General features: G+C 56.9%; 44 protein-coding genes, 1 tRNA gene and 1 pseudogene (1 of these 46 running past the window's edge). 20 read left to right on the top strand and 26 right to left on the bottom strand.

The window, feature by feature from the left end; all coding sequences use genetic code 11:
- On the top strand, position 1 holds a 1-nt sliver of the coding sequence (locus tag HDF08_RS00225; protein WP_179636457.1) for an SDR family NAD(P)-dependent oxidoreductase. The gene continues 746 nt to the left of window position 1, outside the view; just 1 of its 747 coding nucleotides falls inside the window; the start codon falls outside the window, past its left edge; the stop codon is cut by the window's left edge — 1 of its three bases falls inside, at position 1.
- A gap of 63 nt (positions 2–64) precedes the next feature.
- On the opposite strand, the gene HDF08_RS00220 is transcribed toward HDF08_RS00225, so the two are convergent.
- The gene (locus HDF08_RS00220) at positions 65–814 is read right to left on the bottom strand and encodes an SDR family NAD(P)-dependent oxidoreductase (RefSeq protein ID WP_179636456.1); all 750 of its coding nucleotides are present in this window, start codon (positions 812–814) and stop codon (positions 65–67) included.
- Positions 815–1,131: 317 nt separating this feature from the next.
- On the opposite strand from HDF08_RS00220, the gene HDF08_RS00215 reads away from it, so the two are divergent.
- Positions 1,132–2,496 carry an MFS transporter gene (locus HDF08_RS00215; protein WP_179636455.1) on the top strand — a complete coding sequence of 455 codons (1,365 nt, stop codon included), beginning with the start codon at positions 1,132–1,134 and terminating at the stop codon, positions 2,494–2,496.
- A 602-nt stretch (positions 2,497–3,098) separates the two neighbouring features.
- The gene (locus tag HDF08_RS21905; protein ID WP_179636454.1) at positions 3,099–4,745 is read left to right on the top strand and encodes an FAD-dependent oxidoreductase; all 1,647 of its coding nucleotides are present in this window, start codon (positions 3,099–3,101) and stop codon (positions 4,743–4,745) included.
- On the opposite strand, the gene HDF08_RS22005 is transcribed toward HDF08_RS21905, so the two are convergent.
- The 4 genes from HDF08_RS22005 to HDF08_RS00190 all read right to left on the bottom strand — a co-directional run bounded on the left by HDF08_RS22005 (position 4,738) and on the right by HDF08_RS00190 (position 8,777).
- Complete coding sequence (locus tag HDF08_RS22005; protein WP_373563158.1) at positions 4,738–5,097, bottom strand: helix-turn-helix transcriptional regulator; 360 nt, start codon at positions 5,095–5,097, stop codon at positions 4,738–4,740. The two genes, HDF08_RS21905 and HDF08_RS22005, sit on opposite strands and share 8 nt — an antisense overlap.
- 660 nt (positions 5,098–5,757) lie before the next feature.
- Positions 5,758–7,389, bottom strand: a complete 1,632-nt coding sequence (locus HDF08_RS00200; RefSeq protein WP_179636452.1) for an FAD-dependent oxidoreductase — start codon at positions 7,387–7,389, stop codon at positions 5,758–5,760.
- The gene (locus HDF08_RS00195) at positions 7,389–8,078 is read right to left on the bottom strand and encodes a cysteine hydrolase family protein (RefSeq protein WP_179636451.1); all 690 of its coding nucleotides are present in this window, start codon (positions 8,076–8,078) and stop codon (positions 7,389–7,391) included. The genes HDF08_RS00200 and HDF08_RS00195 overlap by 1 nt, the downstream gene beginning before the upstream one ends.
- Positions 8,079–8,270: 192 nt before the next feature.
- Complete coding sequence (locus HDF08_RS00190; protein ID WP_179636450.1) at positions 8,271–8,777, bottom strand: winged helix-turn-helix transcriptional regulator; 507 nt, start codon at positions 8,775–8,777, stop codon at positions 8,271–8,273.
- A 118-nt stretch (positions 8,778–8,895) separates the two neighbouring features.
- On the opposite strand from HDF08_RS00190, the gene HDF08_RS00185 reads away from it, so the two are divergent.
- Entirely contained in the window at positions 8,896–9,579 is a 684-nt protein-coding gene (locus HDF08_RS00185; RefSeq protein ID WP_306459651.1) for a winged helix-turn-helix transcriptional regulator, read from the top strand.
- A 479-nt stretch (positions 9,580–10,058) separates the two neighbouring features.
- On the opposite strand, the gene HDF08_RS00180 is transcribed toward HDF08_RS00185, so the two are convergent.
- The 4 genes from HDF08_RS00180 to HDF08_RS00165 form a co-directional block, all read right to left on the bottom strand.
- Positions 10,059–11,261 carry an HlyD family secretion protein gene (locus tag HDF08_RS00180; RefSeq protein WP_179636448.1) on the bottom strand — a complete coding sequence of 401 codons (1,203 nt, stop codon included), beginning with the start codon at positions 11,259–11,261 and terminating at the stop codon, positions 10,059–10,061.
- Entirely contained in the window at positions 11,261–12,730 is a 1,470-nt protein-coding gene (locus HDF08_RS00175; RefSeq protein ID WP_179636447.1) for a TolC family protein, read from the bottom strand. The genes HDF08_RS00180 and HDF08_RS00175 overlap by 1 nt, the downstream gene beginning before the upstream one ends.
- A 42-nt stretch (positions 12,731–12,772) precedes the next feature.
- Positions 12,773–13,591 carry an SDR family NAD(P)-dependent oxidoreductase gene (locus HDF08_RS00170; RefSeq protein WP_179636446.1) on the bottom strand — a complete coding sequence of 273 codons (819 nt, stop codon included), beginning with the start codon at positions 13,589–13,591 and terminating at the stop codon, positions 12,773–12,775.
- Positions 13,592–13,691: 100 nt separating this feature from the next.
- Positions 13,692–14,120: an OsmC family peroxiredoxin gene (locus HDF08_RS00165; RefSeq protein WP_179636445.1), complete on the bottom strand. Its 429-nt coding sequence runs from the start codon at positions 14,118–14,120 to the stop codon at positions 13,692–13,694.
- 316 nt (positions 14,121–14,436) lie between these two features.
- Between HDF08_RS00165 and HDF08_RS00160 the strand changes: the two genes are divergently transcribed.
- The 3 genes from HDF08_RS00160 to HDF08_RS00150 all read left to right on the top strand — a co-directional run bounded on the left by HDF08_RS00160 (position 14,437) and on the right by HDF08_RS00150 (position 17,723).
- Complete coding sequence (locus tag HDF08_RS00160) at positions 14,437–14,898, top strand: DUF4126 domain-containing protein (RefSeq protein ID WP_179636444.1); 462 nt, start codon at positions 14,437–14,439, stop codon at positions 14,896–14,898.
- Positions 14,899–15,004: 106 nt separating this feature from the next.
- Positions 15,005–16,033, top strand: coding sequence for an alpha/beta fold hydrolase (locus tag HDF08_RS00155; protein WP_218884456.1), 1,029 nt, complete (start codon positions 15,005–15,007; stop codon positions 16,031–16,033).
- Positions 16,034–16,112: 79 nt separating this feature from the next.
- A complete protein-coding gene (locus HDF08_RS00150) occupies positions 16,113–17,723 on the top strand; it encodes an MFS transporter (protein WP_179636443.1) in 1,611 nt (536 codons plus the stop codon).
- Positions 17,724–17,747: 24 nt separating this feature from the next.
- On the opposite strand, the gene HDF08_RS00145 is transcribed toward HDF08_RS00150, so the two are convergent.
- The 5 genes from HDF08_RS00145 to HDF08_RS00125 all read right to left on the bottom strand — a co-directional run bounded on the left by HDF08_RS00145 (position 17,748) and on the right by HDF08_RS00125 (position 22,223).
- Complete coding sequence (locus tag HDF08_RS00145; protein WP_179636442.1) at positions 17,748–19,268, bottom strand: MFS transporter; 1,521 nt, start codon at positions 19,266–19,268, stop codon at positions 17,748–17,750.
- A gap of 128 nt (positions 19,269–19,396) precedes the next feature.
- A complete protein-coding gene (locus HDF08_RS00140; RefSeq protein WP_179636441.1) occupies positions 19,397–19,912 on the bottom strand; it encodes a Dps family protein in 516 nt (171 codons plus the stop codon).
- Between the two features lie 129 nt (positions 19,913–20,041).
- Positions 20,042–20,581, bottom strand: a complete 540-nt coding sequence (locus HDF08_RS00135) for a hypothetical protein (RefSeq protein WP_179636440.1) — start codon at positions 20,579–20,581, stop codon at positions 20,042–20,044.
- 98 nt (positions 20,582–20,679) lie between these two features.
- The gene (locus tag HDF08_RS00130; RefSeq protein WP_179636439.1) at positions 20,680–21,468 is read right to left on the bottom strand and encodes an alpha/beta hydrolase; all 789 of its coding nucleotides are present in this window, start codon (positions 21,466–21,468) and stop codon (positions 20,680–20,682) included.
- Between the two features lie 128 nt (positions 21,469–21,596).
- A complete protein-coding gene (locus HDF08_RS00125) occupies positions 21,597–22,223 on the bottom strand; it encodes a cysteine hydrolase family protein (protein ID WP_179636438.1) in 627 nt (208 codons plus the stop codon).
- 991 nt (positions 22,224–23,214) lie between these two features.
- Here HDF08_RS00125 and HDF08_RS00120 point away from each other — a divergent pair.
- Complete coding sequence (locus HDF08_RS00120; protein WP_179636437.1) at positions 23,215–23,856, top strand: response regulator transcription factor; 642 nt, start codon at positions 23,215–23,217, stop codon at positions 23,854–23,856.
- Positions 23,857–24,410: 554 nt separating this feature from the next.
- Entirely contained in the window at positions 24,411–27,500 is a 3,090-nt protein-coding gene (locus HDF08_RS00115) for a sensor histidine kinase (protein ID WP_179636436.1), read from the top strand.
- A 379-nt stretch (positions 27,501–27,879) separates the two neighbouring features.
- Here HDF08_RS00115 and HDF08_RS00110 read toward each other — a convergent pair whose 3' ends face one another.
- The 3 genes and pseudogenes from HDF08_RS00110 to HDF08_RS00105 form a co-directional block, all read right to left on the bottom strand.
- Positions 27,880–29,292 carry a chromosome partitioning protein ParB gene (locus tag HDF08_RS00110; RefSeq protein WP_179636435.1) on the bottom strand — a complete coding sequence of 471 codons (1,413 nt, stop codon included), beginning with the start codon at positions 29,290–29,292 and terminating at the stop codon, positions 27,880–27,882.
- A pseudogene (locus tag HDF08_RS21510) lies at positions 29,279–29,647 on the bottom strand (hypothetical protein); the annotation flags it as partial. The gene HDF08_RS00110 and the pseudogene HDF08_RS21510, both read right to left, overlap by 14 nt.
- A gap of 141 nt (positions 29,648–29,788) precedes the next feature.
- A complete protein-coding gene (locus tag HDF08_RS00105; RefSeq protein WP_179636434.1) occupies positions 29,789–30,799 on the bottom strand; it encodes a LysR family transcriptional regulator in 1,011 nt (336 codons plus the stop codon).
- A gap of 247 nt (positions 30,800–31,046) precedes the next feature.
- On the opposite strand from HDF08_RS00105, the gene HDF08_RS00100 reads away from it, so the two are divergent.
- Both HDF08_RS00100 and HDF08_RS00095 read left to right on the top strand, forming a co-directional pair.
- On the top strand, positions 31,047–31,316 hold the full coding sequence (locus HDF08_RS00100; protein ID WP_179636433.1) for a helix-turn-helix domain-containing protein: 270 nt from the start codon (positions 31,047–31,049) through the stop codon (positions 31,314–31,316).
- A 185-nt stretch (positions 31,317–31,501) separates the two neighbouring features.
- Positions 31,502–32,449 carry a tyrosine-type recombinase/integrase gene (locus HDF08_RS00095; RefSeq protein WP_179636432.1) on the top strand — a complete coding sequence of 316 codons (948 nt, stop codon included), beginning with the start codon at positions 31,502–31,504 and terminating at the stop codon, positions 32,447–32,449.
- Positions 32,450–32,514: 65 nt separating this feature from the next.
- Here HDF08_RS00095 and HDF08_RS00090 read toward each other — a convergent pair.
- Positions 32,515–32,589: transfer RNA gene (locus tag HDF08_RS00090), tRNA-Phe, on the bottom strand.
- Positions 32,590–32,791: 202 nt separating this feature from the next.
- Here HDF08_RS00090 and HDF08_RS00085 point away from each other — a divergent pair.
- The 4 genes from HDF08_RS00085 (at position 32,792) to glgP (ending at position 38,247) form a co-directional block, all read left to right on the top strand.
- Positions 32,792–34,459 (top strand): adenosine deaminase family protein, encoded by a 1,668-nt coding sequence (locus tag HDF08_RS00085; RefSeq protein WP_179636431.1) that lies wholly within the window; start codon positions 32,792–32,794, stop codon positions 34,457–34,459.
- Positions 34,460–34,574: 115 nt separating this feature from the next.
- Positions 34,575–34,877, top strand: coding sequence for a hypothetical protein (locus HDF08_RS00080; protein WP_179636430.1), 303 nt, complete (start codon positions 34,575–34,577; stop codon positions 34,875–34,877).
- Positions 34,878–34,883: 6 nt separating this feature from the next.
- A complete protein-coding gene (locus HDF08_RS00075) occupies positions 34,884–36,254 on the top strand; it encodes a pyridoxal phosphate-dependent decarboxylase family protein (protein ID WP_179636429.1) in 1,371 nt (456 codons plus the stop codon).
- 196 nt (positions 36,255–36,450) lie between these two features.
- On the top strand, positions 36,451–38,247 hold the full coding sequence (gene glgP / locus HDF08_RS00070) for an alpha-glucan family phosphorylase (RefSeq protein WP_179636428.1): 1,797 nt from the start codon (positions 36,451–36,453) through the stop codon (positions 38,245–38,247).
- A gap of 112 nt (positions 38,248–38,359) precedes the next feature.
- On the opposite strand, the gene HDF08_RS00065 is transcribed toward glgP, so the two are convergent.
- From HDF08_RS00065 to HDF08_RS00055, 3 genes are read right to left on the bottom strand one after another with little or no spacing between them, the layout of a single operon-like run.
- Positions 38,360–41,692 (bottom strand): efflux RND transporter permease subunit, encoded by a 3,333-nt coding sequence (locus HDF08_RS00065; RefSeq protein ID WP_179636427.1) that lies wholly within the window; start codon positions 41,690–41,692, stop codon positions 38,360–38,362.
- A 19-nt stretch (positions 41,693–41,711) separates the two neighbouring features.
- Positions 41,712–44,879: a multidrug efflux RND transporter permease subunit gene (locus tag HDF08_RS00060; protein ID WP_179636426.1), complete on the bottom strand. Its 3,168-nt coding sequence runs from the start codon at positions 44,877–44,879 to the stop codon at positions 41,712–41,714.
- Positions 44,876–46,261, bottom strand: coding sequence for an efflux RND transporter periplasmic adaptor subunit (locus HDF08_RS00055; protein WP_257030806.1), 1,386 nt, complete (start codon positions 46,259–46,261; stop codon positions 44,876–44,878). Before HDF08_RS00055 ends, HDF08_RS00060 begins: the two co-directional genes overlap by 4 nt.
- Positions 46,262–46,492: 231 nt before the next feature.
- Between HDF08_RS00055 and HDF08_RS00050 the strand changes: the two genes are divergently transcribed.
- From HDF08_RS00050 to HDF08_RS00035, 4 genes are all read left to right on the top strand, one after another.
- Positions 46,493–47,986, top strand: coding sequence for a UbiA family prenyltransferase (locus HDF08_RS00050; protein ID WP_179636425.1), 1,494 nt, complete (start codon positions 46,493–46,495; stop codon positions 47,984–47,986).
- A gap of 388 nt (positions 47,987–48,374) precedes the next feature.
- Positions 48,375–49,625: a heme-binding protein gene (locus tag HDF08_RS00045; RefSeq protein WP_179636424.1), complete on the top strand. Its 1,251-nt coding sequence runs from the start codon at positions 48,375–48,377 to the stop codon at positions 49,623–49,625.
- Positions 49,626–49,747: 122 nt separating this feature from the next.
- The gene (gene pheS / locus HDF08_RS00040; RefSeq protein ID WP_179636423.1) at positions 49,748–50,932 is read left to right on the top strand and encodes a phenylalanine--tRNA ligase subunit alpha; all 1,185 of its coding nucleotides are present in this window, start codon (positions 49,748–49,750) and stop codon (positions 50,930–50,932) included.
- Positions 50,933–51,152: 220 nt separating this feature from the next.
- Positions 51,153–52,637 (top strand): outer membrane beta-barrel protein, encoded by a 1,485-nt coding sequence (locus HDF08_RS00035; protein ID WP_179636422.1) that lies wholly within the window; start codon positions 51,153–51,155, stop codon positions 52,635–52,637.
- 131 nt (positions 52,638–52,768) lie between these two features.
- Here the strand turns inward: HDF08_RS00035 and HDF08_RS00030 are convergent, their stop codons facing one another.
- Together HDF08_RS00030 and HDF08_RS00025 are read right to left on the bottom strand one after the other, a co-directional pair.
- Positions 52,769–53,530 (bottom strand): bestrophin-like domain, encoded by a 762-nt coding sequence (locus tag HDF08_RS00030; protein ID WP_179636421.1) that lies wholly within the window; start codon positions 53,528–53,530, stop codon positions 52,769–52,771.
- 26 nt (positions 53,531–53,556) lie between these two features.
- The gene (locus HDF08_RS00025) at positions 53,557–53,913 is read right to left on the bottom strand and encodes a phage holin family protein (RefSeq protein ID WP_179636420.1); all 357 of its coding nucleotides are present in this window, start codon (positions 53,911–53,913) and stop codon (positions 53,557–53,559) included.
- A gap of 374 nt (positions 53,914–54,287) precedes the next feature.
- Here HDF08_RS00025 and HDF08_RS00020 point away from each other — a divergent pair, with 374 nt between their 5' ends.
- Positions 54,288–55,466 carry an acyltransferase family protein gene (locus HDF08_RS00020; RefSeq protein WP_179636419.1) on the top strand — a complete coding sequence of 393 codons (1,179 nt, stop codon included), beginning with the start codon at positions 54,288–54,290 and terminating at the stop codon, positions 55,464–55,466.
- Positions 55,467–55,516: 50 nt separating this feature from the next.
- Here HDF08_RS00020 and HDF08_RS00015 read toward each other — a convergent pair whose 3' ends face one another.
- The 3 genes from HDF08_RS00015 to HDF08_RS00005 all read right to left on the bottom strand — a co-directional run bounded on the left by HDF08_RS00015 (position 55,517) and on the right by HDF08_RS00005 (position 57,297).
- The gene (locus HDF08_RS00015) at positions 55,517–56,497 is read right to left on the bottom strand and encodes an alpha/beta hydrolase (RefSeq protein WP_306459650.1); all 981 of its coding nucleotides are present in this window, start codon (positions 56,495–56,497) and stop codon (positions 55,517–55,519) included.
- A gap of 106 nt (positions 56,498–56,603) precedes the next feature.
- On the bottom strand, positions 56,604–56,867 hold the full coding sequence (locus tag HDF08_RS00010; RefSeq protein ID WP_179636418.1) for a hypothetical protein: 264 nt from the start codon (positions 56,865–56,867) through the stop codon (positions 56,604–56,606).
- A gap of 1 nt (position 56,868) precedes the next feature.
- A complete protein-coding gene (locus tag HDF08_RS00005; protein ID WP_179636417.1) occupies positions 56,869–57,297 on the bottom strand; it encodes a hypothetical protein in 429 nt (142 codons plus the stop codon).
- Between the last annotated feature and the right edge of the window lie 374 nt (positions 57,298–57,671).

Below are 57,671 nucleotides of genomic sequence, written 5' to 3'. Positions count from 1 at the left end.
GTCACAGGACGAGGGGATGCGAGAAACACCGGCCCTCCCGGCTGAAAGCCTCGCGTCCTCTTCGTCAACGGCGTCCGCCTGAGACAAGTAGACTCTCTCCGGTGATGAAGCTGGACTCTTCCGAGGCAAAAAAAACGACTGCTGCGGCAACATCCTGCACCATCCCATTGCGGCGCAGGGGCGTCTGCTCCAATATTTCCTGAAGCAGATCTGCGCCGAATGTACCGAGCTTCTGCACACCGTCGGTAGGAGTCAGACCAGGATTCACAGTATTGAAACGAATCTGGCGGTCGGCATGTGCCTTCGCGAGTGATTTCGTGAGAGCGTCAATGGCGCCCTTGGTCGCCGAGTATACAGGTGCCAGGGCGGAAGGACAGACGCTGACCACGGAGCTGATGTTTACGACACTGCCACCCAGTTTCTTCAAATGCGGGAGAGCCGCCTGAGTCACCAGAATCGTTCCCAACACATTCAGATTGAAGAGCCTGTGGAAGTGGTCCTCTGTTACGGATTCTAATGCGACGAATTCGTATGCCCCAGCATTGTTGACTAGAATATCCAGCGCCCCGAAATCTCCGATGACCTGTCGCATCATGAGCTCAACTTCGTCTCGCTTTGTGATATCAGCGCGCACGGAGATAGCTCTCCCACCGGATTGTTTGATTTGCGACACGACAGCGTCAGCCTCTGGCATTGAAAATGGGTAGTTCACGGCGACCGCCGCGCCTTCTTGAGCCAAACGTCTCGCTATGGCGGCTCCGAAGCCCAGGGACCCACCGGTGACCAGCGCTATTTTTCCTTCAAGACGACTCATTCTCATTCCTTCGTCTGCCTTTGAGATCATTGCGCAAGGGCGGACCGGTGACGGTATGCTTGTTCAGCGGTGAGTTCTGCGGAATGCATCAAGGTTACATCCAGGCGGCCACCACAACCAAATGACACCCGAGCGACAACAGAGGGAAAGCATTGAATCTCAGTTTGATTCGTGCGCGCGAAAGGGGCGCGGGATTCCCCGAGGACCTCCTGCTACCAGACGTATTCGTTCCGACATTGCAATTCCAAGACGGCAACGTTGATCATTGTGCCTTAAGGCGACAAAAGGTTGAGGCCCAATACGGCCGTGAGGTTACGATGAAGGCCCCCGCGCTGTTGATCCTATCTCTCGACAACGAAAGGCCCGGACATAGTGGCCGACTTTACCGAAAGATCTCGCGTCGTCTCATTCCTCTGCTTTTTCTAAGTTATCTGTTCGCCTTCCTCGATCGGATCAACGTCAGCTACGCTCAGCTTCAGATGAAGCCGATGCTCGGATTCACAGATGCAGTTTATGGACTTGGCGCAGGCGTCTTCTTCCTCAGCTATGTGGTATTCGAGATGCCGAGCAATCTCTGGATGACGCGTTCAGGCATCAGATTCACACTTCTGCGGATCATGTTGTTGTGGAGTCTTGCTTCCGCCGGCACGATGTTCATCAAGACGCCGTTGCACTTCTACATTGCCCGCTTTCTTCTCGGTTTGTTTGAGGCAGGCTTTTTCCCAGGCGTGATTTTGTATCTTACCTATTGGTTCCCCGCGGCAAGGCGAGGTCGAGTGACGACTCTGTTTATGCTCGCGATTCCGGTCGCCGGAATGATTGGCGGTCCGCTATCGGGGTGGATTATGTCAGCACTAAACATGAAAGATAATCTCGCCGGTTGGCAATGGCTGTTGCTGCTGGAGGGACTGCCAACGTCGGTACTCGGCCTCATCTGCTTCGTGTATTTACCTGACAATCCTTCACAAGCCGGTTGGCTCAACGACAGGGAGAAGGCATTCTTAACCACCGACCTCGCGAAAGGCGCGGACAGCATTGGAATTCCGGAGGCTCACTCCACGCTGAAGGACCATTTGATAGCGGGCTTCGAACTCCTTAAGCATTTCCAGGTCTGGGCGTTGGGCTTCGTGTACTTCGCAATCGCCTGCGCCAACTATGCGTTTACCTTCTGGCTGCCCACGATGCTAACTACGGCTGGCGTCGGCTCGATTTCCAGAGTCGGATTGCTGTCCGCCATCCCGTATGGCGTCGGGATCATCGGAGCTTTAGCGATTGCAAGGTCTTCCGATCTTCGTGGTGAGCGACGCTGGCACATTGCAGGTGCAATCGCGCTAGCTGCGCTTGCCTTGGGGGCTTCGAACGTTCTTCACAGCTCCATTGCGCTAACGGTACTGATTCTGGCAGTTGCGGCTTTTTTCCTCTTCGGTGGCGGCATCTTGTTCTGGGCCGTTCCTCCAACTTGTTTCAGGAGTGATGCCGCACCCGCAGCCATCGCAACAGTGAGTTCCATAGGCGTAATCGGCGGCTTCATCAGCCCAACCCTGCTCGGCTGGATCAAGACTCAGACCGGGCGACTTGACACTGGAATCTCGTCCATTTGTGTCCTCATGATCACTGCAGCGGTCGTTCTTCTTCTGACACTACCTGATGAGCCTGGTGTCGCGCGCAAGAACAAGGCTTGATACGAGCAGTGCTTTTCCGTCCTAGTTGGAAGCTAAAACTATCGCGCGAAGGAACAAGAGACTTTGCAAAGCAATTCCCACATAAGCCGGGACCGACAGCGTTACGCCCGTCGAAGGGGCCTTTGTGAGGCAATAGGCTTTCTGAGAAGATCTACAGCTTCGGCGAGGAGTGTGCATGCGAGGGTGTCGATCTTTGTAGGGAAATGCTCCAACGTGTTCGTTCCTGCAAAGACTAGGAAGAGAGAAGAGTCTACTTTTGGCTATAGGGAAACTTTCCACATGAGGGAACGTGAACGCGACTGAGAAATGCGTTTTTTCAGTGAATCAAATCGTCGATATTTTGACGTGCTGTACAGGCGCAGGTTGCCCCTCATCTCTGTCGGTCTCGACACCACTAAAGAAGGGCAGATGTTGCGCCGATCGTGGCTGTCTTTGTAGTTGAAGAAGATCTAATGTCAGCAAAGTGGATGCTTGTAGCGACAGTTTGGCTCCAAGGTCCCGACCAGTGTCGCCGTTGCCCCGAGATTTCGCCCGCTGGCCGAGGCCTGTCCTCGGTCAAACACCATATTCTCGTTGACCACTACGGAGGAGGACTAAACGCCATGATCACCACCGACGAACTGAAAGATCTTCCGCTGTTTGAAAGCCTCAGCGACGAGTGGCGGCGAATGATTGCCGAATCTGCTGCGGAGTTGTCTGTGCCCGCAGGTGAATGGATCGTCCGAGAAGGAGAAACACCTTCGTTTTTCGTTCTTCTCGAGGGTTCCCTAACCTGCGAGAAGGACTACGGAGGGACGAACAAGGTGAGCGCTCCGTATGCTCCTGGGGATTTTTACGGCGAGATCCCCATTCTTCTTGATTCAGTCGCCATCGCCTCGCTCAAATCGACAGCACCGTCGAGACTCCTTCGTCTTGATCGCGTGCAATTCAAAGACATGATCGCTTCCTCACCGCGATGTAATCAAATTGTCGTCGAAGTGATGACGCGACGTCTGAAGATGATCCAGAATCACATGCAAACAAATGATTCGCTTAGAGTGCGAGTCGTGGGATCGCAATACAGCACGGAGTGCCGAGACGTTAGAGACTTTCTCTCACAGAACCACATTTCCTACCGTTGGTCAGATCACGATGAAACGAACCCTATCATTCCAGACAGCTGTGGAGAGGCCTATGTAGTTGTTGACCAATCCAAAGTTGTGAGCTGTCCTCTTACGGTCCGGAAGGTCGCACAGGCTTTGGGTATGAGAACGGCTCCTGAGCAAACGGCCTATGACGTGGTCATCATTGGGGGTGGCCCGGCCGGCCTCGCGGCTGCCGTTTCTGGGGCCTCTGAGGGACTCAAGGTGCTCTTGCTAGAGAAGAAAGGGATCGGAGGACAAGCCGCTTGTTCGAGCCGAATCGAGAATTATCCAGGCTTCCCCACGGGTATCTCCGGAAATGAACTCGCGTCAAAGGCACTGAAACAGGCTGTTCATTTTGGGGCCGAGATCGTCGTTACCAGAGAAGTCCATCAAATCTTGACCATGGACGGCGAGTATTGCATTGAGATGGACGGCGGTTACCGTGTTCAGGCAAAATCGATTCTTCTCGCGACTGGCGTCCAATGGAGAACACTTTCCGTTCCGGGAATGAAGCCCTTGATTGGGCGCGGGGTGCTCTACGGAGCGGCACGGACGGAGGCTCACACGGTGTTAGGAAAGAACATTTTCATCGTGGGTGCGGGAAATTCCGCCGGACAAGCTGCCATGTTCTTTTCTGGCTACGCGTGCTCCGTCACGCTTCTTGTACGAGGTCGTGACATCCGCAATTCCATGTCGCAGTATCTTGTCGACCAGCTTCGCAGCCGCACGAACATCTATATCGAGACGTCCACAGAAGTCAGTTCCGTATCGGGCGACACGCATCTTGACTCAATTTGCACGGAGTCGAGCGGCCAGGTCAAACAGCGCCAAGCCGACGCCTTGTTCGTAATGATCGGTGCCTGCGCGGCGAGTGCATGGATGCCCGATGAACTGCAGCGTGACCCGAACGGATTCGTTCTTACCGGTCGGGACGCGACCCCCGCGCGTGGGGCGAGAACACCGTTTCTGCTCGAGTCCAATCTGCCTGGGATCTTCTGCGCGGGTGATATACGTCATGACTCGGTCAAGCGTGTATCGAGTGGCATGGGAGAAGGCAGCATGGCCATTGCATTCGTTCACCAATATCTGGCACTGCAAACCGAAACAGTAGCGGCTCTTATCTAGCCGACATCTCCGACGAGGTTGAAGTGAGAGGCTGGGTCCAAGGAAGGCGTCTGGTTTGACTGGACGTCGGCCCCACGTTCCTTCGCCATACTCCCGGACTTGCACCGACATGTTGCTGGAAGGCCCGAGAAAAAGTTGACTGACTCGAAAACCCGGTCCGAAACGCGACGTCCGGCAGAGATAGGGTTGAGTGACTCATAAGAACTTTTGCATGTTCGATGCGACGATCGACGACCCATCGGTGAACCGAAACACCGAACGTCGTCTTAAATGCTCTGGCGAAGTGGCCTGCAGACAGATTGCATTCGCGAGCTAACCGCTCAAGTTTGAGGTTTCCTTCAAGATGATTCATTAGCAGCTCTTCCGCACGCCGCTTCTGCCAGGGAGCCAATCCGCCGCGGCACTTCTCTATCGAAAAAGAGGAAGCCGTGTAACCTTCCACGAGACGCGAGCAAAGCAGTAACCCGAAGTGATCAAGGAAAAGTTCGCTGCGCTCTCTCGGATCATCCAAAAAGGGCAAGATAAGTCGCGTGAGATTCGCGATTGCGTGATCGTCCGCACAGATCGTCGGGCGAATAGTCGCCACCTTGCAGATACCGTGCTCTTCTGTGAATGCGTCGACTGTTTCACGTGGAATATTGAAGTGAAGGTAGTCAAAAGCTGTCTTTACCCATGCGACTTGGCCGGCCTGCAGGTCAAAGACACTCGCATGAAAGGTCGGGACCACTGGAACAGAGATGGCCTTTCCGTCGGTCCAGTGGTCCCACGTTCCTCTACGCATCGTTTGCAACGCAACCGAGATTAGAAATGAGTCCTCCGTTGGAATTGTGGTCGTAATGTCTGGTGGTATAACGTGTGAGATCAGACGCGTTACCGCAAATGGAGGCCTGTTTGCTTGCTCCACGACGATGCTTGAAGCAGCGTCTACAAAGAAGTGCTTGCCCCACTCATTTCCATATCCTCGCATCTTAGACCTCCTTCCGTAGTACGCCTCACATGCTCAAGATTGAGTTCAAACCGCCAGAAACTGATGTATGAAGGCAATCGCCATGCTTCCCTCGCCGACGGCACTTGAAACGCGTTTGATCGAGTCATGCCTGACGTCGCCTGCACAGAAAATTCCTGGAAGAGACGTTTCTAGGGAATAGGGTGCGCGATCTGGTCCAAAGCTCGATAGGTCTCGTCCTGTGCAAACGAATCCGTTCGAATCTCGCTCAAGTTCGTCAGGGAGCCAGGAAGTGTCTGCGTGAGCCCCAATCATGACAAAAAGCGCATCTGCATCGCGGTTTCTGAATTCTCCCTGGGTGCTAGTACGGATAGATTGCAGGCCCCCCCCTCCGTCAACAGACTCGACTTGTGTATGCGCTTCCACAGTGATGTTGTCCCGTTGCCCGAGTTGCGCGATGAGGTACTGGGACATCGATGATTCCAGTCCGGAACCTCGGACGAGGACCGTAACGGAGCTCGCGTAGCTTGAGAAGAACATTGCGGCCTGCCCCGCTGAATTTCCACCGCCTACGATGAAGACTTTTTTGCCTACCACCGTAGGAGCTTCTGTTCGCGCAGCTCCATAGAGGACACCTCTTCCCGTAAGGCGCTCCAAGCCGCTAGCGTTTAGCCTCCGCCATCGGACCCCTGTTGCAAGGACAATCGCTCTCGTGTTGATCTGGAGATCTCCGTCCAGTTTCACCGTGTAACCGGTTGACGCCTGCGTTATGGCCTCGACGCTGCGGGTCATAACAATTTCGGAGCCAAAGCGACTCGCCTGTTTCAGGGCTCTCGAAGCCAATTCATCGCCTGAAATACCGTTCGGAAATCCCAAGTAGTTCTCGATCCTTGAAGAGGTTCCCGCTTGTCCGCCGGTGGCGTTCCGTTCTACCAGGAGGATGTTGAGGCCCTCCGACGCGCCATAGACAGCGGAAGCAAGGCCTGCGGGACCACCTCCGATCACAACCACGTCGTATACAGGTCGATTTGGTTTGGTGGAGATCCCAAGCGCGTCCGCAAGCTTGCGGACGGTGAGAGGACCGCCCACAAATGAGACGTTGTCCACAACGACAAAGGCGCCTACAAGCCCGGCAGGATTAGACCCGGGTATACGGTCTGGCTCACGTTCCCCATCGACCCATTCGTAGGGGATACGATTTAGCGCCAAGAATCCCCTTACGTCCCGACATTCGTCGCTGTATGGAGAGCCAACTACAAGCACCCGGAGAGGGTTGTTCTCCCGCATGTACTCCCTCATCGAGGCGAGTCTCTTCGTCATCGTCTGGACCACGAGGTTCGTGCATTCCGTGGAGGAGTCAATCAGCTCCTTGAATTGGTTTCGATCCAGCCGGATTAAGCGAGATGGTTCGGTCGCTCGGAGCGAGGCGATCGTAGGAGCATCCAGAAGAATCGGAGTCTCACCGTAGAAATCTCCGGGTTGGTATTGACCGCGGACCTTGCTTGCGCCTCCATATTCCTTCTCAAGATCAAGAGCGCCAGCGAGCAGGACAAAGAACGAGGGGGTCTCCCCCTCTCGAATGATCCACTCGCCAGCTTGGACGTTGAGTTCAGCGACGTTGGCAGCGAGTCTCTGCCTCTGTTGGTCGGTCAGACACTTGAAGAGAGGGATGCTTTGCAGTTCTTCAGGACGGATCATTAGTTCTCCCCTAACTTCCTTGAAATGCTCGGCTGAGGGCTGTCAAGCGCAGCGGTCTCGACGATTGATCGCTTTCGCAATTCTGGGATAAGCTCACTCGTGGTGACGATCGCATGGGCGAACGTAGGGCCGGTCACTTCGTGGGCAACTCGCATGGAGTCGTCATCGTAAGCCGACGTAGCGTCTTTAACGAGCGTTACATGGTAGCCAAGCTCCATGGCGAACCTAGCAGTGGACTCCACGCAGGTGTGAGCGGCCATTCCGACTACGATTACGTTGGATATGCCGTGCTGCTTCAGCAAAGCATCGAGATCCGTATTCGCGAATCCACTTTGTCCCCAATGCTCTTGGGCGATAATGTCCCCAAGAGCAGGACCGAATTCCGGGTGCCAATCCCCGCCCCAGGTGCCGACTGCTGCCAGCTGCATCTCGTCCGCCTTGCGTTGAGAAGCGTTCACATGCCTCCAGGTTGCGAGATCCGGGCCATGAGCGCGATGATGCGGCGCGATGAAGACCTTGACACCAGCAATCCGGACCACTTCGATCAGTCTGCGCATGTTTTGTTGAAACCCGACAGATTCGGCAACGACCTTCAGGTAGTCGTAGAGCTTCCCGCCTTCACTCATGAAGTCGTTGTAGGGATCGATCATCAAGAGCGCAGTTTCAGTCGGGATGTAGAGTTCAGTCATGGAGGCCTCCTCGCGGTCGCGCTAAAAGGGGAGGCTCAGCTGCCAAACGCGGGCTGCTTGATCTCGAATGCACCTAAGCACGACTATTGTGTCACTTCAAATTATGAAGTGTCTAAGAGGGGGCGTCAACCTTCTTTCGGGGGGTACACACCGGAGGGACGGGCCGATTAACTCGATCTGCAGGACTGCTCTCTACTTCTTACGTTTTGCCGCTGTCCGCCCTTCGTCTACTCGCCTCGGCATTGCACTGAGTCGAACTCCCGTGATTTTGTCGTAAACGACAACCGAAGGTTCCTCGGTCTGATCTCCCCATCGAATGTTCCAATTGCCGGCGGCAAAGAGGACCCCATCGAGATCTTTGCCTTTCGGTGTCGCAAAGTACTCATAACGAGGAGGGCGCGACAGGTATAGACGGCGTTCAATGATGCCGTCCCTCTCCAAGCGGCGAAGGCGTGAAGCCAGCAGAGATGCGCCTATCCTGGTTTGAGCTTCGATCTCTTGGAAACGTGTCACGCCCATACTCAATTCACGCATAATTAGGAGTGCATGACGGTCGACAATCTGCCGCATACTTTCAGCGAACCGCTTAGTATCCAATTGATCTCGAAGCGCGGAAACCGCGAGAGTTTTTTTCGACATCGCATCTTTCGTGTCTTTTGTTTTTGAAGGCACTATAGCCAATATAACGGAAAAGTTCAAGAGAACACGCAGGCAAATACCACATCAGACAAGGTTTCTGTGCGCCCACGTTGGGGCGGAAGTATACTAGTAGAAAGTGAAGTGGCAATGTGACTTTCCTTGTCGCAGCCGCAGGCAAATGTTTCGAGGCAATCTTATGAGTTGGGGTAGTGTCTCAGAAAGCTTCTGCAATATCGCCCGATCGCTCTCCGTTGTTGGAGATCGATGGACCTTGCTCATCATGAGAGAGATCAGTCTCGGAGTGCGAAGATTCGAGGAGATCCAGGCTCAGACGGGTATGTCGTCTCACCTCCTGGCGATTCGGTTGAAACGACTCGAGGAGGACAAGATCATCGAACGGAGGGTTTACAACGCTAAGCCCTTAAGGCACGAATACTTCGCTACTCCCAAAGGCAAGGATCTGGATGCCGTTATCCTTGCCCTTCGCAATTGGGATCTGCGCTGGGGTGGATCTGACGGCAAGGGGGCAGCAGCTGTGGACTTGGTCGACAAGAAGACAGGTAAGCCGATCGATGGATTGTGGCATAACGAGAGCGGGGAGACTTTCAGCTTTAGCAACACTACATCGGTGATGAGTGCGGCGTGGAGGGCAGAGCGGGAGGCGAATGTGGCTGCGTTCTATGCTGCGAAAAGGGTGACTCCACCACCCGCCACTCCTTCTCGGTCGAAAACGACGGCTTCAAAGAAAATGGCCAAAACGAAGCCCACTTCTAAGACTGCTTCGGGACGGCCTGCGCAACGCAAGGCTTCTGCTACTGCCGTGCCGACACGAAAATCGAGATCCAGAGCAGTTTCCAAGTAAGCGACGGGGACGTAGGCCTGTTCCAAAGGTACAAGCCTACTCGCCGCATTGCCTTTCACCAGGCCGTCATCGCTGCTGCTTGGATCGGCGACCTTCGCAGAGAAACTATGCCGTTCTTTCCAACGGAAGTAGTGTGATCTGGATCGAATGTGCCGTCACCACGACGGACCCATGCACTTCTGGCAAGTTGCTCACCAGCCGCTCAACCCCCGCATCGTAAGCACGGGTGATTGTACGGCGAGTGGTCAGATCACAAGAGTGGGCTGACCAGCCGAAAGCGGCAGCCAAAGCGAGTATCGCGAGATCAGGTGTGATCCGTAGTTGCGTCATTCTACTAGCCTCCGAATGAGTAAGACTCTGCCTAAGTCATAACGTCTCCGAGAAATGCAATCGGGGCAATATCGAATGCATCCAGTTCGCATGTTGCTACGCCGTCTGTCGAAGGATTCGCCGCATCGTTCCGATTCTGCTCGGAGCGTTCATCTGCTTCCGCTACGCCGTGTGTCCACACGTACCTCAACGGACATACCTGGAATCAACGGGGCATGTTTGTACTCTGGCAGGATGCTTACCCTGACCGGGATTCTTTGAACAACCTTCACATAGTTGCCGGTCGCGTTTTCGGGTGGGATCAGGGAGTACTTCGCCCCTGTGGCGCCCCCTACACTCTCCACAGTGCCCTGAAGGTCTTCTCCCGAGGAGTCGATATGAATCGAGGCGTTCTGACCCACTTTCAAATGTTCCAACTGAGTCTCTTTGAAGTTCGCTATGGCCCAGACTTCGTTCGGGGGGGAAAGTGTCAGTACCAACTGCCCCGCACCGATACGTTGCCCCATTTCAATTTGCTTTCGCCCTATGACGCCGTCGACTGGCGCCACGATTTCGGTATAGCTCAGGTTCAGCGTAGCGTCCTTGAGGGTAGCGCGCGCTTTTCTAAGATCGGCATCAACCCGTTGCACATTGGTGCGAGCAGTTGCAATTTGTTGCGGAGCAGTTTCCGCTGCTAGAACATCACCCTTCCGCTCGGTAATTCGCTGCTCTGCTGAAGCGATATGCTGCCGCGCCGCGGACAAATTGGCTTCTGCTTGCTTCATCTGAGCTTCGGCAGTGGCTGCTTCTGTCGCTCTCTGATCGTATTCTGATCGCGAGATTTCATGACTTTCGACCAACGCGAAGTACCGTTTTCTATCATCTTCCGCACGCCGGTAGACGGCATTCGCTTGAGCCACAGAAGCGGCAGCGGCCAAACTCTGAGCCTCTGCAGTGGCCTTCTCGGCCTGAGCTTCTTCAACGGCAGCTCGTGCCGCCGATAGCCGACTCACGGATGTGGCCTCCGAAATCTGAACGTTTAACTTCGCCGCTTCCAATTGAGCTTCAGTGGACTGCACATCCCCCTGAAGACGGTCCACCGTAGGCTCGTAGTCGTTAGGGTCAAGTCTAGCCAAGATCGTTCCCGCTTTGACGAAGTGAGTGTCATCGACGACCGGATTGACCCAGGTGATGGTCCCCGAAACCCTGGCATTTATTGGATGAATATGCCCGTCGATCTGAGCATCGTTGGTGCTTACACTGCCCGGTGCAATGAACCAGACAGAGATCACTAAAATGGCAAGCGCGACCGTTCCACCGACAATTAAGCGGCGAGCGAGCGACGTTTCGTGAGGCGAGTCTTGTGGTGTCATTAGCGTACCCCCAAATAAGTCAGGTAGTTGGCTTCCGCGGTGCCGGTAGCCCTGATCAGCATTAGTTTTGCCAAGGAGTGGGCATAGACACTTGCGATACGGTTGTCCTCCGCCTCCGCCACATCTTGTTGCGCTTGAACGAGATCCACGCTGTTGGTGACGCCGTTTAGGAAACGATCCCGTGCCTGGCGAAGTCCTTCTCGTGCCAGACTAAGATTTGCATTCGAGACCTCTACGCTTGCTTCGGCAGCCTTGAGATCGAGTAGCGCCGTCCGGACGTCATAGACAGCTCGTGCTTGGATGTCAGCTAGTTCCGCCTCCCGTTGATGCAAAACCGCCTTGGCAGTCAGAATGTCGGATTCGATTCTGCGGCCCGTAAATATAGGGATTGCGATTCTGGCCGCAACTTCGTAGTCAGGAGTGCTCTTGGCGTACACGAAGCCCGTCTCGCCGACACTTGCTCTGACCTCTAAAGTAGGTAAGCGTTCGGCGGATTGGGCCTTAACTGATTCTTTCGCGGCCTCCAGTTGCGCCTTGGCAGCCCTGATATCTTGACGCTGCGTCTTCACGATTGCGACCAGATCGTCGAGAGAATCGTCGGGGGCCGGGGTGTAAATGAGCGAATCTGTCAGTTGGAATTCTTGAGCGATCGGCAACCCAATGATGCGGGTGAGGGCTAATTTGTCCTTCTCAAATCTTGCGTAGGCTATCGCAACACGTTGCTCAGCGGACCGACGGACAACTTCGGCCCGGATACCTTCGATTTGTGGGGAAACGTCATGAGCTACACGGTCTTGAACGAGTCGATCCGTGGCAGCGGCGGTAGCTAATTCCGCTCTTGCTGTCTCAAGACGCACCTGACTGCCGGCGACCAGCAGGTATGAACTTGTTGCCGCGAGAACAACAATGTTGCGAGAGTCTATGAACTGGTCATTGCTAGCATCGCCAGACCTCTGTGCGGCTGTAGCATTTCGAATGGCCGAAACATCGAGAACCCTCTGGGTGAGATAGATGTGAGCAGTCTGGAAGTTGTAGGGTCCCAGAACGGTCTTGAGCCCAATCCCACTGTCGACGATGTTTCGATAGTCCTGTACTGCATCGGCCGAAAGTTGCGGGAGCAAAGTGGAAAGCGCTCTTATCCTCGCAGCTCTCGCCTCGGCATGGTTTTGTTCACTGTCGATCAGGCCCAGATTCGCTCGCAAAGCACGCGACACCGCCTCGTGAAGAGACAGCGGCAACACCCCGGGTATTAGAGGACCCGTCGGAACGCTTCCTAAGAATGGATTCTGGGCCTGTTCGGCCAGGGCGCTTGGGTTCGTGGTGTTCGAACCGGGATCAAACGGCCTAGGCGTGTTGACGGTATTTGAGCCAGCAGATGTACTTCCCGTACTTTGGGCGTGCGCGGTCAAGCACAGGAACACCATGCCGCCGAGCGTTACAAGCCGCTGCGTACATAGGGAGACGTTCATTTGACGGTCCTTCTGTCTCTTGCCAACAACTTGATAGGGGGGTTAAGCATTCGCCTTGGGCCCAAGCTTGTACCGCGATGCCGGCCGTCCAGTCTGTGAAGCTCTTAACAGGTTCTGGCAGGCGGCGTGGACTTCGCCCAGCAGTGCTGAGTCTTCAACCGAATTCAAAGTCACAAGTTCTCCAAGCGCGAGACCCTTCATGGCCGAATCCACGCAGTCCTCGGCCGTCATCACCGTCGCCGGATCGAGATTCGATAACGGAACCCCTGAAATCTCCCAGATGTCGGTTGCAGTCGCAGCTGGCGCCACCAGTTGGACGATCACCCCTGTTCCTTCCAGTTCGTCCTGGATACTGCGAGTGAAACCCAACACATAGCTCTTGGTCCCGCTATAGACACTGCTCATAGGAATGCTCTGAAATCCAAGAATCGATCCGACATTGACAATCGTTCCATGGTTTCGCTCTCGAAAGCCTCGCAATGCGGTGATGGTCAACCTTGTCAGCGCCACGACATTCACCTGGATCATCGAGTGTTGATCGATTACCTGCGAATCCTGTGTGGGACCGAGTTTTGAAGTCCCGGCGTTATTCACGAGGAACGTGACTGACGGATCGCTGGCTATACGTTCATTTACTGTGTTTACGTCCTCAGTCAAACTCAAATCGGCGACAAATGCTTCTGCCCGGACTCCGTATTGTTTCGTCAATGCCTCCGTCAGCTGTTGGAGCCGATCCTTTCTCCGGGCTACCAAGATCAGGTCATAGCCCTCTTTTGCTAGCCGGTCAGCATAGACCTTTCCAATCCCCGCCGATGCCCCGGTCACGAGGGCCGTCCCGCGCGTTGTCTTTTTGCTTGTCATTGTTACAACTCCTTACTTTCGATCTCGTTAGAGGGATCACTTAGTGAGAACGGAATTTCATGGCTATCGCGCCCGGTTTGGCGGACGGAAACGTAGCGTGTCAGGCGTGAAGCGTAGCGGACATTGAGATTTCGCAGTTCAGAATCCGCGAGATACTGCAATTTGCACGCGCGTGTTCAGCGCATTCCGCAAATTGCTCCTGCGATGCGCCCGACACCTTGGCCTCTACGGTGATGTGAGAACCTTGAATGCTAGGCCTGTCCCGCTCATTTTGAGTCAGGTCGATCTCCACTTTCGTTATGATTGCGGCGGCGGAAAGTCCCATCATGCCGAAGTTGTTCGCCAATGCCTGGTTGAAGCAACCTGCATGCGCAGCAGCGAGCAACTCTTCTGGGCTCCCGCCGGGTGCCCCATGAAAGCGGCTCGCGTAACTGAACGGCTGTTGCTTTACCGTCGGAGATTTGGTGGAAATACTCCCACTGCCTTCCTTCCAGGTTCCCGTCCAGTTTGAATATGCTTCAGCCTTCATAGTCTTTTCCTTCCCGTGCTTCTCAATGACTTTCTACAGTTGGCGTTCGCACGCGTTTCTTGTTAGGCCCATCCCCTTCGGGAGGTCCACGATCCTCATTCTGCAATTCTGTCGAACCTTCGACATAGGCAATATGCCAAAGCGGACGAGATTTTGCGAATGTCTTCACATTGTGAAGTGACTTCACATTTAGAGGAGTCTACAGGAGCGGAGCTGAATCATATCCACATGCTGCCCGATTTCCCCTGCGCGCCCGTACATGGTTGTCGTTGGTGAGTCGGTTTTCTCATCTCGCAGCTCGAGATCTGGAGCCCCTATGCCCGTAGTCTTCCTCGCCTTTCTTGTCGGAGTCCTCTCAGGTCTCCGGGCGTTCATGAGCCTCATCGCCGTCTCGTGGGCAGCACGCCTAGATCGTCTGCACCTCGGCCCAACTCATCTCGCTTTTCTCGGGTATAAGGCGACGCCTTACATCGCTACGGCCCTCGGAGTCTTTGAGTTCGTTGCGGACCAACTGCCGTCTACACCAAGCCGAAAGGTGCCAAAGCAACTGCTCCCCAGACTGCTGTTGGCTGTTTTAGCAGGAACAGCCATTGGACTCTCCGGTGGATCGTTGTTGGCATGCATTGTTCTCAGCGTGATAGGCGCGCTGTTGGGGACATACGGTGGGGCTTGGGCTCGGACTGTCCTTGCGGACTTCTTCAAGAAGGATCGTCCCGCAGCTGTGATTGAGGATTGTGTCGCGATTGCTCTTGCTGTCTTTGTCGTCGTCAATCTGTAGCCGCTGCGCACAACACTTGTAGTCGTCGGGAAGAGGGTGCTTAACGCCCTTTGACATCGCAGTGCATCATACTTCAGTATGTGAAGTGACTATGGAGACAGAGGACATGAGCCACGTGCCAAACAGTACGACACGACAGAAAGTCATGTGCCGCCTTCGCGCGAAGACCTTGTTCCTGCTCTGTTCCGCCGCGACGGCTTCGCTGGCGGTTGCAAGCACCCGGTCGATCCCCCGCAGGATAGCGACTTCGGATCAGGTGTTAGTCAAATCCTTGCCTGGCTTCACAAACGAGACTGCCAACGTCAACGGTATTCACCTTCACTATGTGACTGGCGGAAGCGGTTCCCCCATCATCCTGCTTCCAGGATGGCCGGAGACCTGGTGGGCGTATCACAAGGTCATGCCTGAGCTGTCCAAGACGCATCGAGTGATCTCGATCGATCTGAGAGGTATGGGAGCTTCTGACAAGCCCGTAGCTGGCTACGATAAGAAAACGATGGCCGAGGACATCTCTGGACTGATTACACAACTCGGCTACTCTGACACCTACGTGGTCGGCCATGATATCGGTGCGATGGTGGCCTTCAGTTTGGCCGAGAATCATCCTAAGCAAGTGCGCAAGCTCATGATGCTTGATACCTCGCACCCCTCTCCAGCGTATGCCTCCTTGCCGCTGTTGCCACTTGGAGACACTTTTGGAGATCGAGCAGACGACGTTCACCCCTACTTCTGGTGGTTTGCCTTCCATCAGGTGAAGGGACTACCAGAACAGCTCTTGGAGGGACGTGCGGGTCTGGAGCAGGACTGGTTCTTCCACTACATGCTCAAGAGCGATGCGGCCGTCGACACGACGGACCGGGCGGTTTACGCAGCCGCATACTCAAGTCGCGATGCGATACGTGCGAGCGATGCCTGGTATCAAGCCTTCAACAAGGATATAGCGGACTTTTCGGGTTACGGTGATTTGCCTATGCCCGTTCTCGGAGTTGCCGGCCCAGCATTTTCGAGGCTCAAAGCCCTCTTGGATACGAAGGCGCCGGGTTCCACCACGGTCCGGATCGAAGGCACCGGGCATTTCATCCCAGAAGAGAAACCCATCGAGCTGCTGGGATACTGCCGCACGTTCTTTGAATGAGTCCAGATAAGAGTGCTCAAGAATTTCGTCGAATGTCCCATGTTCAAAAGCGGCGGAACACGGAAGGAAGGAATTACGCGTGGACGCGATTGCTGATGCGAGCGATACCATAACACAGAGTGTGCCTTGGCAGCGTTCAGCCACTTTGCTCGCCCTCGCTTTTGCTTGTACAGCAGAATATTGGACCACTGCGAGCGTAAGCCTGACGCTCACCGATCTCGGAGGTACTCTGGGGGCTTCCAGCGATGAGGCCAGTTGGGCACTCACGATTTACACGACCGCTTTTGCCGTCGCCATTGCACTCTCCCATCGGTTGTCCGTCTACTTCGGCAATCGGAAGTATCTTGGCACATGCGCTCTCCTTTACGGGCTGGCCTCGATCGCGTGTGCCTTCAGTCCCAATCTGCCAGTGTTTTTGAGCTTTAGAGCCCTGCAAGGCTTTGCCGGAGGTGTGTTTCTTGTTAGGACGTTTGTATTTTTCACGCAGCGCATCGAACCTGAAAGGCGTGCTTCGATGGCAATATCGTTCTTCATTGAAGTCTTTCTCGTAGGTCGTCTCATCCCCTATGTGGCTTCGGGTTGGGTCGCGGACAACATCACCTGGCGGCTCGAGTTCGTTGTTCCGGCGCTTTTCATGTTCGCGGCTGCAGGTCTCTTCTTTACGTTTACAGCCGATCACTGGCGACAAGCGGACAACACAGGCGAGCGAGTGGATGTCGCCGGAATCGTCCTCTTGGCGGTTGGAGCAACAGCCCTTCAAGTTGTTTTGAGCCGAGGAGAGATCGATGATTGGTTTGGCTCACCTTTCATCTGCTACTGCTTCGGTTTAGGAATGGTGGCTAATGCGCTCTTCGTGTTTTGGCAGCTCTCCTCCAAGAATCAATCTCCACTCCTCGACTTGCGCTATATGAAGGAACGCTCTGTATACGCTGGGGGTATTTTGGGACTGGCTTTGGGATTTCTCTTGTCGGGAAGTCTGTATGTGATCCCTCAATATCTCCGAACCGTAGAATCGCACTCTGCTCTTCAAACTGGTGTGCTCCTTGGAGTCAGTTCTGCAGGGGCGGCGATTGCGCTTTGGGCGCTTCAGTATATGCAACCGCTGGTGAAGCGCCTTGGAAGCCGACTCATCTTGGCCATCGCATTCATCACAGCAATGCTTTCCGAGTTTATGTTCGGCCGACTATTGACACCGGATACGCCGGATTACATGCTTTGGATCCCGCTCTTCCTCAATGGTGTCTTCATCGCAGTATCCGTCCCAACACTCGGAGGGGCGGCGTTTGCTTTGGTAGCAGAGCAAGAGACTTCCAGCGCACGAGCCATATTCTATGGCCTTCGGCAGTTTGGAACCTCAATGGGCGTCGCGGTAGCGCTCATTCTGATCGATCGACGATCCCAACTACATTCGGGCCGGTTGCTGGAACGATTCTTCGGTCGGAGCCTGGCCGTGATATCGCAGAGCTCGGAGTTCTCGCCCGAGAGTCTACGCGGTTTGGAAGCGGTCATTAGGAAGCAGAGTCTGGTTTTGTCCTTCGCGGACGTCTTCAACTTTATGGCATTGATCGCAGGATTATCGCTCCTAGCGATACCCCTGCTCCCAAAGCTCAGACCGCTGTCCAAGGGAGCTGCCACAGGGATGACGCCTATGCCCTCTCTCGAAGGGGTGGGTCGCACAGCGGAGAGATAGGGCACTTGTGCCATAGGGCAGAAGCTAGCCTGAGTGCGTTTGCTGTGACGCGCTCGATCTCAGGAATGTGGCGGCGATCGCGGCCGATATCGAGAGCAAACAGCAGAGCAACAACACCCGATGTAGCGATTCCTCGAACGCATCATTCACAAGACTCCGAGCGTTCGGTACAGAGACCACGATTCCGCCAAGATCCTTGCGATGGTCGAATATGTGCTGCTGAACCTCGTGGGGTAGCGAAGACGTTGAGAGGCTACGTTGAAGGTGTTCGGTAAACGATACGGAGAAGACGATTCCGCAGACGGCAATCGCAAGAAGACTAGCAACGCTTGAAACTGCATTGTTGATTCCCGAAGCCGTGCCCGTTCGATCCTGGCTCACGGAGTTCATAACCGTGGTTGTGAGCGGCGCCACCATAACGGCTAGCCCCAAGCCAAGAAAGAGAACACCCGGTAGAATAGTGCCCCAATAGCTCCCATTGGGCTTGAGACGGAGCAATAAGGCGTAGCCGATCGAACTCAGCAGAGATCCCAACCCGAGAGGCAAAGCCTGGCCCATCTTCAGCACGAGACCTCCAGTCCAACGAGACAAGACAGCAATCAAGACCGTCATTGGCACGAGTACACCACCGGCCTGAGCCGCGGTGTAACCCTGAACTTGAATCAGCTGCAGCGGCAAATAGTACAGAGCCCCGCTGAGGGCCGCGTAGGTCAGAAACGTAATTACGTTTGCAAGGCCGAAGGACCTAGAGCGAAACACGTCCAGCGGCATCATAGGAAAATCTGCTTCGCGTTGCCAGAGCACAAAGAGAAATAGAAGGGTGGCACCAAGAGCGAGGAGCAGCGGATGGCGAGATGAAGGATCAGAGCCTTCGACGAGTGCAAATGTGCAGAGACCAAGTCCTGTTGCGGCGAGAAGTGCTCCCAGCCAATCTGGCCTGGTCGAAAGTGGGTTTCGCGATTCCGGCACCTTCGCAAGGCAAACGACAACAACCAAGAGTGCAATAGGGACGTTCAAGAAAAAGATGTATCTCCAAGAAGCATGTTGAATAAGCCAGCCACCGAAGAGTGGTCCAACCGAGGCCGTGACCGCCGTCGATCCCGACCATATGCCTATTGCGTTGCCTCGGCTTTTCTCTGGGAAGGAAGCACTTATCAAGGCCAGGCTTCCTGGAACGAGGAGTGAGCCGCCGATCCCTTGAAGCGCTCGACTGACGATCAAAACCAAGGGGGTAGTTGCGATGCCACACACCATGGACGCAGTCGCAAAGATGACAACGCCGAGCAGAAAGCTCTTTCTTCGTCCGTAGAGGTCGCCGAAGGATCCGCCCAAAAGCAACAGGGAAGACAATGATAGGGCGTAAGCCTCAACAATCCACTGTAGCGACGGGCCGGAGGCATGGAATGCAGACTGCAAGGCTGGGAGTGCGACGTTGATCACGGTGCCATCGATGAACGCCATGCTCGAACCTAAAATTGCAGCTAAGAGTACCCACGCTCCGTTCGTGATCGGCCCTCTGTCGGCATCTCCACTGGCAAGCGGCATTGGAGGGTTCGACGAGAGTTTTGGTAGCTGGGTGAGTCCGTACATCCTATGCGCAACCTCTCTGGGACCTTACCGCGCGTTCAATTGCTCACTATCAAATCGAAACCCGCTTCAGTGAAGGTAAGCGACTAGGGCCGCGTTGCTTCAAACAGGAACCAACCGCGACGTTGTGAATCGTCGATGCAATTTTCCAGCAGACTTGCGGTAGCGAGATCTCCAGCGTCATCGCAGAGGACGTGTACCGCCTGCATCGCAAGGGCCAGAGAGCCTTCGTTGTCACGCAGTTCGCTAAGCATATCGGCCGGTGTCACATAATCGGCATTGTTGTCCGGTATTCTCTGTAGCCGGGCAATCTGACCGACTGATCGGATTGTCGTTCCGCCAAGCTTTCTAACGCGCTCAGCAAGGTCGTCGGTGATGGCAAACAGTTGATCCCCGTGTTCGTCGAGTAGGAGGTGATGGTCGCGGAAATGCGAACCGCTCATGTGCCAATGGAAGTTTTTCGTCTTCAGATAGAGTGTGAACACATCCGCTAGCAGCAGATTGAGCGCGCCGGTAATCTCTTTTACGGATTCCGGATCGAGACCCGACGGGGTGGCGAGCGGTGCCTTTCGGCGCTCCACTACTTCTGCCTTGCTTGCCATAGTCATTTCTCTTCTTTCATGCAGGATGTCTGGACTTAAGAGTTCTTGCGGGTCCGTTGCAGATTGATACTGTGTCGTAGCGTCCGCCTGGAATTGGATCTGACAGATCAAACCCCAGGCGGCTCTTGACTACTTGGCGGCGGTCTTCCTTTTCAAAGCCGCCTTCTCCATGCTTTTTGCAAACTCCGGCGTTTCTTGGGCGTTGTGAGCAGAAGACGAGACATCCTGCGCCTTCTTGGCTACTTCGAACGGAATACCGCTCTTGCCGAGATGATCCCAGTACTCAGGCGTCGTTTTGCCAATGACGTGGTTGGTAAGCTCGCACTTGGTCGCATCAACGGCCTTAACGCTTAGCTCCCAGACGACACCCGACTTGGTGCGACCGCCGGGCCCGATCACGTCGGATGTTGAGAGTAGGCGAACGTGGTGAGGCTCACCGATGTCTTCGACGTAATGCTGCACCATCAGATTTCCTCCGATCGTCTCAACGTTCAAGGACATCCGGCGGCCATCGTCGCTGGTGGTAAAACCGGCAGCGATGTGCGCCGGCGAACAACGCTGATATTCTGCGTCCGGAAGAGTGAAGACCCAATCGGCGATGTCCACGAACTCGATTGGCGCATTGATGATGGCAGTAGAGGTTGATTCAGTGATGATTGTTTCGGACACAATATTCTCCTGATGAGGCTTGTTGAAGAAGCACAGTTTACGTAGGGGGCGGAACAATCGTCGTTTTGTGCCCTACGCGAGAGAACGGCTCGATAGTGTTACTTCGTCCCGTTCGCAGCCCGCTCGATGACTTCGGCGACGTCCTTTGGATGAGCGAGTATGACAAGGTGCGACGAGCCGACTGAGGTTACATGAGCTCCGCTTCGCTGAGCCATGGCCTGCTGAGCCTGGAACGGCAGAACGCGATCATTCAAGGTGATCAGCGTCCAAGAGGGCTTTGCCTTCCAAGCCACTTCGGTCACAGGCGCGCCGAGAGCGTTGGGTGCCGAAGCCGGCACTTGCGTCGCGAAGAGAACGGCCTTATCGGTGGTGGAAAGCTCCTCAGCGAAGTCTTCATCGATCCCCTGCTTCGAGATCTTTGTGAATCCGGTGCTATCAGGAACGATCTGCGCCAGTGCCGGCGGTTGTACCGGAGACGACTTCGCGAGAGAGAAGACAGATTCACCGGCATCAGGAGCGAACGCGGCAATGTAAACGAGACCCTTGACCTTGGGATCGCTGCCAGCTTGCGTGATCACGACGCCGCCATAAGAATGTCCAACAAGAATGACTGGTGCATCGATCAGGGCGAGAGCGCGATTGGTGGCAGCGACATCGTCCGCCAGCGAGGTGAGAGGAATCTGCACCGAGACAACATGCAGGCCCTTTGCTTCAAGGAGCGGAATGACCTTCGACCAGCTTGAGCCGTCTACCCATGCTCCATGGACGAGCACGACGTTTTTCACTGGCTCAGGCGCTGAGGTCTGAGCCACCGCGGAAGATCCCGCCGTCGACGCAGCCAAACCGGCTGCGAGAACGGCACTCTGAAGATTGCGAGAAATAGACATTGTTCGGTTCCTTTCAGTTAGAAGTTCCAGGGCTCGACACCTGCAAGTGGGCACGTCTGAAACGAATTGAGGTTGACTCTCGATGGTGAAGGGCGGGTCGATGTGGGCGACCATACCGACCCACCCGGTTATGCTTTCGCAGTGGCCTTCAACCCATCGAGAAATTCTGCCGTCGTCAGTTCGCTGTGCGCGAAGAGTTTTGCATTTACGCGGGCAGCGACCATACCCTCTGGATTGAAGGCGGCCGTCGCATCCTTGATGAGGGTGACGTGATACCCCAGCTCCATGCCCATGCGAGCGCTGGCTTCGACGCAGGAATTTGCAATGAAACCAACGAAGATCAGCTTCTTCATGCCGTGCTGCTTCAGCTGCGCATCGAGATCCGTGTTGGCAAAGCCGTTCTGCGCCCAGTGCTCCAACGCAACTACGTCACCTGGCTGAGGGCCGAACTCCGGGTGAAACTCTCCTCCCCACGCGCCATCCTGAAAGCATTCCTTGCGCTTGGTTTCACCTTGAGTGGGGTTGATTGCTGCCCAATCGTCGAAGTCTGTAGGCCGGGTCCGGTGGTGCGGAACGATGAATACTTTGATACCGGCAGCACGAACCACAGGGATCAGTTTGCGCATATTCTCGTAGAAACCTACCGAGTCAGCTTGGGGTTTGGTGATGTCGTAGAGCTTTCCGCCGTCGGACATGAAGTCGTTGTACGGATCGACAATCAGCAGTGCGGTTGATTCTTTTTCATAGAAAGACATGTTAGTGTTCCTCCAGTGTTGTCACTTCAGAAAATGAAGACACTCCAGTTGATGTGCGGCTGACGGAAAGGTTGCGGTGCAAATTTAGATTTTTCATGAACTTTGCTCAACAGACCATAGAATGGGCGTGGATCTCCCGACGCCGCTCACCCTCCTCTAGGGGAGCGCTTTCGGTGTACGCCCTCTCCCGCAGCATGCGGAATAATTGAAAGATAGTTCGCGAAGCCAAAAACTGAAAACTCCTTAAGGACCTTTTCGCATACCCCTTTCGAAGGGGTTATTCGCTGCCTACTAGAGGTCCGTTTCTTCGGAGGCCCCAGAAATGGGAAGTCGAAGCGACGATGCTCACTTCTACAGAGCCGTAACCGGTTTGCGTCGCCGACTCAACGGGTAAGCGACCGCGCCCGAGCCTACGAGCTCGACTTCGCAACAGGAACTTTGCCGGCTTCAAACCTTCATGTCGGGAGAGACCCTTTGTCGTGCTGGTCGAAACGCATCACTTGGGGGGCAGCACTACGCGTCGTCGACCATAGATGATGGCGTCTAGCGAGAATGCGCCGGCACCGAGCAAAGCGACTGCGAACAGCATCGCGAACACCAGCCATAGGTCCGCCTCAAGTTGAACCGCGTCTATGACCACACACGTTCCTCCGGCAACAGCCCCGAAGATCGCGACGTAAGGTGTCAGGAGCCCGAGTGCCAATAGAGTCGCAACAGCTATTGATGTCAAATGGAAGAGAACCGCGGGACAACACTCAGGTGACCGAATCAGCAGAAATGCCGACAGGGACAGTCGCAAAATGAGGAGAGCCACACCAGGCTTTCCGTCTGGGAACGTGGTGAATAATCGTTGCACACTCTAAGGTTAGAGACCTGCTGAGAGCAAGCAAAGGCTCAAGAGGGCAGAACGATTAGTCCTTTCGAGGGAGGTCGTGGATCGTCAAGAGGCGTAAACTCAACGCGTCGCCCGACTCCTGAAAGAGAGGTACACATGCCCACTCAAGAAGCAGATCCCAAGCCCATTACAGTTTTGACGGCGGATGATCACGCCCTTGTCCGTGATGGCATAAAGTTCTCCGTCGAAGCAGAATCCGATATGGTCATCGTGGCCGAGGCAACCAATGGTCAAGAGGCAGTCGACCTGTTCCTTCTTCATCAGCCTGACGTAACGCTGATGGACTTGCAAATGCCAAAGATGAGCGGTCTCGACGCGCTGATAGCAATTCGTAACAGGTGCCCCACAGCGAAGGTCATTGTTATCACGACCTATGTGGGTGATGTTCAAGCATCTCGTGCGCTGAAGGCTGGAGCCGCTGGATATCTTCTAAAGGGAACAATGCGAACAGAACTGGCGGAAACGATACGTCGAGTTCATGCCGGCCAACGCCGAATCGCTTATGAAGTGTCCGCCGCACTTGCGGACCACGCCTCCTCCGACGCTTTGTCCCCGCGAGAGATCGAGGTACTCCGGCACGCTGCTGCAGGAAGCTCGAATAAGCGAATAGGGGTTGGTCTCGGCATTACCGAAGAAACAGTCAAGGGCCACATGCGCAGCATTCTCTCGAAACTTCAAGCCAATGATAGAACTCATGCTGTGACGATCGGACTGAATCGCGGCTTTCTCGACAAATAGTACCGGTCGCTTTTACGTGAGGGGGACCGGGAGCGGCATGCCGGTCTGAGTTCATTTAGCCGACGAACTCCCCACCGCCGAAAGGAGAGGGTTCTGGAGTTACATCTCGAGGGATGTAGCCGTCGTTCGAATTGCAAAGACCGCTTGGCAGGCTTTCTCACGACACTATCAGGCCAATGCGCTAACCCTCACCTATGTACTCTGCGGGCATTCTGACGGCTGACGGTCCGTCTCTCAGCCCGCTCACAGGTGCTCTGTGGAGTTGCATCATTGTTGCTTGCTTTCTGCCCCGAGACCAGTATCCCCGTTCTCTGGAATGGGATCTTCTCCGGCATCTTGCCAGGGCGCATATGAGATTCATCAGACCGCGATGGTCGCCTTTCGCCTGAACTCTATCAGCCTCTTTGTTTCCAGGCGCACTCTGCTGGCGGCCGCTCATTTGACGTCTGCGCGTCGTTATGGCGACCTCCGGGAATGACAAAATGCAAATTTTTATCTCACCCCTTCCGATCAGGTCTATGATGACCGTAGACGCTTCATATTTGGAAGGCACTATGAAAAGTGGTCAGGGCTTTTTTCAAAGAGTGTGCCGGGCTGTGGCGGCAATCTTGGCGGTCGCTGGGGTCGCACTCATGGCCTTTTGTGAGAACGCCGACGCTTTGGCCCCTGAAAAGCGTGTTTCGCAATACATCCACACTGCGTGGCGGTTATCTGAGGCAACGTTGCTAGGAATTCCAACCGCCATCACACAGACGACAGATGGCTATCTATGGATAGGCACATCAGGCGGCTTACAGCGCTTCGATGGGGTACGATTTGTCGATTGGAAGCCTCCTGTCGGCGTTCACTTTGACTCCAATGTCAAGTCATTGCTGGGGTCGAGTGACGGGAGCTTATGGATTGGGACTCGTTCAGGGCTCGCTCGGTGGAAAAGCGGCTATTTCCAGGAGTTTCCTGAATGTTCAGGTCTTATAACGGCCATTCGAGAGGCTTCCGACGGAAGGATATGGGTTACAAGGATTCATGTTGCAAACAAGCGCAGCCCGTTGTGTTCCATTAACGGCGACTCGGTCAAAGTAGAGGAGAAGGACGTCGCCAAACTTTTTCCCCTCGCCTTCGCACTGACCTTAGACCAAGCAGGCAATGTTTGGGTGGCGGGACCCGAAATTATGAGGGTCAGTCATGGTCAGAATGCCACGTTTCGACCCGATTCGTTGAAAACTGACACGGGGGTCCGAGTCATTGGGGCCATCGAAGCCGCCGGCGCCGATCACCTGATCGTCGGGATGAGCATTCGGGGCAAGGGCCTTGGTCTATTACAACTGATAAGCGGCAAATGGAGTTCGTTCCCACTGCAAGGTATCGATCCTGAGACCCTGGATGTTTCCGCACTGCACTACGACCGCGACGGAGCGCTGTGGATAGGAACTCTGAGCCAAGGACTATTCCACGTTTACAACGGTCACTCGGATCATTTCGACACGACAGGGGGCCTCTCCGCTAACGAGGTTGACGAAATTGACGAGGATCGCGAAGGCAACATATGGATCACCACGGCCAAAGGCGTCGACAGGTTTCGTAGCAGCCGCGTCACCCAATTTTCTTCCGGTGAAGGCTTGATCTCGGATACCCCAACCTCTGTGGCCGCTTCACGTGACGGGGCTGTGTGGGTCGGCGAGGTCGGTGGACTGAGCCGAATTGACGGTGGACAAGTCACCCGGATTGGGCGGCAAGAGGGGTTTCCTGGCGCCCAGGTCATCTCCCTTCATGAGGATGAGACTGGCCTTCTCTGGCTTGGCATTGACAGGTCCCTCTACACGTACAGGAACGGCCGGTTCTCCCTGGTTCAGAACGGTGATGACAATTCACTTGGCTCGATAGTGCAGATTGTCGAGGACGTTGGTGGCAACATGTGGCTTTTGAAGGCCGGGCCGGAAACACTAGTGACTAGTATCGCCAAAGACCACCTAATGAAAACTTACAAAATTGGCGACGCACCAAGCTTCACCGATATTCTTGCCGCAAACGCAGCGGGCGGCCTCATGATCGGCATGAGGGGTGGTGACATCAGCCGCATTATCAATGGGAACGTTCAGAATTATCGCGCTCCAAAAGATCAATTAGCGTTCAACGGGATTCTAACGAATTCGGACGGGTCAGTTTGGGGTGCTAATGACGATGGAATCGTTTTGTCGAAAAACGGTCAGTTGCGGAAGATCTCAGCGGAGAACGGATTACCTTGTAGGCGTATCTATTCGATCATCAGGGATCGTAAGGGCTCTATCTGGGGCGCAGCGGAATGCGGAGTCTTCCATTTCGCTGAGAAGGACCTGGAAGCGGTTGCGATGGGCCAGCAAAAGACAATGCGGGTGGGGTTGTTGGATCAAAGCGATGGATTCATTACCGGCTCTGGCTCATTTAGGGGAAACCTTGCGTTGTCTAACGATGGGCGCTTGTGGTTCATCAGTGGATCGTCAGTTCAAATGGTGGATCCAAACGATAAGGTTTTGAACGCTCTACCTCCACCTGTCCATGTTGAGCAGGTGATTGCGGATGACAAAACCTTTCCATTGGCGCCCCGCATGGTCTTGAAACCGCTTACGCGCCAGATCGAGATCGACTATACAGCCCTTAGCTTGGTCGCCCCGCAGCGTGTTAACTTTCGCTATCGATTGGACGGAGTAGACCAGCAATGGCACGCCGCAGGGACCCGTCGTCAAGCGTTCTACGAAAATCTCCCGCCAGGGAATTTTCGCTTTCATGTCATCGCGAGTAATAACGACGGTTTGTGGAACGAGGTGGGCGATTCTTTCGAATTGGTGGTCAAGCCAGCCTTCTACCAAACGATCTGGTTTCGCACCCTGTTTGTCGCCGCCGTTTTTATCGGAATCTGGCTCTTCATCGTCACACGGGTCCGCAAAGCAACGGAAGCCATCCAGTCTCGACTCGCCGAAAGAATACGTGAACGAGAACGGATTGCGAGAGAGCTTCACGATACCCTCTTACAAGGGTTTCATGGCCTGATACTCCGGTTTCAAGTCGCGGCAAAGCTCACTCCGGATGCACAGCCGGCTCATCCGATACTGAATGATGCGCTTGACCGAGCAGACGTTCTCATGACTCAGAGCCGAGAGCGCATACGGAACCTGCGCTATGAAGCTGAAAATATCGTTCCTCTTCCGGAAGCCCTTGCTTCGCTCGGTGAGGAACTTACTAATATCGCTCCACTGCACTTCACGGTGACCGTAGCTGGCACATCAAGAGACATCGTTCCCGTCCTCCGCGACGAAGTCTATTTCATCGGAAGAGAAGCTTTGGTGAACGCTTTCACACATAGCCAAGGCACCACTGTCGAGCTCGATATCGATTTCGAAGAGACCGGTCTGCGTATGAGAGTCCGCGACGACGGGCGGGGTCTCAGCAAACAGGTATTGCGCTCGCGGGGAATAGAGGGACACTGGGGTCTTTCGGGTATGCATGAAAGAGCGGAGAACATAGGCGCTCGCTTAAACATCTGGAATCGAGCCGGTTCTGGATGCGAACTTGAGTTGAAGGTTCCAGCCAACTTGGTTTATCAGCGCTCACAGTTGCGGTCTCACTGGCATCGTATTCGCTCGCTTATAGGGTTTGTAACACCTGTTTAGGAACGAACGGCCTGTCGCCAAGCTGCTGTAGTTCTAGGTTCCGAGGAGTGGATACCGCCTCCGAACAACATTCTGCTAACGGCGGTCCCGGATGCGGGGCCCTCTCTTCTTTCGATTTTCAATTCGAAAAGGTGCCGACAACTTGGCTTTTCGGTAGTGGTCTGCCTTGAGGCCAGGCGACGAGTTTCGTAACAGCCTCGGAACGTCTTCTGCCGCGCAGCCGGCGAGCGGAGGCCGGAGAGGAAGCGGGATGAGAGTCCGAGAGAAAGCAAAGCGGGTTCTCTCGGCGCGGCGCGGAAGCGCCGGTGCCGTTCCAGCAGAAAGCCCCGGACGAATCCGGGGCTGAGAGAGCAAGGGGGCGTTGCCGCCCCCGATGCTGTTAAGCCACTTTCTGTTTCTTGACGGCGCTCTTTTTCGGAGGAGCCTTGACGGTCATTGGCGTCTCCTCGGATTTGCTGGTCTTCTTCGGTTTGGAAGCCTTCAGCTGCGGTGGAGCAAATGCAGCCTCGGCCTCGGAGAGTGGGTCGGGTTCGTTTTCCATGGGAATGCCGACGTGATCGGTGAGCGCGAGGCGCAGGGCGAAGCCGGTTAGCTTCTCATCTGCGGTGTTGTCGAGTGCGGCGAGTACGATTTCCTCGTCGGTCTGCTGAGCGTTTTCATCGTTCCCAGCGAAGTGGCTGGCCACCTCCTCCAGGAAGCTGTAGGGGTCGATGTGGACGAGCAAGCGGAGAAAGATACGAAGCTGCGCGGCGGTGAACATAGCCGGAGCCTTGTCGAGGATGCGCTCGAAGGTCGCGGTGCGGGCTTTGCTCAACTTCTCCCGGCGCTTCTGTTCGGCCTCATACTCTTTCTGCTGGCGTTCGTACTCGGTTTTGCGTTCCTCATCGCGGCGCTGTTGTTCGACTTCATGCTCCGTGCGGCGCTGCTCATATTCCGCTTCGCGCTGTTCGGCCTCTTCTTCCGTTTCCTCCTCGGTTGCTGGCTCCATGACAGGGGCCGGGTTGTCGGCTTCCTGCTTGGCGAGACGGGCGACGGTGGCGGGGTCATGTACCGGGCAGTGGTCATCGGTGCAAACGGTGATGGTCTTTCCGGCATGGCGTCCAAAGACGATCAGTGCGGATTTGGTGTTGGGGCATGGCGGCTCGGCGTCCGGATTGTCGGGCGTATCGAGTTCGCGGTAGGAGTGCTTGGGGAGAATGCCGGGGCGTTGTTCTTTGGCAGGTCGCCACGTCGTCTCGATCTGGACGAGTTGCGGACGCGTCGCAAGCTCCCGGTCGATATAGGCTGCGACTTTGCTTTGATAGCAGAGCCCGTCTAGGCACTGGTCACCCTGAACGTCGGCGAAGAGTGATGTGTTGAATCCGCTGCGGCGGGGGCAGGTCGCGCAAGCTCCGGCAGCGGGGTTGAGACCGATGTCTTCGAGGTCGAACGGAGCATCGGCAAGGGCAAGATAGAGGTTGGTTTCGATCCAAGCGGTTACATGTTTGGCTGGTAGCAGATGCGGCTCTTTGTCGTTCCAGTCCTTGCGCCAGCACTGCTCGAAGGCAGCGGCTTGATGCTCTTGCGGCAGACGGGCGATGAGGTTGGCATGGCTGGCGGTGATGCGTTCTTCGACGAATGCCTGGGCAACGTCGGGGATGAGTTGCAACAGGGAGAGACGAGCGTAGATGTGCGATGCACTCTTGTTCGACTTCAGGACAAGCGCAGCCACGTCGTAACCGGGCATGTCGAGCAAGCGTTGGAAGCCCCGCGCCTCTTCGTAAGGATGCACGTCCAAACGTTGAGAATCCAATCCAACCGGCTCCCCAACCGAGCACTCCGGCACCAAATAGCGCGCCGAAGAGTCCGGGTATGGCGTCTTGAAAGCGTCCACTCATCATGCGGATTCCGGCGAAGATAAGCCCGCCGAAGCAAATGACAGCACCCGCATATATCGCGAATGTTTTAAAACTGCCCATCAGGGTTTGTGCGCCTGAGAAGTCCATCGTCCCTTGCGCATGGGCAACGCCGGCGAATGTGAGCGCGACCAGAGTCGGACCCATCATGCGCGCTGCGTGGAGTAGTTTTCGTTTGGAGAAGGGCTGCGCCAATCGCTTGGCAAGGTGGGCTGTGTTGCTCGGGATAACGACACGGTATCTACTGGACATCGGCTCCTCCATCGACTGGTCTCAGTCGGGAATATGCCCTGATGATTAGGCTCGCGCTTGGCTCGCGTCTAATACGTAATAGTTATCGGGTGATAGCTCCGAAGTATCACCTCGGTCTATCTCCCACCAATGCTTCAACTTCTACCCGATGAGCGTCATCTGTACGGGCTCATCTTTTGCGCGTTGGGGAGGACGTTTTCCGGTTGCGATGGAGGTGTGTACCGGGATGGATACCTTGTTTGGTGCCGTCTCTTTGCCATGCTGAGGAAGTTGCTTCATGAGCCGCTTGACCAGAATCGGAACGGTCTTCGGATGACGTACCTTGTGATAGATCAGGGCTGTATCCACGGTCCAATCCACGCCGGCAATCGGGCGGGTCGTTAGCTCTCCATCAAGATTTGTTCCCTCCCGGATCAACGCGAAGCCGTGCCCACCTTTGACGAGAGTCTGCATCTCGGAGGGGTGCGAGGCACACGAGTGTTCTTCAAGCCGCACACCGGCGTCTCCGAGCAGTTCCAGCAGCCGCGCGTGAGCATCGGGGTGTCGCTGCGGGTGATACAGGACGGCAAGATTGCCCTGCAACTCAGCGGTCTGCAAAGAGGCCTTCGCCGCGAGCGGATCGTCTCGTCGCAAGCAGGCAACCAGCCGGTCTCGGCGCAGTTCTTCAATGCGTAGGTCTGGATGCCGCAAGGGCAGCGTCACAAAGGCGGCGTCGACCGTTCCCGACACAACCTCTTCCGCGAGGTGCGCGGTGTCTCCGTGCGTTGGCCGTACAGGACATACGGGAAGGATCTCTTTGTGCAGATCGCAGAAGGTTCGAAACAAGCCCTGGTCAACCAGAGGAGTGCATCCGAACCGAACGGAGTCAACCTCACCGCGCTCAATCGCTATGAGCGCATCGATGACTTCATCGCGTGTCTCCAGCAGGAACTTGGCTAATACCTTGAATGCAACTCCAGTGTCCGTGGGCCGAATACGCCCGCCCTTCATCTTGCGAAAGAGTCGAACCGAAGCGTTCTCCTGGAATTGTCGGGCTTGAACGCTGAGATTGGGTTGCGCGGTACGCAACTCCTCCGCAGCAGCTCGGAATCCCTGTCTCTCCAGGATCGTCAGCAAATATTTGAAATGGCGAAGCTCGGCCCATTCATACATTACGCACCGCTCGACAAGAAGTAGTAGCGCTCTCGACTCAACTCCGAACGAGCGGGTTAACCGCATCTCCGCCTGTGGAAATTCTGTCAATCTGAGTCCCGGTTATCAACAGAAAAGTCGATTTTGGCCATAATTACTCCACGCGGCGAGATGCCTCTTTTCGACGAAGTTGCCCCGAGGTGATACGTGAAACGTATCACCCGATAAATGAAAAGTATTAGACAAGCCTCTTCTGTAGAGAGAGGCTATGCCTGCGATCGACTTGGGAATTTCTCAGAGGTGCGCAGATATGTTTCATGAAAAACCCGTCGAAATGTTGTCAAATAGACGTATTGTCCGGCGGCTCCTGAACGTCGGAGAGACAGCCTCGTACCTGGGAGTCAAGGTAGACACCGTCTACAAGTGGTCCAGGATGGGGGTGCTCTCCAAGGTCAAGCTCGGTGGTGCGTTGCGATTCGATGTGAATGTACTTGATCAGTTCATCGAACAACACTCAACCAAAGCCATTGACTACTAAGGAGACGCATTATGTCAGTTCACAAGAAAGCAGAAGGTCTATTTGAAGTTCGCTGGAGACAAGGAGGTCGACAGAAAAGCGTAAGAGTTCGCAGTTTCGACGTCGCGAAGAAGGTGCAGCACAAGAAGCTGACGACCCGAGACGAGAACAGGCATCTCGACGTGAGGAAGGAGATTAATTACAAGATGTCCGATTTGATCGATCGTTACTGGACGCACTACGGAAGCAGGAAAGCTTCGGCAGATCGCGAGAAGAGCATCGTGGAAGGGATTCGATCCGAACTGGGTCGGAAGTTCGTACGCGAGGTTGACGGCATCGCCGTTCAACATTGGTACGAGAACCTTACCGGTAAGCGCGGTCTGGCGGATAACACTGCCGTGCGTCACTTCAACGTCATGCACCACATGATGGAGAAGGCTTCGACCATCTGGGCTCCGGAGACCGGCATCGACCGGAATCCTGCCGCTTTGATCGAAGTGAGACGTCCAGACGATTCAAGGGAGCGCTACCTCTCGGAAGACGAACTCCAGCGGATGAAGACTGCCTTGGACGAACGCATCCTCCGAAAGGGAACCAAAGACCCTAATCAGACGAATCGCAGGATGAGACTCATTGTGTTGATCGCCGTATCAACCGGGATGCGCTCAGCCGAGATTCACCGGATCCGTTGGTCCGACGTGAGGTATGGCGAAGGATTGCTGGCGGTTCGGGCAAAGCTGAAGAAGGGCAAGGAGCGTTTCGTTCCGATGACCTCAGAGCTGGCCGAAGAGATTCGGCGGTATCCGGCAGTAATCGGACAGGATCGAATCTTTCCTCCGAAGGGTGGACCAACCAGCAAGCGTCAGAGGCTGGAAGGAAGTTTTGAGGACTTGCTCGAAAGAGCGAACATCCATGACTTCTGGTTCCACGACCTGCGTCACACCTTTGCATCGTGGTACATGATGAACGGGGGTGACCTCTACGAATTGGCGAAGCTTATGGGCCACGCCAATATCAAGATGACCGAGCGTTACGCCAAGCTGGGACGTGCCCACATCACCAAGACTGGAACCACAGCGAAGGTGATCTGGACCATGATGGACAAGAATAAGCCAGAGCAAGAAGAAGCCTGCGACACGGCGAACATCGCATGATGTTCGCGTATTGTTCGCGCGACTAAAACACCAACTCTTTGGTTGCCGCTAAGTTGTTTAGAAGGTGGTGGCCAGAGACGGGATCGAACCGCCGACGCCGGCCTTTTCAGGGCCGCGCTCTACCACTGAGCTATCTGGCCTTGGCATGCGCGCCTGTTATCGGGGATCGCCAAGAACCGCCGTGCGCTAATGCTACATCAGTCGGCCCGGCTTTTCACGGAGCCCATTGCCGGTGGAGACGCCAGCAACGCAAACGCATTCTAAGTATAGCAATCCCGAGCCATACCGCCAACTCGCCGTATCGCGCTATCCTTTCTCATCATTCGAACTTCAAGGACGCCCATGCTCCGTCGCCTTCAAAGCCTCACGTCTGTAGTATTGTCTCTTTGTTTCGTCGCCGCCGCCCACGCGCAAGTTGCAACGCCACCGGCCACAGCAGCGGCCGTTGGGAAGGGAGCCGGAACAACTCCCACGCCACGCGAACAGCGCGCCATCAAAGCCTTCAACACCGCAAGGCAAAGTCCTCTCCAACTTAATGCCTTCCTCACCCGCATGCCCAAGGGTGCCGACCTGCACATGCACCTCTCAGGAGCCATCTACGCCGAGACCCTTATTAAGGATGCAGCCTCTGATCTTCTTTGCGTCGACCTAACCACCCACACCCTGGTCAAGCCGAGCGGCACCACTCGCAGCATCCCGCCGCAGCCCGTCTGTGGCGAGGGCCACGCCCGCGCCGAGGGCGCCTTCAAAGACCAGAAGCTCTATGATGCTCTCGTCGACTCCTTCTCCATGCGCGCCTTCGTCCCCAGCTCGGGTGTCAGCGGGCACGATCAATTCTTCGCAACCTTCGACCGCTTCCGCACTCTCAACAAATCCCACGCTGGAGAATGGCTCGACGAAGTCGCCACCCGCGCTGCCGCTCAGAATGAGCAATACCTGGAGGTCATGGAGACACCCATCTTCACCGACCTCTCGAAGATCGTCTCAACGATTGATTGGCCCTCCACGCCTGCCGATCCAGCGCAAAATCGCACGGGTAACGCCACCGGCACCAGCCGAGAAGATCTTAGCCATCTCCGCGAAACCCTTCTCAACGCAGGCCTCCGCGACGAAGTCGCCGTCGATCGCAAAGAACTCGATAACGCCCTCGACGCTCGTGACCGCATAGAGGACTGCGGCCAGCCCAGCGCCCAGCCGGCCTGCTCCGTCAAGGTTCGCTTTCTCTACCAGGTTCTCCGCGCCTTCCCCCCGCAGCACGTCTTCGCGCAGACCCTGCTGGCCTTCGAGGTTGCCTCAGTCGATCCTCGCGTCGTCGGTCTCAACTTCGTCCAGCCCGAAGATGCCTACCTGTCCATGTCCGAATACCACCGCCAGATGTTGATGCTCGACTACCTTCACAGCGTCTACCCCAAGGTCCACATCGCCCTCCATGCCGGCGAAATCGCCCCCGGTCTCGTGCCACCCGATGGTCTCCGCTTCCACATTCGCGAAGCCGTCGATCTCGGCCACGCCGAACGCATCGGCCACGGCGTCGACGTCATGTACGAGAACGAGCCTCAGGCATTGCTGAAAGAATTAGCCGACCGTCACATCATGGTTGAGATCAACCTCACCTCGAACGATGTCATCCTCGGAGTCACCGCCCCCTGGCATCCGCTTCCGTCCTATCGCGCCGCCCGCGTTCCCATCGCCCTCTCCACCGATGACGAAGGCGTCTCCCGCATCGATCTCACCAACGAGTACACACGCGCCGCCATGGACTTCGACCTTTCCTACCTCGACCTCAAACAATCCGCCCGCACCAGCCTTGAACACAACTTCCTTCCCGGCCCCAGTCTCTGGCAGCAACCCGACGTCTTCACCAAAACTGTCGCCGCCTGTGCCGGACAGCCTCTGGGATCCGCAAACCCCACACCAAACTGCCTGAGCTTTCTTCAATCCAGCGAAAAAGCCGCCGAACAATGGGAGCTCGAACACCGCTACGATCTCTTTGAGTCCAATCTGAATTAGGCCTCATCAGATGCGCCGAACATCAACGTCGTCACATCAAACGTTGGTCGCACGTTGTCCGCCATATCTTTATGGACGCATACGTCATCACACCAGACCAACCCGAGAGTTCATCATGAAAAAAGCAGCGGTCACTCTTCTTCAATTTGTTCTCTTCCTGTTAGTTTTCGTCATCGGCAGCTTTGCCCATCCGTTAAATCTGCAATGGGGCCTTACCGTGACTACTCCTGCCGTAACACGGTACTTCGTGGTGGATGGACTCGTCCTTATGTTTATCCTCTACGCGCTTATTCTGGTTATTGAAGCCTTAACCAAGCGCCTGCGAAGCTACGCACCGTGGACGACGTTTGCCCTCATTCTCGCAACAGTGCTCGGGTTGATGATCAAGATAGGTTTCGTCACTCGGTCTGCCTACTAGGGTTCTATGCCATACGACATCTTCCATCTCCTCGCCGAAGCCCAGAGCCGCCTCGATGAAGGCTTTGCCCATCTGCCGCCCGCACCCGCGCCCCCGCTGGACGAAATAGCCTCTGCGATCCTCAATCAGGTAGCCAGCCGCCTGCAGGACAACTACCCCTACGCCCATCCTCTCTACGCCGGCCAGATGCTGAAGCCGCCCCACCCCATCGCCCGCGCCGCCTATGCGCTGGCCATGTCGGTCAACCCCAACAATCACGCCCTCGACGGCGGCCGCGCCAGCTCCGCCATGGAGATCGAAGCCGTCGCCGCTCTTGCAAAGATGTTTCACTGGCCCAAGCATCTCGGTCACCTCTCAAGCGGCGGCACCTTCGCGAATCTTGAAGCGCTCTGGGTCGCCGGTCAACTCGCGCCAGGTAAGGCGATCGCCGCCTCTGACCAGGCCCACTACACGCACAACCGCATCTCAAGCGTCCTCGGCCTGCCCTTTTTCGCCATCCCCTCCGACGACCGCGGCCGCATAGACCTCCACGCACTCGAGCGTCTCCTCGAAACCCAAAACATCGGCACCGTCGTCGTCACGCTAGGCACAACGGCCATCGGCTCGGTTGATCCACTCGACCAAGTCCTCGTGCTGCAGAAAAAGTTCAACTTCCGCATCCACGTCGATGCGGCCTACGGCGGCTACTTCACCCTCGCCTCCAATCTCTCCCCCGAGACCCGCGCTGCCTTCGACGCCATCACCCACGCCGACTCCATCGTCATCGATCCGCACAAGCACGGCCTCCAACCCTACGGCTGCGGCTCCATCCTCTTCCGCGACCCAGCCGTCGGCCGCTTCTACAAGCACGACTCCCCCTACACCTACTTCTCCTCTAAAGACCTCCACCTCGGCGAGATCTCCCTCGAGTGCTCCCGCGCCGGAGCCTCCGCCGTAGCTCTTTGGGCGACCCAGCAACTCCTCCCCTACATTCCCGGCGGCGTCTTCGCCCAGGGCCTCGAAGCTAGTCACACCGCAGCCTTGGAACTCCACCGCCGCCTCACCGAATCCCCCCACTTCCTCACCCCCTCCAGTCCGCCTCAGCTCGATATCGTCTTCTGGGCCGTGAACGCCCACACACCAAAAGCCTCCTCGGCGCTGGCTCAATCCATCTTCGACGAAGCCGCCAAAAACGATCTCCACCTTGCTCTCGCCAAGCTTCCGGTGCGTTTTTTTTCACATAATACCTGGCAAGATACCCCCAAAAACGACGCGGCAAACAAAGTCACCTGCCTCCGATCCGTCCTCATGAAGCCGGAGCATCTCCTTTGGTTAGAACACTTATGGCAACGCCTTCAGGCCGCGGCCGTCCGCCAAGTCGGGTCAATACCCCGATAGCATGAGAAAACGTAACCAGAGTTCCATCTTTTGATGGAGGGTCGTTTGGTAGAATCAGCCATAATTTCAAGTTCCAACGATCTCTTTCGGATCTCGCAGCGCATCTCACCCGCCGACAGAGAATCATGTGTCATCGCAACCTGGGCCATCGTCGCGACGAGATACAAAATCGGATGAGAAAAGGATTAACCACCGCATGACTCTTCCCTCCGCCTCCATCCCTGTTACGACGCCTGATCTCTCCACCCGCACCATCGCTTACTTCTCCATGGAGATAGCTCTCTCTCCGGCCCTGCCCACCTACTCCGGTGGCCTCGGCATGCTCGCCGGCGACACTCTCCGCTCCGCAGCCGACACCGCCGCCCCTATGGTCGCCATCTCGCTCGTCCATCGCTGCGGCTACTTCCGCCAGAAGCTCTCCGACATCGGCCAGCAGACCGAAGCCGACGTCCCCTGGTCCCCCGAGACCACCCTCCCCAGCGCCAACCAGATCATCGCCCTCACCATGCAGGGCCGTCAGGTTCTGGTCCGTGCCTGGCGCTTCGACGTCGTCGGCGTCACCGGCCACATCATCCCCGTCTTCCTGCTCGACACGGACGTCGAAGGCAATGACCCCTGGGATCGCCGCCTCACCGACCACCTCTACGGCGGCGACACCTACTACCGTCTCTGTCAGGAGACTGTTCTCGGCCTCGCTGGTGTCTCCTTACTTGACGCGCTTGCCTGTAAACCGAAGGTCTATCACATGAACGAGGGCCACGCCGCCCTCCTAGCCATCGGCCTTCTTGAAGAGCACCTCGCCGGCACCCCACTCAAAGACGCAACCGAAGCCGACATCGAGTTCGTCCGTCAGCAGTGCGTCTTCACCACCCACACCCCTGTCCCGGCCGGCCACGATCAGTTCGGTGTCGATCAGATGTACCAGGTTCTCGGCAACGACCGCGCCGCCGCCATCGACCAGTTTGGCTGCCTCCACAACGGCCTCATGAATATGACCTACATCGCCCTGCGCTTCTCGCGCTTCGTCAACGGCGTCGCCATGCAGCACGGCAAGGTCTCTCAGCAGATGTTCCCCGGCTACAAGGTCTACTCCATCACCAACGGCGTTCACGCCGCCACCTGGCTCTCGCCCCAGTTTCAAGAGCTTCTCGACGAAGAGATTCCTCACTGGCGCACCGACAACCAGTACCTCCGGTCGGTTTACGGCATCGATCCGGCCCGCATCGCCGCCGCGCACAACAAAGGCAAGCTCCGCCTCTTCAGCGCCATTGCCAAACGCACCGGCCATCACTTCAATCCCAACGTCCTCACCCTCGGCTTCGCACGCCGCGTCGCCACCTACAAGCGCGCCAGCCTTCTCTTGCACGACCCCAAACGCCTCGTCGAGATAGCAGAAAAGATCGGCGGCCTCCAGATCCTCTACGCCGGCAAAGCCCATCCCGCCGATGTCGCCGGCAAAGGCCTCATCCGCGACGTATTCGCCTCTGCCGCCAAGCTCAACTCTTCGGCCCTCAAGATCTACTACATCGAAAACTACGACTGGGAGTTGGGCGCTCTCCTCACCCAGGGCGTCGATGTCTGGGTCAATACGCCTCGCCGCCCCTACGAGGCCTCCGGCACCTCCGGCATGAAGGCCGCCCTCAACGGTGTCCCCTCGCTCTCCATCCTCGACGGCTGGTGGATCGAAGGCTGCGCCGAAAACACCACCGGCTGGGCCATCGAAGACGGCGAAGACGAAGCTGCTGAAGCAACCAGCCTCTACGAAAAACTCGAAGAGTCGATCGCTCCCATGTACTCCAATCCTCACGCCTGGGCGCACATGCAGCAGCACTGTATCGCCATCAACGGCAGCTTCTTCAACACCCACCGCATGCTGGCGCAGTACTTCGAAAACTCCTACTTCCCACCCACATTGTTATCCCCAACTCAGACCAGCTACCTCGAGCATCGTCGCTCGACGGACACGGTAGTAGCCGAACCCGCCTTGGTCTAAACCCAACCCCAACAAGGCGCCGAAGGCGCGTCAGCCTCGATGGCAGATCGCGCGGTGCGCGCAGCACGCGATCTGCCTGTTTTTAGCTTCTCAAGCAGTTGACTCAAACCATCTAATCGCCAGCCACAACCTCAGCCACCCGCCGCCGCCCAGCCCGTCGCCCCCGCACCGCCCGGGCAAACCTGCCCCTCACTCGATCGAAAAACAGATAAACCACCGGCGTAGTAAACAGCGTAAGCGCCTGCGACACAATCAACCCACCCACAATCGTGATCCCCAGCGGTCTCCGCATCTCACTGCCAGTCCCGCGACCCAACGCCAGCGGCAGCCCTCCGAGCAGAGCCGCCATCGTCGTCATCATGATCGGCCGAAACCGCAGCATACAAGCCTCGAAGATCGCCTCCTGCGGCGTCTTGCCATGCTGTCTCTCCGCCACCAGCGCAAAGTCGATCATCATGATCGCGTTCTTCTTCACAATCCCAATTAGCAGAATGATCCCGATCATCGCGATCACACTCAAATCCACGTTGAACAGCAGCAGCGCCACAATCGCGCCCACCCCAGCCGAAGGCAATGTCGACAGAATCGTCAGCGGATGAATGAAGCTCTCATACAGGATCCCCAGCACAAGATAGACCGCGACCAGAGCCAGCAAAATCAACCACGGCTCACTCTTCAGCGAATCCTTGAAGGCCTGTGCCGAACCAGCAAATCCGCCATGAATCGCCGACGGCATCCCGATATCCACGCGAGCCTGCTGAATCGCCTGCGTCGCCTGACTCAGCGAAGCCCCGGGAGCCAGATTGAACGACAACGTAGTAGCCGGCGATTGCGCCTGATGATTCACCGCCAGCGGAATTCTCTGTGCTTCAAAGTGCGTCACCGCCGACAGCGGTACCATCGCCCCCGTAGTGCTCTTCACATAGATACTCTTCAGCGCATCCGGATCTTCCTGGAACTGCGGCGCAACCTCCATCACCACGTGATACTGATTCAGCGGCATGTAGGTCGTCGAAACCTGGGTCTGTGCAAACGCATCCGACAGCGTGGAATCAATCGTCAGCGGCGACACCCCCAACCGGCTGGCTGTCGCACGGTCGATCACCAACTGCCCACGTAATCCCAGCGCCTGTTGATCCGTAGCGACGTCTTTGATCTGCGGCAGTTGATCCATTGCAGCTTGCAACTTAGGACCCCACTCGTTCAACTCCTTCAGATTATCTCCAGTCAGCGTGTACTGATACTCCGTCGCCGTATTCCGTCCGCCAATCCGCAGATCCTGAAACGCCTGCAGGTACATAATCACGCCAGGCAAGTTGCTGACCTTGGGCCGCAACCTGTTCACGATCACCTGCGCCGTGTCTCCCGCCTTCTTGCGCTCCGCATCCGGCTTCAACGACATGAACATGAAGCCGCCGTTTGAATTTCCGCGCCCACCCGCAAACGCCGTAACATCTTCAACGCCTGGATCCTGTTGCGCAATCGCCGCCAGCGCCAGCACATTCTTCTTCATCTGCGCGAACGATACATCCTGCTGCCCCTGTACCTGCCCACCGATACGCCCCGCATCCTGCTCCGGAAAGAATCCCTTGGGTACCAGGATGTACAGATAAACATTCAGCACAAACGTCAGCACCGTAATCACCAGCACTAGCCGTTGATGCTTCAACACCCAGCGCAACCCCAACTCATACTCCGCCGCCATCCACGCCAGCGCCCGCTCACCCGAACGATAGAACCACCCATGCTCCCGCCTGCCATGTGGCTCCAGAAACTTCGCGCTCAACATCGGCGTAGTCGTCAGCGATACCACCAGCGATACCATAATCGCCACCGAAAGCGTCACCGCAAACTCACGAAACAGCCGCCCTACAATCCCACCCATCAGCAGAATCGGAATGAACACCGCAATCAGCGACGTGCTCATCGACACCACCGTAAATCCAATCTCCTTCGAACCCACCATCGCCGCTTGCAACGGCGTCATCCCGGCCTCAAGATGCCGGCTGATATTTTCGATCACCACAATCGCGTCATCGACCACAAACCCCGTCGAGATCGTTAGCGCCATCAGCGAAAGATTATCCAGCGTATATCCCAGCAGATACATCACCGCGAAGGTCCCCAGCAGGCTCAAAGGCACCGCGACCGTCGGAATCAAAGTCGACCGCACCTCCCGTAGGAACAGAAACACCACCAGGATCACCAGCAGGATCGAGATCACTAGCGTTCGCGTTACATCCTTCACCGAAGCACGAATCGTCGTTGTCCGGTCGAGTGCCACATGGACCGAGATCGCCGGTGGAATCGATGCCTCAAGCAATGGCAGCATCTTCTTCACGTTATCCACGGTCTCAATCACGTTCGCCGTCGAAGTCTTGAACACGATCACAAGAATCGCAGGCTTGCCATTGAACACGCCGGTGGCATGAACATCCTCAACGCTGTTGACGACATTCGCTACATCCTGAATCCTTACCACACCATGCGCCGTTCCAGGCCCGGCACCCATCCCGGTACTCGCAACGACAGGTGCAGCAACAGCCGCAGTCGAACTGTTCGCCACGGGCGCGTTTGCAGCAGTCCCGCCGCCACTCGAACCCGCACTTCCACCAACCGCCTGCGGATTGCTCGTCAACGCGCTCGCCACCGAAGCCGGCAGCCCCGAACTCGCAGCCGCAGAACTCACCGGCCCTTTGTCCGTCGCAATAATCAACGGAGCATACGCCGCCGCGCCAAACAACTGATCCGTCGCACTGACACTCCACCGCCGCGTGTCATCCTGCAGATATCCCTTCGGCTGATTCACATTCACTGTGCCGATCGCCGCCCGCAACGCCTCCAGCCCCACACCATAGTGCGCCAGCTGCATCGGGTTCGCCTCGATCCGCACCGAAGGCTTTGCGCTTCCTCCGCAGAACGTCTGCCCCACACCCGGGATCTGCGCGATCTTCTGTGCCAGAATACTGTCGCAAGCGTCATACAGCTGCGGCACATTCATCGTGTCAGAGGTCAACGCGATAATCATGATCGGCGAGTCCGCCGGATTCACCTTGTAGTACCCAGGATTACTTGGCAGATTCGCAGGCAGTTGACTCCGCGCTGCATTGATCGCCGCCTGCACATCCCGCGCCGCTCCATTCACATCGCGCGTCAGATCAAACTGCAGCGTAATCCCCACCACGCCGGTTGAAGAATAGGACGTCATCTCGTTGACGCCGGCAATCTTCGAGAACTGCCGCTCCAGCGGCGTCGCCACAGACGAGGCCATCGTCTCCGGATCGGCACCCGGCAAATTCGCACCTACCGAGATCACCGGAAACTCCACCTGCGGCAGACTGGCCACGGGTAGCAGCGTATAGGCCACCGCACCCGCCAGAATCACCGCCAGCGACAACAGAAACGTCGCTACCGGCCGCCGAATAAATGGTGCTGAAAAATGCATAATTCTTAATCCTTAACCATCAATCAGCTGACATCGCGTGCGCGTGCAACTCCACATCCTTGGAACCTTGAGCCCGCCTCGACCTGCGCGCGATCCGGTCGAAGAACAGATAAACCACCGGCGTCGTAAACAGCGTCAACACCTGTGACACAATCAGTCCGCCAACAATCGTGATCCCCAGCGGCCGCCTCAACTCACTACCCGTGCCCGTTCCAAGCGCCAGCGGCAAACCGCCAAGCAGTGCCGCCATCGTCGTCATCATGATCGGCCGAAACCGCAGCAGACAAGCCTGATAGATCGCCTCCGTCGGCGTCATCCCCTGTTCGCGCTCAGCCTCCAGCGCAAAGTCGATCATCATAATCGCGTTCTTCTTCACGATCCCGATCAGCAGAATGATGCCGATCAGCGCAATCACACTCAAGTCCACATGGAACAGCAGCAGCGCCAGAATCGCGCCAACTCCAGCCGACGGCAGCGTTGAAAGAATCGTAATCGGATGGATATAGCTCTCATACAAAACACCGAGCACGATATAAACCACGATCAGCGCTGCCAGGATCAGAATTGGCTCATTCGCAATCGAAGACTCAAAAGCCTTCGCCGAACCCTGGAACTCACCCTTAACGCTCGGTGGCATATTCAGCTCCGCCTGGGCCTTATTCACCGCATCCACTGCGTCGCCGATAGACTTGCCCGGCGCCAAATTAAACGAGATCGTCACAGCCGGGAACTGTCCCTGGTGATTGATCACAAGCGCCGTGGGCTTCTCTTCAAAGTGCGTAAACGTCGACAGCGGCACTTGCGTTCCGTTCGAACTCTTCACATAAATGTTGTCGAGCGCCGCCGGATTTCGCTGGTACTTCGGAGCCACCTCCAGCACCACGTGATACTGATTCTGCTGCGTAAAGATCGTCGAAACCTGCCGCTGCGCAAATGCATCATCCAGCGTGTCGTCGATATTCTGCGGCGTAATTCCCAGCCGAGAAGCCGTATCGCGATCGATCACCAGCTGCGCCTCAAGCCCGCTCATCTGCTCATCGCTCGCCACGTCGCTCAGAATCGGAATCTGGTTGAGCTTCGCGACCAACCTGCCCGTCCACATCGCCAACTCCTCAGTATTCGCATCTTCCAACGAGTATTGATACTGCGTGCGGCTCACGCGATCTTCCACCGTCAGGTCCTGCAGTGGCTGCAGAAAGCACTGAATCCCATCCACCGTTGCTACCTTCGGCTCCAGCCGCTGAATCACCTCGAGCGCGGTGGAACTCCTCTGCTCCCGATCCTTCAAGTTGATCTGAATGCGCCCGCTGTTCAACGTTGAGTTGGTCCCGTCGATTCCAATGAACGAGGAAACACTCTCAACATCTTTATCCTGCAGAATGATTCTAGCCAACGCCTGTTGCCGCGAGCTCATCGCGTTGAAGCTGATCGTCTGCGGAGCCTCCGTAATCCCCAGCAGCACGCCCGTATCCTGCACCGGGAAGAACCCCTTCGGCACAATCAAAAACAGATACACCGTCAGTGCAAACGTAGCCAGCGTCACCAGCAGCGTGGCTGTCTGATGCCGCAGCACAAACCGCACACCCACCGCATACTTCGCAATCACATACTCGAAGAACTCTTCGCTCTTCTTGTAGAACGCATTCTGCTCGCTCTCCGGCGTATGCCGCAGCAGCTTCGCCGCCATCATTGGCGTTAACGTCAGAGAAACCAGCGCCGAGACCAAAATTGTAACCGCCAGCGTTACAGCAAACTCGCGGAACAGCCGACCCACAATATCGCCCATGAAAAGCAGCGGAATCAGCACCGCAATCAAGCTCACCGTCAGCGAGACAATCGTGAACCCAATCTGTTCCGAACCCTTAAGCGCAGCCTCCAGCGGCGAGTCACCCTGCTCCAGAAACCGCGCAATGTTCTCGATCATCACAATCGCGTCATCCACCACAAATCCGGTAGAGATCGTCAACGCCATCAGCGAGAGGTTATTCAGGCTGTACCCGAGCAGGTACATCACCCCAAACGTCCCCACAATCGACAGCGGCACCGCGACCGAAGGAATAATCGTCGCAGCAATCGACCGCAGGAACAGGAAGATCACCATCACGACCAGCCCGATCGTCAGCACTAGCGAAAACTGCACATCCTTCACCGAAGCCCGAATCGTATTCGTCCGATCCGTCAGCACCTGCAGTTGAACCGTCGCCGGCATCGTCGACCGCAGCTGCGGCAGAATCTTCTGCACCTCATCCACCACGCCGATGATGTTCGCCCCCGGCTGCCGCTGGATGTTCACAATCACCGCTGGCTTCAACACCGCATCGCGCGCGTGCTGGCCGCCCGCACCAGCCTGCGCCGCGGTCCCCATCCACGCTGCCTGAAACAGGTTCTCCGCGCTGTCCACCGCATTCGCCACATCCGACAGCCTCACCGGAGATCCATTCCGGTAAGCAACAATTACCTTGTTATAAGCATCACTCGAAGGCAGCTGATCATTCGCACCGATCGTGTACGATTGGCTCGCCCCATTCAGGTTTCCCTTCGCCTGATCCACATTTGTCGTTCCGATCGCCGCGCGAATATCCTCAAGGCTAAGTCCATAATTAGCCAAAGCCGTTGGATTCGCCTGAATCCGCACCGCTGGCTTCTGCCCACCATTGATCGACACCAGCCCCACGCCCGAAAGCTGCGAGATCTTCTGCGCGATCACCGTATCCGCCAGGTCCTCCACCTTCGCCAGCGGCAGCGTATCGCTGGTCAGCGCCAGCGTCATAATAGGTGCATCAGCAGGATTCACCTTGCTGTACACCGGAGGATTCGGCAGGTCCTTCGGCAGATAGCTGAACGCCGCATTGATCGCCGCCTGCACATCCTGCTGCGCAATATCGATCGACTCCGACAGATCGAACTGCAGCGTAATTACACTGCCGCCGCCAGAGCTCGACGAAGTCATCTGACTCAGCCCCGGTATCTGCCCAAACTGCCGCTCCAGCGGAGCCGTCACCGACGACGCCATCACCTCCGGGCTCGCCCCCGGATAAAACGTCTGCACCTGGATCGTCGGATAGTCCACCTGCGGCAGCGCCGACACCGGCAGTTGCTCATACGCGACAAACCCCGCAAGCAAAATGGCCACCATCAATAGCGAGGTGGCCACCGGCCGAAGAATAAACGGCTTCGAAGGACTCACGAGGGCTGCCCCGTGGTGCTTGTCATACCCAACTCAGCAGTTGTTCCATCTCCAGCTTTAACCGGAGCCGTCCTCGGAAATACCTTGCTTCCGTTCTTCAACTTCTCCTGCCCATCCACCACAATCTGGTCTCCCGGCTTCACTCCGCCGCTCAGGATCACCTGCGTCCCCTCAGTCAGCTCCACATTCACCGTCTGCGCCATCACGTAGTAGTTCGTCTTGTTCTCTGGCAGCTCGATCACCGGCCCATCCGCATCCTTCTTCGCCAGCGGATCAGCCGGCGGCTGCCCCTGCTTCAGCAGGTAGACGAAGTTCCCCTGCGTCCCCGTCTGCAGCGCCGAAGCCGGAATCACCACCGCATTCCTCTTCTCTTGCAGGATCAACCGCACATTCACAAACTGATTCGGAAACAGCGCCCCATCCTTATTCTCGAAGACAGCCTTGGCCTTCACTGTCCCCGTCGTCGTATCAATCTGGTTATCGACCGTCAGCAAACTTCCGCTCGCCAGGTGAGTCGCAGCAGCCCGGTCATACGCCTCCACCACCAGCTTGTCGCCCGCCCGCGACTTCTTCAACACCTCCGGCAGCTGATCCTCCGGCAACGTAAAGATTACAGCGATCGGCTGCAGCTGCGTCACCACCAGCAGTCCATTTGTATCCGCTGCATGCACAATATTTCCGGCATCCACCTGCCGCAGCCCAACCACCCCATTGATCGGCGAAAAAATCTTCGTATACCCCAGGTTCACCTTCGCCGCTTCAATCGCCGCGCGGTCTGAGGCAATCGAACCCTCCGCCTGCCCCGCCGTCGAAGCCTGTGCCTGCTGGCTCTCCTTCGAAACCACGCCAGCCGACAGCAGCGCCTCATACCGCGCCGCCTCCGCGCGAGCATTCACCGCATTCGCCTGGTCCTTCACCAACTGCCCCTGCGCCTGCTCCAGCGCCGCCTGGTAAGGTTTCGGATCGATCTCCGCCAGCACCTGTCCCTGCCGCACCGCCTGCCCTTCGCGAACCGGCACCTGCATTAACTGCCCATCCACACGCGACTTGATCGTCACCGTGTTGTATGCCGTAACGGTTCCCAGAGCGGTAAGGAAAATCGGCATCGTCTTCTGTTGCACCGAAGACACCTGCACTGGCGTCGGCCTATCCGCCTGCGCCGCCATCATCATCTGGACGCCGGTCTGTTCTGCCGTGTTCCGGCGGATCTTCCATACCGCCGCCCCCACCACGGCCAGAATCACCAGCACCACAATCCACTTCCGCGCCGGCGATCCCTTCGGCCCCTCTACCAACGGCTCGCTCTCTCGCAGGTTCTTCTGCGACTCCGCTGCCGCTGCCCCGTCTACTCGTTCTTTCTCGTTCATCTGCGTTGACGGCATGGAGTCTCTCAAGCTCTCTCAGAAAAATTCACTGCACGAACAAAATGATAGGTGTGCCAGATATCTAAGAATAAACGATAATGACGTTGGTCGCTCAGACGCATCTCCTGCGTCAGGCAATGCTGAATCTACGAAACGCCCGTCATATTCGTTCCGATTTTTGTTAGACGCAGGACAATTATTCTTAGACGCAGGGAAGTTATTGTTGGTTAGACGGAAGAAAGGACACTTTTGTCTCTCACGGCCTCACAAATCGACACCGCCGCGCTCCCCATCCTCTGTGTCGACCTCGACGGTACCCTCGTCAAGTCCGACACCTTGCACGACTCCGCACTCGCCGTCGCCCGCCACCATCCGGCTGCACTCCTTAAAATCCCCTCCTGGCTCCTCCAGGGCAAAGCTGCTCTCAAGCGCCACCTCGCCGCCACCGTCCAGCTCGACGTCGCCCACCTCCCCTACAACCGCGAACTCCTTCAATATCTTCAGCAGCAGCACGCCACCGGCCGCCCCATCTACCTCGCCACCGCAGCCGACGCCGACACCGCTCGCCGCGTCGCAGACCACCTCGGCCTCTTCACCGGCGTCCTCGCCTCCGACGGTCAGCTCAACCTTGCCGGCAAAAACAAGCTCGCCGCCTTCCGCTCCCAATTCGGCGACAACTTCACCTACATCGGCAACGCCATGCCCGATCTCCCCTTGCTCGAAAGCTGCAGGGAGCCCATGGTCGCCAACCCCACCCCCGCCCTCCGCGCCGCGCTCCGCAAAGCCCGCGTTACCCCCGCCCGCACCTTCGACGAGACCGTCTCCCCCCTCAAAGCGTGGCCCAAAGCCATCCGCCTCCACCAATGGGCGAAAAACGTCCTCATCTTCCTCCCCCTCCTCCTCGCCCACGCCTGGGCACCCGGTCTCGTCGCAGCAGCAGCAGTCGCCTTTCTCAGCTTCGGCCTCTGCGCCTCCGCCACCTACATCGTCAACGACCTGCTCGACCTCGAAGCCGACCGCCAGCACCCGCGCAAGCGCCGCCGCCCCTTCGCCTCGGGCGACCTCTCCGCCCTCTCCGGCGTCTTCGTTGTCGTCCTCTTGCTGGCCGCCTCTCTCGTTCTGGCGCTGTCAGTGCCCCGCGTCATCACCGCCCTGTCGCCTCAACTCGTCTCCCTCATCAAGCCGCATTACTTCCTTGAGTGGCTTGGCATCTACCTCGTTACGACACTCGCCTATTCGCTGCGTCTCAAGCGCTCCGTCCTGGTCGACGTTATCGTCCTCTCCGGCCTCTACACCATTCGCATCATCGCCGGATCCGCTGCCTCGGGCGTGCCCGTATCCACCTGGCTCGGCAGCTTCAGCATCTTCTTCTTTCTCTCGCTCGCTCTGGTCAAACGCTTCGCCGAGCTTGAAAACCTCAGTGAGCGCGGCGGCTCCACCATCGGAGGCCGCGGCTACCACGTCTCTGACATCGAGCAACTTCGCAGCTTCGGCTCCGCTAGCGGCTTCGCCTCCGTCGTCGTCCTCACCCTCTACATCTCGACCCTCGAAGCGGCCCAGCTCTACCACCACACCCGGCGACTCTGGCTTCTCGTTCCCGTCCTTATCCTTTGGATCATGCGCCTCTGGCTCTTGGCCTCTCGCGGCCAGCTCAACGAAGACCCCGTCGTCTACGCCATCACCGACCGCCGCAGCCTCTTCATGGGCCTCCTCGTAGCCCTCATCGTCCTCTCCGCCCTCTAGCGCATCGACACATCCGCTCCGGATAGATGTCTAATCCGAATTGAAGTTGTCACCCAAAGCGGAGCCGATAGCCGCTCTATCGCGACCGACGTGGTCGAACGAATCCGCTAGACGTCACAGTCATGCCAAGCAGATCACGTCACACATCCACCTCCGGCACCCTCCTCCAGCCTCACAGAATTCACTTGGCATCCCGCTCTGGCCGGAGTATGCTCCCGGGTAATCTCCCGTCGGCCTCCCGTATCGCGGATACGCTCAGTCCATACTGCTTCCGCTGAATAAATCTCTCCCGGCCCGGGCCCCTTCCAAGACCCTTTTATCGCTCGGCTAACGCGTCCCACGGCGCACTTGTCCCTCCGCATCTCAACCAAGGAAGGAATCGACTGTCATGCCCGAAGAAAATCGCGAAAAACAATGCCCAATTCCACCTTCTGAACGCAATATCGCCGAGGCAGGCTTGCGCGTTCCCACCATCCGCATCAGCCCCAACAACGAGAACGTTCTCGCTGATCTTGGCCTACTGGCCGACCTCGCCGGAACCTGGCAGGGCTGCGGTTCCGGCTTCAACCTCATTGCGCGGCCTGACCAGGAAGGCAAGGCCAACCTCTACCTCCAACTCAACACCACCACCGAAATTCTCACCGTCACGCCCATCGGCTCTCCCATCCCCAACCGGGGTTTCGGTCAGCCGGACATCACGCTCCATGGCCTCACCTACCTGCAAAAAATCGCCGACTCCTGCACCGGCGGAGCCATGCACATCGAGCCCGGCATCTGGATCACGCAGCCGCCCACCTCTTACCCAACCGAAACCACACCCATCGAAACCCAGATCATCGCCCGCATGGGCTCTATTCCCCACGGTAACGCTCTGCTCGCGCAAGGAATCGCCGAGCGTTTCAACGGCAATCCCACTCTACCCCTCGCTGGCCAACCCTATGCCTTCTCCCGATTTCCCTCCTTCAACAGCACTCCCTTCCCCATCGCTCCCGCCCCCGCCATCAACGCCGCCGGCTCCAACGAGAAGGACACAGCCGCCAACGTCCCGCCCCCCATCGGCCCCGTTCCCCCCTTCACCCAGTACGACATCACCATCCCCGAAGGCATCAAGAACCCCCGCACCCCCTACAACACCAACCCTCCCGACTGCCCATGGACGGCCAACTCCAAAATCGACGGCGTTCCAATCCAGAAAGTCATCAACGATCCCATCATTCTCCTTCAAACCCATATCGAAAAGCAGATCCACCAGGGTCACACCTTCGAAGGTGTGGTCCTCAACATCGCTACCCAGGCCAACATTCAGTTTCTCACCGTACCCAATAAGCCCGCCAGCCCAACTGTCAGTGCCAATATGGTCAACGCCGCCGGCGGGATCGAAAACATCCTCTTCCTCGAAGGCGGGGAGCCCACCGGACCTAAAGGCCCCAACGCCGACACTGCCACCGTCTATGCCACCTTCTGGATCGAGAAGGTTAAACACCACCACCGGGCAACCTTCATGCAGCTGCAATACGCTCAGATGGTCGTTCTCAACTTCGGAGTTCTCCTCGCACCCCCTCCTCCTCCAGGCACATCACCGGTCATCCTTGGCTGGCCCCACATCTCCGTCGCCACCCTCACCAAATCTTTCAACTAGTCTCAAACGAACTAGCTGCCCCACTCTTTGCGGCCTCACCGCAGAGGGTGGGGAGTTCTTGCCATGCCACAACCGCGTTTCTCCGCCAGCCAACAAGTCTGTAAACTTATTAGATTGAAGCCATGAGCGAACAAACCATCCCAAGTCTGTCCGGCTATGAAGAGCCTACCCTCGAAGCCGCCTTCATTACCCTCAGCGAGGAAGTCCGCACCACTGCCGCTGAGACAGCCGCCGACCCCGAAGCCTTCCGCCTCCACTGGCTAGGCCGCAAACAAGGCCGTCTCAAGCTCATCAGCGAAGCCTGGTTAAAATCCGCCCCACCCGAGGCCAAAAAAGCCCTCGGCATCCGCTTCAACGAACTTAAAGCACTTGTGGAATATCAGTTGTCTCCGGAACGACTGGTGAAGGTCCCCGTCTCAGAACCGGGACTTGTCAGCGAATACGCCACACAAGGCGGAACGATCGCAGCCAGTCTCCAGAACAAGAAGCATCCTCACCCGCTTGACATCACCCTCCCCGGTACCCTCCGCGCCCCCGGCATCCCTCATCCGCTCCTCAAAACGATGCACGAGATCGTATCTGTCTTCCATCATCTCGGCTACAGCACTAACCTCGGCCCTCAGGTCGAGTCCGACTTCTACAACTTCGAAGCCCTCAACTTCCCCGAAAATCACCCCGCCCGCGACACGCAGGACACCCTCGTCATCGCGAACCAGCAATCCCGCCCCAGCCGCGATCGCCTCCTCATGCGCACCCACACCAGCCCCGTGCAGATCCGCACCATGATCGCCCAGGCCCCACCCATCCGCATCGTCATCCCCGGCAAAGTCCACCGCAACGACGCCGCCGACGCCACCCACTCCCCCATCTTCCATCAGATCGAGGGCCTCTGCGTCGACACCAATATAACTTTCTCGGATCTAAAAGGAACTTTAGACCACGCCATGAAGGCCCTCTTCGGCTCCGACGTCAAAACCCGTTTCTTCCCCAGCTTCTTCCCCTTCACCGAACCCAGCGCCGACGTCCAAATCTCCTGCATCTTCTGCGGAGGCAAGGGCTGCCGCAAGTGCAAACACTCCGGCTGGATCGAGCTCCTGGGTTGCGGCATGGTCGACCCCGCCGTCTTCGCCGCAGTCATCGCCGAGCGCCGCAAAATAAACCCTGCAGACAACACCTACAACCCCGAAAAGATTACCGGCTTCGCCTTCGGCATGGGCGTCGAGCGCATCGCCATGATGCTCCACGGCGTCTCCGACATAGGCCACTTTTACTCAGGCGACATGCGCTTCCTCGAGCAATTCGCCTAGCCAAACTCAAACCCGAGCAACGCGAGGACCACAAACCCCGCATCCCCTAGACAAGGTATACAAGTCACGAAGTGACCGCTCGCCGCGCAGGCGGCCCGTCCGGCAGGACACCAGCATCACCCCACGCATCCTTACGAGTTCTTTACGCCAAACTAACGAACCTTTACGCCCTGAAAGTTCAAATGAGACGATTGCTGCTCCAGGGAGGCAGCAGTCCTTCATGCGCGAATGGCCTGCCTGCCTCGTACTCCTAAATGCATTTTTGATCATGCTCTGTGCTCCCGCGATAGCCCAGGATCAAATCAACGCTCAACTCAACGCTCAACTCAACGCTCAAAGCGCCACGTCAAGCCCAGCATCATCCGCAACGCCGACTCCAGACGCTCCCAAGCCATTCTTCCCAGCTCTCATCGACGCTTACAAAGAAGACTGGCACCCAACCCAGCCCGCCGGACCCGACCCCGTCCGCCGAGGTTACCCAGCACCGCTCGACTCCACCCCCTTCCCCAGCAGCGACTACAGCGTAGGCGGAACCCCCGTCCTCGGCGCGCCAGACACCCAAACCTATCCCCTCATGCAGGCCATCAACCAGAACCGAACCCGCACCAAAATCTACGGCTGGCTCAACGGAGGCTTCAACATCAGCACCTCCAACAAAGGCGATAGCGCCAATTCACCCGCAGCTTACTACTACAATCCCAACCGCATCACGCCAGACCAGCAGGTCCTCTTTATCGAGCGCCTCCCCGACACCGTCCAGACCGAACACATTGACTACGGCTTCCGCTTCGCCCAGCTCTGGGGACAGGACTATCGCTACACCACCTCAAAAGGCATATTCTCCCAGCAGCTCCTGCTTGAAAACCACGAGTACGGCTACGACCCCGTCATGTTCTACTTCGACCTCTACATCCCCCACGTCGCCAAGGGCATGAACATCCGCATGGGCCGCTACATCTCGCTCCCCGACATCGAAGCCCAGCTCGCCCCCAACAACTACACCTACTCGCACTCCCTCCTCTACACCATCGACCCCTACACCCAGACCGGCATCGTCGCCTCCATCAAACTCTCCGACCACTGGCTTGTCCAGGCAGGATTCTCCGGAGGCAACGACGTAGCTCCCTGGACCAAGGACGTCAAGCCCACCGGCACCGCCTGCGTCGACTACACCTGGCACAAAGGCGGCGACGCCCTCTACACCTGCGCCAACTCCTTCAACGACGGCAAGTACGCCTACAACAACCTGCAGGGCTACTACGAGACCTGGTACCACAAGATCAACGCCACCTGGCACACCGACACCGAGGCCTGGTACATGTACCAGCGCGACGTGCCCAACATCGCCGGCAACGTAACCAACCCCATCAAGCCCGAGATCGGTTCCAACGGCGCCTTCTGCTCCTTCGGCGAACGCACCTGCTTCGCCCCCGAAGCCGCCATCGTCAACTACACCGAGAAAGAGTTCAACCACAAAAACTATCTCTCCATCCGCAACGAGTTCGTCGACGACATCAAGGGCCAGCGCACCGGCTACACCACCAAATACTCCGAGCACCTCATCAGCTACGGCCACTGGATCGGCAACACCGTTCTCTTCCGCCCCGAGATTCGCCTAGAGCACTCCTACAATCTCCCTGCCTACGACCTTGGCACCAAAAAGACCCAATTCATCGCAGCCGGAGACATCACCTATCACTTCTAAAACGGTTGTCTGTTCTTGCAGTATCCCGCGCCCCAAAACAAAATCCGTCATCTCGACCGAAGCAACGGATAGTCTCATCGTCCGTCGCGCAGTGGAGAGACCCCCGTGTCGTGCTGTTTTGACGCTTGCAACTACTCCGCCCCCAACCCAACGCGCAAACTCTCAAGATTCTGCGGATGCACCCGAATCACCCCACCCCGCGGGCTATCAATATCCGCAATCAAAAAGAACGCCACCGCCACCACCAGCGGCAACACCATAAACAGCCTCGGCTCCATCTGCCGAGCCCCATACCCCAGCAGCCCATTGCAAAAGATCGCTATCGCAAACATCAACGCCCAAGCCGCCACCGGAATCCGGTTCCACCACGCCGCCTGCGTGTACCCCTGCGAGTTCAGCACATCGTTCATTCCGACCACTGCCAGCGCAATCACCGGCGAAGGCTGCTCCATCGCAGGCTTCGAAGCCGCCGCCCAAAGCTCCCCCTGCACCCGCGTCGTATCCGCATCGATCCGCCGAAGCTCCCACGCATCCCGCGTCCTGTAAAACCGAATCCGCAGATCCGTATACTGCCTCAGCAGCGCCCGCACCTCGGCACCCTCCGCCGCCGGCAGCAGATCCGCCCTCACATACTCGGTCCCAATCGCATTGGCCTCGGCCTCCTCCGAAGTCTTCCTCTGGTCATACCGCGCCGTCGCCATTGAAAAGCTGAACCCGATAATCAACCCCAGCAGAGTCAGCGTAGCGGCCAGCACCACCCCAAAGTCGGTTCGCAGCTCATCGGTCAAATCCCGCCGCCGCTGGCTGATCTGTCCGCCCACCCAGGCCGCAAACCACAAAAGCACAAATGCAGTTACAAATATCAGCAAAGGATAGTCCAAAGGATTCCTCACACGCTACTCTCCAGAATTGTCCCTGCCTAAGACCGTTTCTTCATCGCAGAACCAAAGAATCCAAACAGTAAATGCAGCACCGCCAACGCCAGCGCCCCCAGAAACGCCGCCTTGAACGTCGTCACCGCAAACCCAGGCACAAACTTGCTCGAGAACCACAGAATCACCGCATTGATCACGAGAAAAAAGATCCCAAACGTCAGAATCCCCAGCGGCAGCGTAATGATCTTCAGCAGCAACCCGAGCGTCGCGTTGAACAACCCAATCACCACCACCGCGATCAATGCCGACACGAAGTTACTCACGTCGAAGCCCTCAACAAAGTGCGCCACCACCAGCAGAGCCACAGCATTCAAAATCCAGTGCAAAAGCAAACGAAGCATGGTTTACCTTTCGTCTAAAAAATGATCAAGCAAAATGGTCAAAAAACCTTCAGCAAAATTTGATACCGGAGTAGCGATCAGCATATCCGACCCCACCTGCCTCCGCCACAACTTCCGAAGAAGTCCCCGCTCGAAAACACACTCACTTCGCCGCCTCACAGTCATAGCTGATCACGCGCGAACCTCGCTCGCCACTTCGCACAAGCCAGGCGCGACGAGAGATTTGTGAGTCAGCAAAACAAGCGGGCTGCGCAATCTTTTGCCGTCCGCCGTATGGTATTCTCCCCTCGTTCCCTCGATCCCAGGCCCCAGCAACTGTAGTTTCGTCACCGTCTTTGTGCCGATCTGTCTTCGCGCACCGTGAGGAAAGCTCCGTGGCCGTCGCTTCACCAACCTGCACGCCATTAACGCCCGCAGTTGGCGCCGACCCGCAACCTCGGCTGCGTGAGCTCGACTCGCTTCGCGGCTTGGCCTCCCTCGTCGTTGTCTTTCACCACTTCATCCTCATGTGGCCCGCCTGGCCCTGGCCCACACACGGACCCCTCTGGCACCAGCTTCATCTCACCCTGCTCTTCTATCCGCTCTACGCCGGACACGAAGCCGTCATGCTCTTCTTCATTCTCAGCGGCCTGGTCCTGTCCTTCCCCTACCTTCTAGGCCGCGGCCAGCCCTATCCCATATTCCTCGCCCGCCGCATCCTTCGCATCTACGGACCCTATCTCGCCGCGCTGGCCCTCTCCGTCGCCGGCGCCGCAAAGTGGCACGGCAACCTCGGGCACGGTAAATGGGCCTCAGCCTTCTGGTCCGAGCCCGTCCGTTGGACCCTCGTCCTCCAGCACATCGCCTTCCTCGGCTTCTACAACTGGCAGCAGTTCAACTTCGTTATCTGGTCGCTTATCGTTGAGATGCGAATCTCCATCTTCTTTCCCTTCCTCGCCCTCCTCATCCTTCGAGTGCGAACCCGCATCGCTCTCCTCCTCGCAGTCGCTCTATCGCTCACCGAGTTTGTTGTGCTTCGCCTGTATCCCCAAACAGACCAGGCCACCGGCCTCTTGAGAACCGTTCACTACACCGCCTTCTTCATCTTCGGAATTCTTCTGGCCAGGCATCTAAAAACCATCTCAGCGCGATTCTGTTCTTTGCCCATCGCCATTCGCATCGGCATCGGCCTCGCTTCTTTCCTCCTCTACAACCTCAGCATCCCCTTTCTGTGGGACTATCGCCGTCCCTGGACCATGACCTCAGCCGAGTGGCTCGTAGCAGCAGGAGCGATCGGATTTATCGTCCTGGGCCTCAACGAATCACCGGTCCATCTTACAGCCTCTATCTCATGCACGTCCCCGTACTTCTCGCACTCACCTTCTCGCTCCACAACGCGCTCTCTCCTTGGGGACAATTTCCCATTTACCTCATCGCAACCCTCACCCTCTCATGGCTCTTCTGCGCATGGGTTGAGGAACCTTTCATCCGCCAGGGCCAACGCCTCGGCAAGAAAAAGCTTCTCTCTCTCTGAACCATCCCCCAATCAGAAGCCCGCCGCTCTTCAACGCTGACCGCCAGTCGCCTTCGCCGTTCAGCGTTTTCGAAAGAACGGGCGCACTGCTCAGTGCACCTTAGGCGTCACCCCAATCGTCTTCATCCATACATCCACCAGCTCCGGCCACCCCGTCACCGGAAGCTTCGTCCGCCGCAGCCCATACCCATGCCCACCCTCGGCATACACATGCAGCTCCGTCGGAACACCCGCGCTCTTCAGCGCCAGAAAGTACTCCACCGCATTCTCCACATGCACCGTATCATCCTCCGCCTGTACCAGAAACGTAGGCGGCGTGTCCTTGGTCACCGGAATATCCGCGCTGAACTTCATCCCATTCTCCGCATCCGCCAGGTACCCCGGATACACCACCACCGCAAAGTCCGGCCTGCAGCTCAACTTATCCGCCGCATCCACCCGCCGATATAGCCTCGTCTCATAGTGAGTACTCAACGCCGCCGCCAGATGCCCGCCTGCAGAAAATCCCAGCACCCCAATCTTCTTCGCATCCACCTTCCACTCCGCCGCATGCTCCCGCACCAACCCCACCGCCCTCTGCGCATCCTCCAGCGCCTCGTCCGACTTCGGATAAGGCCCCGTATCCGGCACCCGATACTTCAGCAGAAAACAAGCCACGCCCCGCGAGTTCAGCCAATCGCAAACCTCGGTCCCCTCCAGGTCCATCGCCAGAATCTTGTACGCGCCCCCCGGAAACACCACCACCCCAGTCCCATCGCCCGCACCCTTCGGCTCATACACCGTCAGCGTAGGCACCGACACATTCCCCACCCGCGCCACCCATCTCCCCGCCATCAGCGGACTGGCCGCCGTCGAAGTCTCCCCCTCCGCTCCCGTCGCCGTCTTCACCCCCGGAGCCCCCTGCGGCCACAGCGCCACCACCGCATGCTCAGGCCCCGCAGGCCAACTCGTAGATTGCGACCAACCCACGCCACAAAAACACACCACGACCAAACCGAACAAAACTCGCCGCATCCGCAAAGCCTCCCCAAACCACACAGCCATCATCAGCGGATAACTCTCTTCAGGCAAGCCACCACCAGAAGCGAATCATCAGATCGCACAAGTAAAAGGGATTTTTTCAACGAGAAGATCCTGGTCAATCCGTTGACCAGTCAATCCAGCGACCAGTCAAGGCCTACTTGGGATTCCGTCCATGTGACACGTCAAGGAGCTTTGAGGTCTTAACCTCCTGCACTGTCTTCATGTCATCAGCCTTAGGAACCCATGTCGCCTGGGGCTCGCCATTATCACGAGGCGTCTCAGGCTTCGGCTGCTCTCGCGGACTCTCCGGATCCTCAGGCTCCTCCTTCCGCTCTCTCATCCGCGAATCAAGGCTTCCCGCCAGCACAACCAGCGACCCCACCAGCGCGAACCCCGACTTGAAATCGATCCACGTCATCTCACTCCGCCGTCCTTATTACGGCCGCGCACCCAAGAATCAATACCCCAATCCCGTAGTACCAGCTGTGCATCTGAACCAGGCCTTTAGGAATCATCGCCTTCGTCGTCTCGATATGGAGCATCGTGCTGATCACCCCAAACTCAAACGAAACCATGACGGTGTATGCGATCACAATGCCAACCGTCAATATGTCCCAGATCGTCTTCTTGCGGATCATCACGAATCGTCCCAGACTGTCCCCAACCAGGGCCACACAGATCAGGTAGACATCTCCTCGTTCGATCACCTCTTTAAACCCCCGGCCCGTTTCGCCCAGATCATCCCCCGTCAGGGCAAAGACGAGCGGAATCATCGCAAACGCAAAACCAAAGATCCCCCACACCAGCAGCCCCTTCCACGGCAGCGTCTTCAGGGTGAGTGTTCTCATGCACGTCATTGTGCTCCCACTTTGACCCAAAGTAGGAGCTTTTTTTATGCGTCTCTTCCCACTGGCAGCATGGTTTTCGTTGGTTTGCTCCAACCTCATCAGCATGAGCAGTTAGACTGAAAGCCTTCCAACATGAATAAAATCTTTCTACTGCTTGCCCTCTCAGCAACAAGCTTTGCTCAGCAACCACCCTGTGGTCTCACGTCGATCAAAGAAACGATACCGCTACTCTACCCGCCCATCGCGAACGCCGCGCGTGTGAGTGGAACGATGATCTTCCTAGGGCGTGTTCACGCTATGTTCTAGTTTTCTGTTAGTCTGGTCTTACCGATGGAACTGACAGAAGCGCAGTATGAACGGATCCGGGATGCGTT

This window comes from Tunturiibacter empetritectus, assembly GCF_013410875.1.
Classification (GTDB): Bacteria; Acidobacteriota; Terriglobia; order Terriglobales; family Acidobacteriaceae; genus Edaphobacter; species Edaphobacter empetritectus.
The sequence above is the reverse complement of the archived record's forward strand: the minus strand, read 5'-3'. Positions and strand labels throughout refer to the sequence as shown.

Bases quoted from the DNA above. Each gene is read 5' to 3' on its own strand.
- pheS (WP_179636423.1), top strand. From the start codon at position 49,748: ATGAGCGAACAAACCATCCCAAGTCTGTCCGGCTATGAAGAGCCTACC.
- HDF08_RS00080 (WP_179636430.1), top strand. From the start codon at position 34,575: ATGAAAAAAGCAGCGGTCACTCTTCTTCAATTTGTTCTCTTCCTGTTA.
- HDF08_RS00125 (WP_179636438.1), bottom strand. From the start codon at position 22,223: ATGTCTTTCTATGAAAAAGAATCAACCGCACTGCTGATTGTCGATCCG.
- HDF08_RS00005 (WP_179636417.1), bottom strand. From the start codon at position 57,297: ATGAGAACACTCACCCTGAAGACGCTGCCGTGGAAGGGGCTGCTGGTG.
- HDF08_RS00130 (WP_179636439.1), bottom strand. From the start codon at position 21,468: ATGTCTATTTCTCGCAATCTTCAGAGTGCCGTTCTCGCAGCCGGTTTG.
- HDF08_RS00140 (WP_179636441.1), bottom strand. From the start codon at position 19,912: ATGGCAAGCAAGGCAGAAGTAGTGGAGCGCCGAAAGGCACCGCTCGCC.
- HDF08_RS22005 (WP_373563158.1), bottom strand. From the start codon at position 5,097: ATGAATCATCTTGAAGGAAACCTCAAACTTGAGCGGTTAGCTCGCGAA.
- HDF08_RS00215 (WP_179636455.1), top strand. From the start codon at position 1,132: ATGAAGGCCCCCGCGCTGTTGATCCTATCTCTCGACAACGAAAGGCCC.
- HDF08_RS00200 (WP_179636452.1), bottom strand. From the start codon at position 7,389: ATGATCCGTCCTGAAGAACTGCAAAGCATCCCTCTCTTCAAGTGTCTG.
- HDF08_RS00095 (WP_179636432.1), top strand. From the start codon at position 31,502: ATGTCCGATTTGATCGATCGTTACTGGACGCACTACGGAAGCAGGAAA.
- HDF08_RS00010 (WP_179636418.1), bottom strand. From the start codon at position 56,867: ATGACGTGGATCGATTTCAAGTCGGGGTTCGCGCTGGTGGGGTCGCTG.
- HDF08_RS00155 (WP_218884456.1), top strand. From the start codon at position 15,005: ATGAGCCACGTGCCAAACAGTACGACACGACAGAAAGTCATGTGCCGC.
- HDF08_RS00120 (WP_179636437.1), top strand. From the start codon at position 23,215: ATGCCCACTCAAGAAGCAGATCCCAAGCCCATTACAGTTTTGACGGCG.
- HDF08_RS00145 (WP_179636442.1), bottom strand. From the start codon at position 19,268: ATGCCGCTTGCCAGTGGAGATGCCGACAGAGGGCCGATCACGAACGGA.
- glgP (WP_179636428.1), top strand. From the start codon at position 36,451: ATGACTCTTCCCTCCGCCTCCATCCCTGTTACGACGCCTGATCTCTCC.
- HDF08_RS00035 (WP_179636422.1), top strand. From the start codon at position 51,153: ATGCGCGAATGGCCTGCCTGCCTCGTACTCCTAAATGCATTTTTGATC.
- HDF08_RS00055 (WP_257030806.1), bottom strand. From the start codon at position 46,261: ATGCCGTCAACGCAGATGAACGAGAAAGAACGAGTAGACGGGGCAGCG.
- HDF08_RS00165 (WP_179636445.1), bottom strand. From the start codon at position 14,120: ATGAAGGCTGAAGCATATTCAAACTGGACGGGAACCTGGAAGGAAGGC.
- HDF08_RS00085 (WP_179636431.1), top strand. From the start codon at position 32,792: ATGCTCCGTCGCCTTCAAAGCCTCACGTCTGTAGTATTGTCTCTTTGT.
- HDF08_RS00115 (WP_179636436.1), top strand. From the start codon at position 24,411: ATGAAAAGTGGTCAGGGCTTTTTTCAAAGAGTGTGCCGGGCTGTGGCG.
- HDF08_RS00180 (WP_179636448.1), bottom strand. From the start codon at position 11,261: ATGACACCACAAGACTCGCCTCACGAAACGTCGCTCGCTCGCCGCTTA.
- HDF08_RS00220 (WP_179636456.1), bottom strand. From the start codon at position 814: ATGAGTCGTCTTGAAGGAAAAATAGCGCTGGTCACCGGTGGGTCCCTG.
- HDF08_RS00105 (WP_179636434.1), bottom strand. From the start codon at position 30,799: ATGTATGAATGGGCCGAGCTTCGCCATTTCAAATATTTGCTGACGATC.
- HDF08_RS00065 (WP_179636427.1), bottom strand. From the start codon at position 41,692: ATGCATTTTTCAGCACCATTTATTCGGCGGCCGGTAGCGACGTTTCTG.
- HDF08_RS21905 (WP_179636454.1), top strand. From the start codon at position 3,099: ATGATCACCACCGACGAACTGAAAGATCTTCCGCTGTTTGAAAGCCTC.
- HDF08_RS00160 (WP_179636444.1), top strand. From the start codon at position 14,437: ATGCCCGTAGTCTTCCTCGCCTTTCTTGTCGGAGTCCTCTCAGGTCTC.
- HDF08_RS00045 (WP_179636424.1), top strand. From the start codon at position 48,375: ATGCCCGAAGAAAATCGCGAAAAACAATGCCCAATTCCACCTTCTGAA.
- HDF08_RS00100 (WP_179636433.1), top strand. From the start codon at position 31,047: ATGCCTGCGATCGACTTGGGAATTTCTCAGAGGTGCGCAGATATGTTT.
- HDF08_RS00170 (WP_179636446.1), bottom strand. From the start codon at position 13,591: ATGACAAGCAAAAAGACAACGCGCGGGACGGCCCTCGTGACCGGGGCA.
- HDF08_RS00185 (WP_306459651.1), top strand. From the start codon at position 8,896: ATGTTTCGAGGCAATCTTATGAGTTGGGGTAGTGTCTCAGAAAGCTTC.
- HDF08_RS00195 (WP_179636451.1), bottom strand. From the start codon at position 8,078: ATGACTGAACTCTACATCCCGACTGAAACTGCGCTCTTGATGATCGAT.
- HDF08_RS00175 (WP_179636447.1), bottom strand. From the start codon at position 12,730: ATGAACGTCTCCCTATGTACGCAGCGGCTTGTAACGCTCGGCGGCATG.
- HDF08_RS00025 (WP_179636420.1), bottom strand. From the start codon at position 53,913: ATGCTTCGTTTGCTTTTGCACTGGATTTTGAATGCTGTGGCTCTGCTG.
- HDF08_RS00075 (WP_179636429.1), top strand. From the start codon at position 34,884: ATGCCATACGACATCTTCCATCTCCTCGCCGAAGCCCAGAGCCGCCTC.